This is a genomic window from Brevundimonas sp., from assembly GCF_047617075.1.
GTDB lineage: Bacteria > Pseudomonadota > Alphaproteobacteria > Caulobacterales > Caulobacteraceae > Brevundimonas.
This window is the reverse complement of the sequence record NZ_JBLGCI010000015.1, coordinates 1-56,107: the sequence shown is the minus strand read 5'-3', so window position 1 is coordinate 56,107 and position 56,107 is coordinate 1. Positions and strand designations below refer to the sequence as shown.

The window sequence follows — 56,107 nt, the reverse complement described above, 5'->3', positions numbered from 1 at the left end:
GGCGTGGCGCGTTACCCGATCAGCGTGCGCTATCCGCGCGAAATCCGCGACAGCCTGGCGGAGCTTCGGGCCTTGCCGATCCTGACCCCGTCGGGACAGCAGATCACCCTGGGCTCGGTCGCGTCGCTGGATGTCGCGGACGGCCCGCCGATGCTGAAGTCGGAGAACGGCCGGCCGACCACCTGGGTCTATATCGACGTTCGCGGCCGCGACCTGGCCTCGGTGGTGGGCGACCTGCAGGCCGCGGTGGCCGACGAGGTGGAGCTGACCCCGGGCGTCAGCATCGCCTACTCCGGGCAGTTCGAATATCTCCAGCGCGCGGCGGAGCGGCTGAAGATCGTCGTCCCGGCGACCCTGGCGATCATCTTCCTGCTGCTCTATCTGACCTTCGGCCGGCTGGACGAGGCGGCGCTGATCATGGCGACCTTGCCGTTCGCCCTGACCGGCGGCGTCTGGACGCTCTACCTGCTGGACTATCACCAGTCGGTGGCGACCTCGGTCGGCTTCATCGCCTTGGCCGGACTGTCGGCCGAGTTCGGCGTGGTCATGCTGATCTACCTGAAACAGGCGCTGAAGGCCCGGGGAGACAACCCGGACCGCGCCGCTGTGGAAGCGGCCGTGCGTGAGGGCGCGCTGTTGCGCGTTCGCCCCAAGGCCATGACCGTGGCGGTCATCCTCGCCGGCCTGTTCCCGATCCTGATCGGTCACGGGGCCGGATCGGAGATCATGAGCCGCATCGCTGCTCCGGTCATCGGCGGCATGGTGACGGCGCCTTTGCTGTCCATGCTCGTTATCCCGGCGGGCTATCTGCTGCTCCGGCGGCGCAAACTCGATCAGACCCTTTCAACCTGAGGAGATTTTCCCATGAAATACTCATTGATCCTGGCGACGGGTATGGCGCTCGGCCTGGCGGCTTGCAACCAACCGCAGGAGACGCTGGCCTCGACCGAAGAGCCAGCGACGGGAGAAGCTGACGTAGCGACTATACCGATGACGGCTGACGCCGGCGCGCAGACCGGGACCGGGACCGGCGTAGTCACCGCCATTGACCCGGACGCCGGCACGATAACCGTCGATCATGGACCTATCCCCGGCGTCGGCTGGCCGGCGATGACCATGCGCTTCACCGCTTCGCCCGCCGTAGCGGAATCCGCCGAGACAGGCGAGCGCATCGCGTTCGATGTCTCCGTCCGCGACGGCGTCAACGAGATCACGGCCATTCGACCCGAGTGACGTCGACCGGCCCGTTGCGCCGAAGGTTCGGCAATAGGCCGGTCGCCCAAATCGATCTGAGGGAACCTTGACGCAGACTTGCGGACTTTAGTCTACGAGGAGGCTTAACCATGATGAACGGTATGATGGATGCCGGCTCGATGATGAGCGGTATGGGGCTGGTAGGACTACTGGTCGTCATCGCCCTGATTCTCGCCATAGCTTGCTTGATCAAATATTTGTTCAGCAGGCGTTGATGGCGACCTCTGCCAAAACCCCCGAGACGGTCATCGTCACCGGTTCCAGCGGATTTATCGGCTCGGCTCTGGTCGAGCGGCTGGCCAAGCGCTTCAGGGTCATCGGCTTCGATCGGGACATGCCGCCCCATCCGCCGGCCGAGGCGGAATGCGTGTGCATCGATCTCACCGACGACGCCAGCGTCAAGGCCGCCTTCGATCGCGTCCGCGCCGGGTACGGCAAGCAGATCGCGTCCGTGGTCCACCTCGCGGCCTTCTTTGACCTCAGCGGGGACCCTGACCCCCGCTACGAGGCAGTCACGGTCCGAGGCACGGAGCGCATGCTCGAAGCGTTGAAGGCCTTCAACGCCGAGCAGTTCGTCTTCTCCAGCACTATGCTAGTTCACCAAGCCACGGAGCGTGGACGTCCCATCGACGAGGCGGCGTCTCTGAGCGCCGCCTTGCCGTACCGGGAGTCCAAAATTCTCGCTGAAGCCCTCGTCCGCGAGAAGCGAGGCCGGATTCCGGCCGTTTTCCTGCGCCCGGCGGGCGTTTATGACGACGGCGGCCACTCGGCGTTCCTCGCCCAACAGATAGCGCGCATCTACGAACGGCGCCTGAGTTCGCACGTCTATCCGGGCGACCTCGCCACGGGACAACCTTCGTTGCACTTGGAAGACCTGCTCGACGCCATCGAGCGGGTGATCGACCGGCGACGCGATCTGCCGACAGAGTTCCCGGTCCTACTCGGCGAGGCCGACGTCATGACCTATGACGAACTGCAGCGCGACCTCGGCCGCTTGATCCACGACGAAGCTTGGGCAACTCACACCATTCCGAAGACGGCCGCCAAGGCAGGCGTTTGGGCGGAGACCGTTCTAGATGAAGACGCTTTCATCCGCCCCTGGATGGTCGACATCTCCGACGACCACTACGAACTGGATCTGACCGCGGCGCGAACCCACCTGGGCTGGTCGTCCAGACACAGCCTTCGCCAGAGTCTTCCGGACATCGTTGCGGGCCTTAAGGCCGATCCGTTCGCCTGGTATCGCGCCAACAAGCTAAACGCGGCCCGTGTGGCGGACGACAAGGCCGAAGTCGCCGCGTCGGAGACGCACGCCATCCCGCCCGAACAGCACCGGGCGATGCTGTCCGATCACGCCCGGTCAATGCAGGGCATGCATTTCAGCATGCTCTGGGTGCATTGGCTGACCATGGGACTGGGTCTCTGGCTGGCCACGGCGCCTTTCGTTTTCGGCGTCTTCGACCAAACCGAGTTTTCCTCCGCCGTACAGTCCGTCACCGAAGATCGCGGCCTGTGGCCGGCGGCTTTCAGAAATACGCTGACGGGCTGGAACGACGTGATCTGCGGCGGACTGATCATGGTGTTCGCCGCCTTCTCCATGTCTCCCCGGAACGGCTGGGCGCAGTGGGCCAATGCCGTCATCGGCGTCTGGCTGCTGGGCGCCGGGATCCTGTTCTGGGCGCCGAGCGCGGCGGTCTACAGCAACGACATGCTCGTCGGCGCCCTTGTCGTCGCCCTCACCCTCCTCATTCCGATGATGCCCGGAATGAGCATGGAGGGTATGATGGACGAGACCGACACGCCGCCGGGCTGGACCTACTGTCCATCGACCTATCTGCAGCGCATCCCGATCATCGCCCTGGGCGTGGTCGGGCTGGTGCTAGCCAGAATTCTGACGGCCTATCAGCTCGGCCACGTCGACAATGTGTGGGAGCCGTTCTTCGAGGCGCCTGGGCCCCTCAACGGAACGGAACACATCATCACCTCGGCGATGTCCAAGGCCTGGCCGGTCGCCGACGGCGGCGTGGGCGCCATCACCTACATGGCCGAGATACTGATGGGTGCCATGGGCGGACGGGCGCGGTGGCGGACCATGCCGTGGATGGTGGTGCTGTTCGGCATCGTCGTCGTGCCCTTGGGTGTGGTCAGCATCTACTTCATCATCATGCAGCCGATCGCCATAGGAACCTACTGCACGATCTGTCTGCTCGCGGCAGCGGCGATGCTGATCATGATCCCCTATTCGCTGGATGAACTCGTGGCGATGGGTCAGTTCCTGGTCCTGAACACGCGGCGCGGACGACCTTTCTGGCGAGCCTTCTTCCGAGGCGACGCCCTGCCTGGCGGAACGGTCGACAAGCGGCCGGGCTTTTCCGATGGCTGGGGACGGGCGACCGCTTCCGCTTTGCGGGGCGCGACGCTTCCGTGGACCCTCGTGGTCAGCGCAGGGCTGGGCGTCTGGCTGATGCTCTCAAGGCTGGTTTTGGGCACAGAACCGCCCCTAGCGGACACGGATCATCTGATCGGAGCCCTGGTGGTCACGGTCTCCGTCATCGCGATGGCCGAAGTCGGACGTCCCCTCCGCTTCCTAAACATAGGCTTTGCCGCATGGCTGATCGCCTCGCCTTGGATGATAGACGGCGGATCCTTGGCAGGAACCTTCTCGAACCAGATCGTCGGACTGACGACCCTGGCGCTCAGTTTGCCGCGAGGGCGGCGGAGTCAGGAGCACTACGGTTCTTGGGATCGGTTCATCGTCTGAACGGCTACGCGGATACGATCGGCTTGGCTTATGATCTGCATGGTCGGCGATCCTTGAGCGCTCGCCGCTAGGACCAGGTCCGATCTACATCTGGCGATTCACGCGGTCAGAGATGCTGATTCATAGTTCTCCGCAGGGCGGACTGTCAGACACGGTCGCGAGGAGCAGTAGCATGGGCATCATGATCCGGGTTCCAGCTTATTCGGGAAGCCAAGCGGTTGGACTGCGGTCGTTCTCAGTGTTGTGACGGGCTGATCGTTGCGGCGGCATCGCGGCAGGCCTGCTCGCAACGCCGACATTCCTCGGCGCAGATACGGCAGTGTTCATGCATGTCGGCGTGCTTCTCGCATTCGACGGCGCAATCGGCGCAGGCCTCGGCGCAGGTTTCGAGCATGCGTTTGATCAGGGCTTCGTTGCTGCCGGTGCGACGCGCAGCGATGCCGGCTGTGGCCAGGCAGACATCGGCGCAGTCGAGATTTAGGCGGATGCACTGGGTGAGATCCTTGACCATCTCCTCGGCGAGGCAGGCGTCGGCGCAGATGTGGCACACGGCGGCGCAGCCGTAAGCCGCCTCGATCGCGCGAACGAGACTGTCGTTGACGCCGCCGCGCACGTCGGGATGGGTCCTGATCATGGGCTGGATTTGCATCGGAGGGCTCCTTGGGGTGATCGAAGAGCAACCCCAGAGCCGCGACGATGTTCCGAACTGTGAAGCCTCGAAAGCGCCGTCGCTAGGCTCGGGACTGGCGAAGCAGTGGTGAGAATGCCGCCTGCGATTACTGCGATCGCACCGGGATGACCGAGACGATCGCCCGACTTGTGGATCGGTTGGAGGCGAAGTTCGACCAGCATTTCGAGCGAGTCCAACGAACCCTTCTGATCTGTGATGTGGGTCTATGGCGCGAAGACGCCGCCCGTTTCCGGGCGGCGCTCTGAGATGATTCCGCGAGCGACGCGTCAGCGTCGCGAGCGCCGGGCCAAGCTCTGTCGGGCAATCGGGGCCGCCGAAGCGGCCCCGACGCTAGGGCCTATTCCGCCGCGAACGGATAGGCGTCCTCGTTCGGAGATGCGGCCTCTTCTCCGGCGTCCGCGACTTGCGGCGGCGCCGTGCGAAGCAGCGGCGGCAACCAGCCCTTGCCCGCGATCAGCGTTTCCGCCGCCTCGGCCATGTCGGCCTTCTTCATTCCGGCGAGACGGTCGGCGTCGGTCTTGGAAACGCCTTCCTCCACCGCCTCCATTACCCGCGCCTTGGACACCCGACCGAAGTAGGAGGCGGCGGTCGCCGTCCACGTCCCGGTCATGTCCAGACCCAAAGCGGTCGCCAGCGTCTCGGCCTGGGCCCAGGCGCCGGGGCGCCGGTCGTGCGGGTCGCGCACGGCGTTGACCCCCAGCGAGGCGCAATGGGCCAGGAGGTCCAACAGGTCCGAACCGGACATATCGACCAGCACCGCCCACAGGTCGCGCGCCTCGTTCGGCAGACGCGTGGCCCAAGCCTCGCTCCGGTCGGCGATGCGCCGTCCGGCTGGGCCTTCGCAGACGCCCGGCGCGAACCGCTCCAGCCCGGTCAGGCTCAACCGCAACTGAAGGACCGTCGGCTGGTCGTAGGGCGGATAGAAGACCTGCAAGGCGAAGGCGTGAACCACCACGGTCAGGGCCATGCTCGCATCCGCCGCCAAGGCGTCCCTCAAGTCCGCCGTGCGGTGGGCCGTCAGGTCCAGCACCAGCTTCTCGGACAGGGGCGCCAAGCCCTCGTCCGCCTCCGCCGCGCCGCTGGCGACCCCGCTGGTCGCGGGGGCCGTGGCCTCCGCGTCACCGGCGTCTTCGCGGCCCTGCTCCGGGGCCTCGTCCTCCGGCTCCGGCAGGGCGTCCTCCAGCCGGACCAGCCCGCGCTCGAACCGGGCCACGCCGTCATGGCTCAGCGTGACGATCACGCCGGAGCGGGCCAGATCGTCGGGCCGGTAGGCATGGTCGTCGCCGAAGGCCTGCAAGGCCGCGTCGATCTCCTCCAGCCGGGCGTCCACTTCGGGCGGCAGCACCTCGGCGGAATCGTTGTCGCTGATGAGGCGGTCATACTCCTCGGCCAAGGCCGTCATCGCCGCCTCGTCCTCGGGGGACCGCTCGACTTTTTCGGGATAGACCCGGCCCAGGCCGAGGCCGTGCGGGAAATCCGGATAGGCCTCGGCCCATTTCCAGCCCTCGCGCTCGCGGACCTCCTCGGCCAGCCCATCCAGCTTGCCGATGACCAGCCGGTCCAGCAGGGACGCGTCCTCCAGCCAGCCGCCGCCGTCCTCGGTGAACAGGTCGCGCAGCACCGCCCCGCCCGCCTCGGCGTAGGCCTCGACGCCGACGAAACGGGCGCGGGGGTCGTCGGCCCGGACCTTGGTTTCGGTCATGACGCGGCGAATGGCGTAGGCGGGCGTATGCGGCCCGATCATGCCCAACACCTGCTCCTGCCGGTCGTGGTCCTCGCTGACGGCGAACGCCATCAACTGTTCCAAGGTCAGCCCGCCCTCGCGGTAGGTCTGCATCAAGGCCGGGGCCACCGCGCCCAGCCGCAGCCTTTGACGCACCACATGGGCCGACACCCCGAACCGGGCGCCGATCTCCTCGGCGCCGTAGCCCCTTTCCTCGGCCAGCCGCTTGAACGCCTCGAACTGGTCGGCGGGATGCATGTCAGCGCGGGTGACGTTCTCGTCGAGGCTGATCTCGTGGGCGTCGTTCTCGGCGTCCACGATGCAGCGCACCGGATAGGTCCGCTTGATCGCCTTGCGCTTGGCCAGCAGCCGCAGCCCCAGCCGACGCCCCTCGCCGATGGTGACGAGGTAGGCGCCGGTCGGGGCGCCCTCGCCGTTCCGCTCGATCTCGACCACGGGCGGCTGCAACACCCCCTTGGCCTTGATGGAAGCGGCGAAGGCCTCGATGGTGGCCGGGCTGTGCGGGGTCTTGCGGGCGTTCTTGTCCGACGCCTTGAGCCGGTTGAGCGGCACGATGATCTCGGCGCCGTGTTGCGGCTCGGTCGCGGCGGTTTGGGTGGATTGGGTCGTCATGTCTGCCTCCTTTGGGCATGGGTTGCAGGCACGCGAACTGCGCGCCTGCAACCCATGCCCCTCGGCGAGAGCGGGGTAGCAAAGGCCAGGGCGGACCGGCCGGAGGGGGATCGCCCGGCCTGCACAAGCCTGACGGTCATGACGATGATGACGATCATCGCCGGCGCGGAAGGTCGGGGAGACCGGCCGGTCCGGCGGCGGAGCCGCTTCACCCTGGCCTGCGCGAGGGCGGAGCCCTTAGCGCTTCCTTGTTTACAAAATCGTCCCCAGCTTACTTTCTCCGAGTTAGTTGACGAATTATCGAGTTTGCCCATTATGGTTTGGCAGGCTTGGAGCTCCGCATGACCCCTTGGGAACATCACACCGCCCTCACCCGCGATCGTCTGATCACGATCGGGAAACTGATCGAGCGCGGCCGCAACGACGCCCTGGATCGCTTCGACGCGAGCGCGGGCTGCACGGGATGGACCCTCGGCTGCGAGGCCTTCGCCTTCCAGAAGCACCAGATCGAAGCGACGGCGCCCGACGTCGACTGGCTGGAGATCCTGAATCCGACGATGCAGTTCGTGTTCAGCGTGGGCGGCGTGCCGATCCGCTTCTATCGCGGCGAGCCGGACGATCCGAACGCGCGGACCCTGAAGCAGACCTTCTCGGAACTTCAGCAGCTGAGCCTTTTCGGCGCCGACGAACTGGTCAAACTGACCTCCGAGCCCCTGTACCGTTTCGCGATCGAGACTGATCTGGACGGCGCGATCACGGCCGTGACCTTCGTCGTGCTGGCGGGCGATACGCCGGTGCTGACCTGGCAGGTGCCGCTGGACGAACCGGTGACCAAGGTGTCGCCGCTCTGGGTTGCTGGCAGCGACGGCGTCGACCTGCCTGCCCCTGCCGTCGGAATCGCGGCAAGGAAGCGGAAAGACGGGACGACCAAATGATCGGCCGTTCCGCACGGATGTGGGTGGGGGGCGGTCGCTAGACCGGCCAGTCATGGAAACCAACTCGAAAATCGCGGGCGAGCAACTCCGGCTCGCCCGGCTGGCGCATGGCTATTCGCTTGAGGAGGTCGGCGAGCTGATCGGGGCGACCCGCCAGTTCATCCACCAACTCGAGACCGGCTCCCGGTCGCCATCGGACGAAGTGGTGGACGCCCTGGCCGATGTGCTGGGCGTCACGCCGGCGTTTCTGGCGCAACCGATCCCCTCGACGGTGCGGCCGGAACAGTGCCATTTCCGCGGGCACATCACCCGGCCGGCCTCGATCACCAGCCAGGTCCTGGCCCGGGGCACGCTGCTCGACAAATTCGTCGCGGCCATCGAAGTCCACCTGGAATTGCCGGCCGTGTCCTTCCCCGATCTGCCGGCGGCCACGGCCGAGGAGATCGAACAGGCGGCCGAAGAGGCCCGGCGATATTGGGGGCTCGGAACGACGGGTCCGATCACCAGCATGATGCGAGTGGTCGAGAACGCCGGCGCCGTCGTCACCTATTTCGGCGACCTGTCGGATCGGGTCGACGCCTTCTCGATGGATCGGCGCAGGCCGATCATCGTCCGCAGCTCTCTCAAGGAGAGCCTGTGTCGGCAACGGTTCGACTTCGCCCACGAGTGCGGCCATCTGATCATGCATCGTGGCATGCAGACGGGAGACCGCGCGACCGAAGACCAGGCCCACCGTTTCGCGAGCGCGTTCCTGTTTCCGCGTGGGGCTGTCCTGCGGGAATTTCCACGGGGCCGTGCGATCAATTGGCGCGCACTTTTCGAGCTCAAACTCAGGTGGAAGATGTCCGTCCGCGCGCTGGTTCGGCGGGGCTATGACCTGGGTTTGTTGACCCCGGCCCAGTACCGCACCGCCAACATTCATCTGGTGAAGACAGGACAGGCCAAGGTCGAGACCTATGACGCGGACGGCGCCTTGCCGGTCGAACAGCCTGAGCTGCTGCCGTCGGCGCTTTCGGCGCTGGAGGATGCAGTGGTCGGGGGCGCCGGGGGGATCGGGCGCGAGATCGGTCTGGCCCCCGCCATGCTCGAATTGATCACCGGCTCCAGCTTCCCGGAGCCTGCGCCGTCGATCGACGATCCGAAGGTGGTCCGCCTCAGACCCGTGTAGGTTTGGTTTGGCGGCATGCAAGTTTGATCACTCACAGTGCTCAAACGGCGGCTCTGTAAAACCTCATATTTGACATTTCTCCACTTTGAGCACCATAAGTGCTCAAATGCTAGGAAAGCTAAACAAGCTGGAGCGGCTGTTGCCGGAGGGGCTGGTGGTGGACTCCACCTGGCTCAACGAACACGGCTACTATAATTCGCTCCGCGCCAAATACGTCGCCGCCGGCTGGCTCGAACAACCCGCGCGCCGCGTCTATCGCCGCCCGCGCGGCACGCTGGACTGGCAGCTGGTCGTGCTGTCGCTGCAGACGCTGCTCGACTACCAGCTGGTGGTGGGGGGCCGCACCGCCCTCGAACTCCAGGGGTTCGGCCACTACCTGAGCCGCGAGGTCCAGGAGGTTCATCTGTACGGCCTGACCCGGCCGCCGACCTGGCTGAACGACCTCAAGCTCGGCGTCGCCTTCCTTTATCACAATCCGGCCAGGCTGTTCGGCCACGCCGCCTGGTTCGGGCTCCGCGGCCAGGAGCCTTCCGGGCCCGCCGATCCCTTCGCCTGGGGCCAGGCGGGCGTGGCCGAGATGCCCATAGGTCACTGGAAATGGCCGATGCTCGTCTCGACGCCCGAACGGGCCCTTCTCGAACTGCTCGACGAACTCCCCGATCGCGAGACGTTCGACCAGGTCGACGCCTTGGTGGAGGGCCTGGCCAATCTCAGCCCGCGCCGTTTGCAACTGCTCCTCGACGACTGCCGGAGCATCAAGGTCAAACGGCTGTTCTTCTTCTTCGCCGACCGTCACGGCCACGGTTGGCTGAAGCGCTTGGATCGAACCTCGATCGACCTCGGCAGCGGCAACCGCATGCTGGCCAAGGGCGGCCGCCTTGACCCGACCTACCGCATCACCGTGCCGGAGGACTTCAATGCCGTTCGGTGATCTCTACGAACGCCAGGTCCGGCTGTTGATCCGCGCCCTGCCGTTCGTGCTGGCCGAGACCGAATTCGCCCTGAAGGGCGGCACCGCGATCAATCTGTTCGTCCGCGACCTGCCGCGCCTTTCGGTCGACATCGATCTGACCTATCTGCCCGTCCGCGAACGGGCGGAGTCCTTGGCCGCCATCGACGCCGGCCTGAGGCGGATCGCGGCCGCCATGGCCGCCAGGCTGCCCGGAGTGATGGTGACGCCTGGCCAGGCGCGGCCCGAAGGCACGATCGACAAACTTCTCGTCGCCGCCGACGGGGTCCAGATCAAGATCGAGGTCACGCCCGTCTTGCGCGGCACGGTGTTCGCGCCTGAACTGCGGCCCGTCGCGCCGGCCGTCGAAGACCGCTTCGGCTTCGCCGAGGCCCGGATGGTGTCCCTGCCCGACCTCTACGCGGGCAAGATCGCCGCCGCCCTGGACCGCCAGCATCCGCGCGATCTGTTCGACGTGCGCGACCTGCTGGCCAATGAAGGCGTGGACGATCAACTGCGCCAGGCCTTCATCGCCTATCTGATCAGCCACCCTCGCCCGATGGCTGAAGTGCTGCGTCCGCGCCGCAAGGACATCGCCGAGGAGTTTCGGCGAGGCTTCGTCGGCATGACGCAAGAACCGGTCAGCCTCGACGACTTGATCGCCGCGCGAGAAGCGATGATCGCGGTCATCGTCGATGAGATGCCGGCCGAGCACCGGGCCTTCCTGATTGGTTTCAAGAGCGGCGAACCGGACTGGGATCTCATCGGCCTGCCCGGCGTCGCCGACCTGCCGGCCGTGCGCTGGAAGCAGCGAAACCTGGACCAGCTCGCGCCCGACCGGCGCGATCGTCTGGTGGAAGGCCTGCGCGCCGTCTGGCCGTCATGACGTAGCGCTTGGCGCCTGGTCGTCATAGGCGAACACCTCCTCGACCGCCTCGCGCCGGTCAGTCGCAGCGGGAGCAGTCGAACCCGGTCGAGGCCGGCGTCCCTTGATCCTCTAGCGGCTTGAGCATGCATGCTGCTAGTGAGACCCAATCTCACGAACAGGATGCCACCATGCCGGCGACGCTTCGCCTCTTCCTCGTCTTCGCCCTTCTGCTGGGCGTCGCGATACCCCAGCGCGCCGCCGCCCAGGAGGCGACCCCCGGGGCGGAAACCGCTTGGCGGCTGCTGGACTACATCGCCGTCGACTATCCGGGCGCCGTCTCAGGCGGCCGGGTGATCAGCGAGGCGGAGTATGCCGAGATGCGCGAGTTCTCGACTTCGGTGCGGACCCGCATCGCCGCGCTTCCGGCGCACGAGGCCCGGCCCCGGCTCCTGGCCGCATCATCCGCCCTGATCTCGGCGGTCGAGACGCGGGCGGCGCCGGAGGCGGTCGCACGACAGGCGCGGAGCCTCGCTGATGACCTGCTCGCCGCCTATCCAACGCCGCTGGCGCCGCAGACCATTCCGAACCTGCCGCGCGGCGCGGCGCTCTACGCCGAGCAGTGCGCCGTCTGCCATGGCGCGACCGGCCGCGGCGATGGCCCCGGGGCGGCCGGACTCGAGCCGGCGCCGATCGCCTTCACCGATCGGGACCGCGCCCGTGAACGCAGCCTGTTCGGCCTGTATCAGGTGATCGGCCAGGGTCTGGACGGCACCGCCATGCCAAGCTTCGCCCATCTCTCGGCCGAGGACCGGTGGGCGCTCGCCTTCTACGTCGGCGGCTTCGCCTATCCCGAGGGAGCCAGCCGCGCCGGAGAGCGCGCCTGGCGCGACGACCCCGATCTGCGCGCCGCCGTGCCGGACCTCGAAGCCCTGACCCAGGTTACGCCGGCGGCGCTGGCGGCCCGTCTCGGGGAGCCGCGGTCCAACGAGGTGGTCGCCTATCTGCGCAGCCATCCGGAAGCCCTTGCGGTCGGGAGCACGGACGGGCTCGATCTGGCGCGCCGCAAGCTCGCCGAGAGCTTGGCCGCCTATCGCGCCGGCGACGCGCGCAAGGCCTAGGAATTGGCCCTTTCGGCCTATCTCGACGGCTTCGAGCCCGTGGAGCCGCTGCTGCGGGCCCGGGACGGCAAGCTGATGGCCCGGATCGAGGCTGCGATGGGCGAGCTTCGCGCCAGCCTCAACCGCGGGGCTCCTGCGGACGAAGTAGCCGGACAAGTCACGGCGCTGAGCGGGCTGTTCGACGAGGCCGGCCGGGCGCTCGCGCCGTCCCAGGCCTCGGCCCTGTCGACGTTCCTCGGCGCCTTCACCATCCTGCTGCGCGAGGGGCTGGAGGCTCTGCTCATCGTGATCGCGATGATCGCCTTCCTGCGCAAGGCCGAGCGCACGGACGTGCTTCCCTATGTGCATGGCGGCTGGGTCGCCGCCCTTGTCGCGGGGGGCGCCACCTGGGCCGCGGCGACCTGGCTGATCGCCATCAGCGGGGCCAGTCGCGAGCTCACCGAAGGCGTCGGTTCGCTGGTCTCCGCCGTCGTGCTTCTGTCCGTGGGGGTCTGGATGCACGGCAAGGCCCAGGCCGGCGCCTGGCAGGCCTATATCCGCGACAAGCTGTCGACGGCGCTTTCGAAGCGTTCGGCCTGGTTCCTGTTCCTGCTGGCCTTCATCGTGGTCTACCGCGAGGTGTTCGAGACCATCCTCTTCTATGCCGCGCTATGGAGCCAGGGGACCCAAGGCGCCCTGCTCGGCGGCGCTGCGCTGGCGATCGTCTGCCTCGCCGCGATCGCCTGGGGCCTGCTGATGTTCAGCAAGCGGCTGCCGATCTCGCAGTTCTTCGCCTACAGCGCCCTGCTGATCGCGGCGCTGGCGGTAGTCCTCGCGGGCAAGGGCGTGGCCGGCCTTCAGGAGGCGGGCGTCATGGACGTCCATCCCCTGACCGCCCTGCCGCGTATCGAAATCCTCGGCGTCTTCCCGACTTGGGAAGGCGTGACCGCCCAGCTGCTGGCGCTGGCGGCCGTCATCGTCGGTTTCTGGTGGGCGGATCACAAGAGCCGGTCGGAGGCCGAAATCTAGGGCCGGGACGGCCCCGACGACGGACGAAATCTTCGCTTGACCCTCTAGCGACTAGAGGATGCAGCATGACGCCTAATCCTGGAGGCTTCATGACTCGTTCCGCATCCTCGGCCGAATTCACACCGGCTCTCGGGCACCGCAGCCTGACGGGACTGTATGACGCCGTCATCGCCCTGATGACGCGCGAGAGGATCTGGCGCGCGGCCCTCCTGGCGCAGCTCGCGCCACGCGACGGCGAAACGATCGTCGATGTCGGCTGCGGCACCGGCACTCTCGCGACCCTGCTCAAGGCCGCCGCCCCGGAGGCCGCCGTGATCGGCATCGACCCCGACCCGGAGGTGCTGGACCGAGCCCGGGCCAAGGCCCGCGACCGCGGGGCCGACGTGAATTTTCGTCAGGGCTTCGCTGGCGACGTCTCGGGCCTGGTCGGCCGGGACCGGGCGGACAAGGTCGTGTCCAGCCTCGTGTTTCACCAGGTGCCGATCGCCGGCAAGAGGGCGGGGCTAGCGTCGATCCACGCCGCCCTTCGGCCGGGCGGGGAATTGCACATCGCCGACTACGGCTGGCAACGCACGGCGTCGATGCGGCTTCTCTTCCGCCAGGTCCAGGCCCTCGACGGGGTCGAGAACACCCGGCTGAGCGCCGCCGGCGGCTTGCCCGACCTGATCGCCGAGGCCGGGTTCGAGGGCGTCGAGGAGCGGGCGGTGATCGCGACCGCCACCGGGTCGATCTCCCTGTACCGCGCCGAAAAGCCACGCCATCGGCCGCTTGATCAAACGGAAGAACCGCATGCCTGACCGAAAATCAGCCCTCGCACCTTTGATCGCTTCCAAAGACGACATCCGATCGATCAGACTGGCGAGCGTCGCCCTTGCCCTCGCCGCGGTCGGGATCGACCAACTGACCAAGGCGTGGGCCAGGACCCTGACCGCCGCTATCGAGGTCGCGCCCTTCTTGAATCTCGACCTCAGCTTCAACCGCGGCGTCACCTTCGGCCTCCTGTCGGCCGACAGCGACATGGGGCGTTGGCTGCTGGTGGCGCTCACCGGCGCCGTCGCTGCGACGGTTCTGGTGGCGGCCTGGAGGACGCGCCGCCTTCCGCTGGCCCTGGCGCTCGGCGCCGTCGCCGGCGGCGCGGTCGGCAACATCATTGACCGCGTCCGCCAGGGCGCGGTGACCGACTTCATCGACTTCTACGTCGGCGCCTGGCGTTGGCCGACGTTCAACCTGGCGGACGCGGCGATCGTTTGCGGGGTGGCCGTCCTGTTTTGGCTGACCGCCCGGTCAGGACAGTCGGCGGTATGACCGGCGAGCAGCGCCTGATCGCGCTATCGTCCGCGGCGGCGGTCGTGCTGACCGCCGCCGCGGTCGCGGTCGCCTAGCTGGCGGTTCCTGCGCACTGGTTCGGCGTCCCCGCCGAACCCGGCGTCGCCGAGCGCCTAGCCTACGCGCTCAAGGTCGATCTCCTGATTCTGCTGTGGTTGGCCGGCTGCGTCCGTGTCGTGGCCTCCATCCGGTTTCGGTCCGACGCCGATCGGCCCGGCTCGGCCTATGCTCCCCCGAGCCCCCGCCTCGCCGTGGCCGCCGCGGTGCTGCAGAACTCGCTCGAACAGACGGTCCTGGCCATCGGCAGCCACCTGGTCCTGGCGACGGTCCTTCGGGGAGACGAATTGATCGTCCTGCCGGCCCTTGTCGGCCTCTACCTCATCGGCCGCGTCGCCTTCGCCGTCGCCTACCCTCGCGGCGCGACCGCGCGCGCCTTCGGCATGGCGCTGACCGGCGGCTCTCTCATCGCGGCGCTCGGGATCGCGGCGGTGCTCATTGGCCTCGGCCGGTAGGACCCGCCAAGGCGATAGGGGCGACCCTCGCCTTGAAATCGGCCAAGGATCAACCGCGATCGGGATCCCGCCTTGCCGCCTCGCAACGCCTTCAGGAGATTTCGGATGGCTCAAGTTTCAACCTCTCGCCGCGCCGTACTGATCGGCCTGCCTCTCGCCGCCCTGGCCGGCGGCGCCCAGGCCGCGTCGGACAAGCGGATGACCGCCTACAAGACGCCCTGGTGCGGCTGCTGCGGCGGCTGGATCGCCCACATGCGTCAGGCCGGCTGGACCGTGGAAGTCATCGAACGAGAGGATCTGGCGCCCACCCGGGCCCGGCACGGCATTCCCGACCGATGGGCGAGCTGCCACACCGCCGTCGTGGGCGCCTACGCCATCGAGGGCCATGTTCCCGCCGGCGATGTCGACCGGCTGCTGCGCGAACGTCCCGCCGCCCGGGCGCTGAGCGCCCCCGGCATGCCAGCGGGCTCGCCGGGCATGGAAGCCGCCGGCCGCGAGCCCTACACGACTTTGCTGATCCTCAATGACGGCTCAACCCGCGTGTTCGGCCGACACAACGGGGCCTGACGGCCCTGGTCCTCTCTAAGACAGACGCGCGGTTCGGTCAGCGGAGTAGAGACCGGCCGCGGAGCCAAGGAAGGTCCCGGTCAGGGGCCAGGGCGACGATCAACTGGCGGGCGTTGGAGCCGGCTGTATGGTCATGGGTCCCGGCGTCTTGGTGGTCGTGCCAGACCATCAAACCGCCCCCTCCCGCCCCTCGGACTCCTTGCGGGCGTCCTCCAGGATTTCAAGGCCGCCCTTGACCGCGATGCCGGCCACGATCAGCCCGACGACCAGGTCAGGCCAGGCCCGGTCGAGCCACAGGACCAGTCCGCCTGCGACCAGGATGCCGCCATTGGAGGCGAAGTCGTTGAGGCTGAAGGTCTCGGCCGCGCGCATGTTGACGTCGTCAGTTCGAATCCGCCGGAGCAGGCCAAGGCAAATCAGGTTCACCACAGCGGCGACCAGCGCCATGCTCATCATCGTCCAGCCGACAGGCTCGGTTCCGAACCACCAGCGCCGACCGACGTCGATCAGCACCCCGGCCGCGAAGAGAAGCAGCAGGACGCCCGAAATGCGGGCGGCGCCGCGCTTCCAGGTCGCCGCCCTGCCCACGGCCAGGAAGCTGATCAGGTAGACCGCCGAGTCCGACGCGTTGTCGACCGCATTGGCGAGAAGCGCGCTCGAGTCGGCGATCAGCCCCCCTACACCGAGCCCTAGAAACAGCAGGCCGTTGAGGATCAGGACCAGGAGCAGGGTTCGGCGTTGCTCATGATCTTCCGCGCTGAAACCCGTCAATCGTCCACTCCTTCCGAGGCCCGATGCCGAACCGCCTTGGCGGCGAACGTCGGCAAAACCAGCAGTGTCAACGCCGTGGCTGTCAAAAGGCCGCCGATCACGACCGTCGCCAGCGGCTTCTGCACCTCGGCCCCCGCCCCGTGAGCCAGGGCCATGGGAATGAAGCCGACGATGGCGACCAGCGCGGTCGTCAACACCGCGCGCAGGCGGCTAGACGCGCCCTCGATGGCCGCCTCGCGTGGCGCCAGGCCGGCCGTCAGGCGTTCGCGGATCGCCTGCATCAGCACCAGACCATTGAGGGTCGCCACGCCCGACACGGCGATGAAGCCAACGGCGGCCGAGACCGAGAACGGCATGCCACGCAGCAACAACGCCAAGGCCCCGCCGACGAGGGCCAAGGGCACGCAAGCGAAGACCAGGCCGGCCTCGGCGAAGGAGCCCAGCGCCAGGAACAGCAGAACCCCGATCAGGATGAAGACGATGGGGATGACGACGCTGAACCGCTGTTCGGCCCGTTTGAGGTTCTCGAACTGACCGCCCCAGTCGAGGTAGAGCCCCGCCGGAAGATCAATGCGCGACACCTTCGCCTCGGCGTCGGCGACGAAGCCCCCGAGGTCGCGACCGCGCACATTGGCCTGGACCACCATCCGGCGGCTGCCGTTCTCGCGGCTGATCTGGTTCGGGCCTTCGGCGACCTGAATGCGGGCGACCGAGGAGAGCGGCACAATGACGCCGGAGGGCGACACAACGGGTAGGGCCGCGAGGGCCGCGGGATCGTTGCGGGCGGCGTCGGGAAGACGCACCACGACATCGAAGCGGCGATCGCCTTCGAAGACGCGACCAGCCTCAGCGCCGCCCACGCCGACCGACACCGCCTCGCTGACGTCGGCCGCCGAGAGGCCGTAGCTCGCCGCCGCGAAGCGGTCCACGCTCACCGTCAGCGTCGGCAGGCCGGAAGCCTGTTCGACACGAACGTCCGCGGAACCCGGAGTTTCACTGAGCGACGCCGCGACCTGATCGGCGACTCGCTGAAGGGTGGCGAAGTCGTCGCCATAGACCATGACGGCCACATCGCTTCTCACGCCCGAACTCAACTCATTGAAGCGCTGCTCGATCGGCTGGCTGAATTCGAAGACGTTTCCGAGCTGACCCTGTGCGATCGCCTCCAGACGCTCCACGAGGTCTTCCTTCGCCAAGCCCGGGTCGGGCCAGTCGCTTCGATCCTTCAGCATGATGATGGCGTCCGACACATTGGGCGTCATCGGATCGATCGCCACTTCGGCGGTTCCGGTTCTCGAGAAGACCGAGCGCACCTCCGGGGCGGCGAGCAAGGCGCGCTCAAGGCTCCGCTGCATCCGAAGCGATCGATCGAGAGAGGTGGCCGGCGGCTTGACCACGAACATGGAGACGTCGCCCTCATCAAGGGTGGGGATGAACTCCCGTCCGAGCGCCATGAAGGACATGGCGCCGACCGCCACGGCCGCCACGGCCGAGATCAGCACGACCTTCGGCCGCGCGACCGCCGCCTGGATGGCAGGCTCGATGTGGCGGCGCGCGAAACGGAGGATCCAGGTCTCATGTTCGGCCGGACGACCGTCAGGACCCAGTTGCACCGCTTTTGGGTCGCGCACGAGGAGCGCAGTCATGGCTGGCACGAAGGTGAAGGAGAAGATGAACGCGCCGACGAGCGCCAGCATGACGGTGGCGCCCATGGGCTGGAACGTCTTGCCCTCTACGCCCTCCAGCATCAGCAGCGGCGCGAACACCAGCAGGATGATCAGCTGACCGAAGGCGGCCGGCTTGATCATCTGCCGCGCCGATTGCACGGCCACATCGAGCCGCTCGTGGCGGGTAAGCATGCGGCCGAGCGCGGCGCGGCGCTGGGTGAGCAACAGCAGGGTGTTTTCGATGACGACCACGCCGCCGTCGACCATCAGCCCGAAGTCCAGCGCCCCGAGGCTCATCAGATTTCCGCTGATTCCGAACCGGTTCATGCCGATGACGGCGAACAGGAAGCTGAGCGGGATCATCAGGGCGGTGATGGTCGCGGCGCGGATGTTGCCCAACAACAGGAACAGCACCACCACCACCAGCAGCGCGCCCTCGGTCAGGTTGCGGGCGACGGTGGCGATCGTCGAGTTGACCAGTTCGCTGCGGTTAAGCACCGGCGCGGCGACGATGCCGGGCGGCAGGCTGTCGTCGACCTCCGCCAGCCGCTCGGCGGCCGCCTCAGCGACGGTGCGGCTGTTGCCGCCGGCGATCATCAGGGCGGTGCCGAGCACCGCCTCGTGACCGTCCCGACTGCCAGCACCGAGCCTGGGCGCCTGTCCGATCTCCACCGTGGCGACATCCGCCACGCGCAGCACCAGACCGCCGCGATTGACGACCGGCGCCTGGGCGAGATCGTCCACGGTAAGGGCGAGCGCATCAGTGCGCACCACCAGCGCTTCGCCGGCGCGGTGAACATAGCCCGCCCCAGCCTGGGTGTTGGCCCGTTCCAGCGCCTCCACCAGATCGCCGAGACCCAGTCCATAGCTGGACAGCCGGGCCACGTCGGGACGAACGGCGTATTCCTTCACATAACCGCCGATCGTATCGACGCCCGCGAGTCCTTCCGTCCCGCGCATTTGCGGGGCGATGATCCAGTCCTGCACCGTCCTAAGGTATGTGGCGCGCTGCTCCGGCGTGGTCAGCCGTTCGCCTTCCGGCGTCAGATAATGACCGCCCGGCTGCCAGCCGGGCTGGCCCGGCCGCGCGAGGTTGCGGCTATTGAACGGCGTATAGTCGACCGTCCACATCAGAACCTCGCCCAGTCCGGTGGTGATCGGCGCCAGATTGGGCTCGACGCCGTCGGGCAGGCCCTCGCGAGCCGAAGCCAGGCGCTCGGCGACCTGCTGGCGGGCGAAGTAGATGTCCGTCTGGTCGGTGAAGACCGCGGTGATCTGGCTGAAGCCGTTGCGCGACAGAGAGCGGGTGCTGGTCAGGCCAGGGATGCCAGAGAGCGCGGTCTCGAGCGGGAAGGTCACCTGCCTTTCGATCTGCTCGGGCGCGAGCGCCGGAGCGACCGTGGTGATCTGGACCTGCCGGCTGGTGATGTCCGGCACCGCGTCGATCGGCAGCCGGGTCAGCTCGAACAGCCCCAGGCCGGCGACGAGGGCGACGGCGATGACGACGAACCAGCGGAACCGGACCGACGCCGCGATGATGGCGTTGAACATGCGCGTCGCTCTCTATTCTTCTTCTTCGGCCTCGCCCTTGGCGAGCTCGGCTTTCAGGAGGAAGGCGTTGGCGCCTGCGATGCGCTCCGTTCCGACAAGGCCCCGAAGAATCTCCGTCCGGCCGCCGGCCTGGCGGCCCGCCAGCACCGGCGCCGCGCGGAAGCCCTCTGCCGTGCGCACGAAAACCACGGTAGCCCCCTCGAGGGTCTGCACCGCTTCGGACGGCACCGTCAGGCCGCCTGCGACCTCGCCGGTGACGATCGATGCGCTGACTGCGGAACCGGCGGGTGGAAGGCCGCCTCCCGTCGGGCGCGCGCGGATGATCGTGGCGCCGCTTTCGGCGCCGGCCCCGGCGGCGACGCCGGTGACCACGGCGTCGAACTCGCCGGACGCCCCCTGAACACGCACGGGCGAACCGGTGCGCACCAGGGCGGCAAGGGCCGGAGGCGCGTTGAACACGATCTCGACGCGCGCCGGGTTGGTGACCTCGGCGATCACGCCGCCTTGGGCGGCGAAGCCGCCCGGCCCCACCAGAACACTCGTGACGACGCCATTGATCGGACTGGTGACGCTGAGTCGGCCGGAAGCGCTAGGCGAGCCGGCGGCCGAGACCCTTGCGCGGGCGGCGCGAGCGGACGCCTCGGCGCTGAGCGACTGGGCCCGGGAGGTCTCGACATCCTGACGGGCGACAACGCCGGCCTGCTCCAGATTGCGGTCACGGTCATACGCGCGCCGGGCGGCGTCGGCGGACGCCACGGCGGCGTCGGCGTCCGCGCGGTAGGCGGCGGCGTCGCCGCTGACCAGCACGGCCAAGGGTTGGCCGATGCGAACCGACTGACCGGGCGCGACCAGCACCCGCTCCACGCGCCCGCCGACCGAGGCGGCGACCGCGGCCCGCGCATCGACCATGGGCTCCACTCGGCCGGCCAGCCGTGTCTCGCCCCCGCCGCCGCCGGTGACCGTGACGACCGCGATGCCTGCGGCCTGGATTTGGGCGGGCGACAGCACGACGACGCCCTGCTCCCCGCCCTCTTCCGCGTGGCCCGCCTCCTCCTCGGCGGAGCCTGCCTCGCCTTGAGCCGCGGCGGGCTGTCCGCTCGGACCGAAGACCGTGTAGAGCCCAGCCCCGCCAAGGACGACGACGGCGGCGGCTCCGGCCATGAGCCAGGTCTTGTTGATCGACGAGGGGCGCTTCATTGCGATGTTCCAAACGGGGCGCGGCCTTGCAGGCGCGCGAGGTCGATTTCAGCGCGGGCGCGCGCGAGGCGAGCGTCCACGGCGGCGTTGCGAGCGGAGATCAGGGCGGCGCGAGAGGAGCGAAGCTCGAGCTGCGAAATGCGTCCGGCCTCGAAGCCGATCCGGGAGAGCCGATAGGCCTCCTCGCCGGCCGCGACTCCGGCGTCCCCGGCCCTGACACGGCTGACCGAGGCGCGGAGGCGAGCCTCGGCGGCCTCGCGGTCGGCTTGCGCCTCCTGCCGGGCGCCCATCAGCCTGGCGTCGGCCGCGCGGAACTCGGCCTGCGCCGCATCGATGTTGCCGCGGTTCCTGTCGAACAACGGCAGAGGCAGGCTGAGGCCGAAAGTGAAGGCGGTGGCGTCCTCGGCTTCGTAGCGCCGCACGCCCACCGAAGCGCGCACATCGGGGCGGACCCGCACCCGCTCCACGTCGATTCGGCGCTCGGCGGCCGCCCGTTCCGCCTCGGCCACGCGAACTTCGAGGGTCCCCTCTGCGTCCACGTCGGCCAGCCCCGCCGGGGTCCGGTCGATCAGGCTGACGTGAATGGAGGTGACCGGCGTCGGCAGCATGGCGATCGCGGTCAGCCGGGCGAAGGCGGCGTCGCGTTCGGCCTCGGCCTCATCCAGCGCCGCGCGGGCGGCCGCGGCCTCGCTCTCGCCCTGGATGCCGCGCAGCAGGGGCTCACGGCCCTCTTCCACAAGGGTCAAGGCCGCTCGCGTGTCGGCGATCGTGACGGTCAACGCCTCTTCGGCGAGGGCGAAGCGACGTTCCGCAGCCTCGGCCTCGGCGTAGACCAGGGCGAGGCGACCGGCGGCTTCGACTGAGGCCAGATCACGACGCAAGGCGGCTGTTCCGGCTTCGGCCCGGGCCACCTCGACCCGGGCGCCGCGGCGGCCCCACAGCTCCAGATCCTGGCTCAGCGACAGGGTGGTTTCGGCGTTGTCGTAGCCTTCGAAAGGCCCACTGCCGAAGGCGTTCTCCGCCTCCAGGCCGAGTTCCGGATTGGGCCGGACGCGGGCCTGGCGCACCCGCGCCTCCGCCGCGTCGAGCACGGCGTCGGCCTCCAGGGTCACGGGCGTCTGTCCGAGGCGCGCGAGCAAGGTCTCGTAGGCCGGGGCGGGATCGGCCCAAGCTGGGCCGGTCAAGGCGGCCGCGAGGACGGCCACGGCGCAGACCGCCGCGAAACGCGGCCGACGTCGGTGAGGGTATGGCATGGGCTGTATCCCGAGTGGTTGACGTGGAAGGGCGCGGTCGCGCGCGATCCCGTCAGGCTTGGGGGGGGCGATCCAGCCCGGCCGGCGCGCATGAGCGCAGCGGCTGCTCGGCCGCCAGGCGTCGCGGTTCGCGACGAGGCGTCGGGCCGGCGGTCATGTCGGGGGCGTCCACGGCGGGGACGCCGCCATATTGACAGTGGCCATGCGCGCAGATCGCGTCCTGGTCCCGTCCGGCGCCTGAATCGGTGTCGGACGGTTCGCCGACGACGGTTTGCGCGGCATGGGAACCGGCCGCCTTAGGCGTGCAGGCGGCGGCGTCGACGACGGAGGTCAGGACAAAAAGGCCCACGAACGCCGCCAGAAGCGTCGCCATCAGCCCATGCCTGAACGAGGCGAGTCCCATGCGCCCCCATAGCACGGGCCGCCGCGCCGGCAATCGCCCGATGGTCGCAAGCCGGGTCCCGGGGCGGCGCGGATCGCTCATCGGTCGTCTGTCAGTTCTTGCCGTGACTGGCGCACGATCGACCAAGCTGACTGAAGGAAGACGCCGGCGAGGATCACACCCGCGGCCAGATCGGGCCATCGCGAGCCGGTCAGCCACACAAGGAGGCCCGCCCCTGCGACGGCCAGACTTTCGATCAGGTCGTTGCGAGTGCATAGCCAGACCGACCTGACGTTGGCGTCGCCCTCTCGATAGCGCACGAGCAGCACGGCGGCGACGGCGTTCGCGACGAACCCGAACAGCCCCAGGCCCGTGATCACCTCGCCCTCCGGCGGCGCGCCGGAGACCGCCCGCCAGACGGCGAAGACCAGGATGCCGACGGCCAGGAGGCCGAGGCTGGCGCCCTTCAGGAGCGCCGCGCCCGCTCGCACCCGCACGGCCTTGCCGATCGCCCAGAGACTGATGGCGTAGGTGGCGCTGTCCGCGAGGAAGTCGAGCGAGTTGGCGGCCAGCGAGGCCGAGCCCTGAACCCAAGCTCCGCCAACAAGCGCCATGAAGGCGATGAAGTTGATGGCGATCACGGTGAGCAGGACGCGGCGGTAGGCCGGCGTGGCCCCGTCGAACTTGACGGCTACGGTGCAACCGCAGCCGTCGCTGGCGACGGACGTATCGCCCGGTGTCGTTTCGGCCATGCCGCTCTCCGCACATGATGCGAGAACGGTATAGATGCTCTAGCCGCTAGAGGATCAACACCCTATTTTTCGACCATGACCAGTTCCTACGCCTCACGCCCAATGTCGATCGGCAAGCTGTCGGTCGCCACGGGCGTCAAGATTCCGACGATCCGGTTCTATGAACAGATCGGTCTGCTGCCCGAGCCGCCGCGGACCGCGAGCGACCGCCGACTTTATGACGACGCCGCCCTGCGGCGGCTGTCGTTCATCCGCCATGCGCGCCAGCTGGGGTTCGATCTGGACGCCATCCGGTCCCTGCTCGATCTTTCGGATCATCCGGACCGGTCCTGCGACGAGGCCAGCACCATTGCGGAACGGCACCTTGTGAACGTCAGCGAGAAGATCGCTCAACTCCAGGCGTTGCGCACGGAGTTGACGCGCATGACCGCTGAATGCGCCGGCGGTCGGGTGTCGGCGTGCAAGGTGATCGAGGTGTTGCACGATCATGATCTGTGCACGGCGGGGCACGACCGGACTTCTTCAGTCGCACACCCGCGGGCCTGAGCGGAACGCCATCCCCGCGAAAGGACGGTCGCTGTCAACCAAATGATGCTGCTCTATTGGTCGAGCGGTCGGGACATCCTCAAGCGCAAGCGACGCGCGGCTGGCGGCGCCAACAGATCTCGCGGTCAGAAATCGGGACCCCGACTCGCATCGGGGTCGGCCGCGGGCAGTTGCGCCATCGTCTCCGAGGGCGGCCAGGTGATTGTGTTGAAGCGAGGCAGTAGAGCGAAGAAGGTTTCAGCCGGTCCGTCATGGGCAAGGAACAGCGGACTGAAAGGGTCCATCGGCGTGATATCGAGCAGCCCCCCCTTCTTGTCCTTGAGAAGCGAGTGCGCGGCCAAGCGGAGATGATAGCCGTCGTCTGCTTCGATCAACCACCCATGGACGGGGACCGTATGGTGATCTTCCGACGCCCACCGAGCCGCGTTTGAATGGCAGTCGTTTCGTCGAGGCGAGGTTCCGTCTCTAAAGACGACCACCGGGCGCCCGGGGCTCTGAGCCTCGGAGCGACGCCGCTTGAGCGCGTCGAAGTAGGTGACGTCCTGCTCCGTTAGAAGGATGGTCATGCTCGCGGCGGGGCAAGCGCGGGGGCGACATAGGACTGGAGTAGCCACGGGCCCGCGTACTCCAGGGCTGCCACCTGCTCGTCCATGTCTGCGATCGTGCGGATTTCGTGGAGGCAGTGACTGACATGGGCGCGCAACAGTTCCAGCGCATCAAAATAGTCCTGGCGCACTTGGGGATCCCGCCTGAAATCGCTTGGAAGCCCTGGGGTCGGGTCGTCGCCGGCCGCCCTTAGCCGCTCCTCATAGGTGACGAACTGGCGGATTCCCTGCCGGATCATATCGATCATCAGGAACAACGGTCCGTCCTGGAAATCAGAAAGCGCCACCTGTTGGTCGACCAGAATGGCGCGGATTTCCTGAAGGGAGGCCAGAGAGGCGTCGATGCAGTTGTCGCAGCATTCGTGGCTGCTCAGGACGCGACGATCCCGCAGCCGGATGACGATCTCGCGCGCTGCCGCCTTTTCCCGATCCCTGGGACTGACGGCGACGCTGACGAACGGGAGGTTGAGCGTCACGTCGCCGACGTGATTGCTCGCCATGCGCTTCGCTCGGGCGATGAACTGCGACACGTCGAATTGGAAAGGAATGGCTCCGCTTCTCATGCTCTCACTCTAGCTTGCAGCTGCGCGTCACCGCGCGAAAATTCAGCACAGTCGCGCGCGCACGCCGTTCCCCTGCCGCGGCGCTCTCTACTCGAAACCTATACGACGCGAGTTCGCCTTGCCTCTGATCGAAGCCGCCGGCTCGGCGGATCTATCAGGACGCCGGGGAGGTTGTGCGTGGCGAGGCGGGCTGCCTGCACCTCGAGTCTGCGCAAAGCGGCCCTCGGCCCCGCCTTTAGGCGCGCCACGTCAGGATCGATCGCCATTAGGTCGTCCAGCAGCGTCCGGCTCGTGCTGTTCAACCACCGGGACAGGTCCGCCGATGGCCGCCTCCCCCGCCCGACGACGCCGCTCAAGACGAACACCGACAGCTTGTCCTGCGCGCTCCTCAGATGGTCCCGCATCAGCTTCGACCGGGTGATATAGCCCGGATTCACGCCGGGCAGCGCGTGGTTCATCAGGAGATGCATGTCCACCTCGGAAATCTCCGCGGCCTGGCCCAGCGTGCGGTAGGTCTGGCGCAGGTCGTTGCCCCAGTGGCTGAGGACCGTCCGCTTCTCCTTGTGCTCTTCCATGTGACCGCTCGGGCTGTCGCTCGGGAACAGCCAGACGCATCCGCTCTGCGGATAGATGACGGGGCCGATGCGGCGCAGGCGGAAAATGGATTCCATCATCGCGCGGGACAGCGGGATGTCGAAAGCCTTGGCCGTCCCGCCCTTGGGCGCGCGGATATGCATCACCCGCTCGCGCAGATTCAGGTCTTCGATGCGGACGCATTTCAGCGCTTCGGGCCGCGACCCGCAGAGCAGCATCAGGAGGTGGTATTCGCGCCGGATCGGATTGGGCACGGCGGCGAGTTGCTCGAACCAGGCCGGCAGGTCCGCCACGCCCATGGCCGTGTCCTTGCGCTTCTCGGGATTCCAGTCGATCGCCAGGGCGGGGTTCTCGGGCGGCAGCGCACGGCAGGTTTTTCTGGCGTGGTTGTAGACGGCCCGGAAGCTGCGCATGGCGCCGTTGGCGATCGAAGGTCCGTTGTCGGCCGAGATTCTGTCATGGCGATCCGCCAACAGCCGCGGCTCGTCTCCGATCTTGGACAGAGGCCAGTCCAGCCAGTCGGCGAACAGCCGCTCCATGTGGTCCTTGTAGAGCCGGAGGGTCGCCTTGCTCCGTCCTTTCCGCTCCAGATGGGAAACCCGGAACCGCGTCCAGGCCTCCCGCAGCGTCGGTATCGCCGCTGACGCGTCCGGCGGGGCCGGCGGTTCGGGCGGCGCGGGCCGCGGGTCGTCGCCGTCCGCGATGCGACCGAGCAGCGTCTTGGCCTTGGCGCGCGCGTCCCGGGCGGACAGCTCGCCGACCTCCGCCACCTTCATCCGGATGCTTTTCCGCTGGCCGTCTGCGCGCAGATCGGCCTGGATCATGAAGCTCTTGGTGCGGCTTCCGATGAGGACGAAGAAGCCGCCGAGATCGGTGTCGCGGGCGCGATACTGACCGGCTTGGGCGAACGGAAGACCGATCAGGTTCTTGTCCGTGAGCGGCAGTCTGAGGTCGGGCATGTTGCTAACTCGAAGGCCATTAGAACGGCGTTTTCGAGGGCGTTTAGAACGGCGTTAGAACGGTGAACTTCTCTCGCCGAGTCTGTATCGGGCGCCTGCGAAAAACTACGACGAGTTGCGCACGGCTACCATAAAAGTCAATTAGGCCAATGGCTTGTGTCGCGCTCTGGCGGGTGTTCGGCGGCATTCGGAAAGGTCGGGAACGACCTCTCTTAATCAGCGGGTCCACGGTTCGAGCCCGTGATCACCCACCATTCGCTTTCTTCTTCCAGCGACAGACAGCCAGGCGCCCTGCCCCTTGGGAGCGAGGCTCAGGCTGCCGGTGACGGTTCCGCAGCGGTCGGAAGGTTGGCGGCGCGGCGCCGGGCGCGCAGATAGATAATCGGGGTCGCCAGGGTCCGCAGGACGGACAGGGCGAACGCCAGCCCGTAAAGCCGGATGCCCACCAGAAAGATGTCGCCGTTGACGGTGGACGGCGCCAGCGGCTCCGCAACGATGAGGCCGGTGATCGCCTGCAGGTCCCGGGGGCCGAGGAAGAACAGGAAATAGCCGACGGAACCGGCGATCCCCTCGCGCAGGAAAGTCTCGACCGCCTCCAGCACGCCCAGATCGCCGAACAGGGTTTGCTGCGCCGGCGCGGGCGCAAGGGCATAGCTGACGCCCATCAGGGCGAAGATAACGAGGAACAACACCAGGCGCGCCGCATAGGCCCCGGACAACAGGGCCATGGTCTGCCCCGGCCGCAGGCGCTGGATCAGGGAGGCGCGCTTCCGCTCACCTTCCCCAACGTCGGGGATCAGGTCCGGAAAGGTCAGGCTCAGGATGGCGATGAACCGTCCGATCAGGTCCGCCAGCACAACGGCGATCACGACCAGAAAGGCCATGGACGCCACGGTGACCTCGGCCAGCAGTGCATTGACCGTGGCAGAGAGACCGAAGATCGCCACCACGGCGATCACCACGAAAGAAATGATCGAGCCCTCCACCGTGCGGCGGACGAGATTGATGATCCCCAGCATCGAGAGCCCCCTGTCGTCTCGTGAAAGAGGTTAACACCTAGCACAGGGTGCGCCGACGCCCGAACCCGCTCGCAACGAAGTCGGGCGCCGGTCTGGCTTCAGCGCCCGCCCTGGGCGGTCGGGCCGGCGTCACGCACGTAGCGATTCAGCCAGTCGGTCATCTCCCACAGGGTGTGCATCACCGACTCCCGGGCGCGATAGCCGTGGTCCTCGGCCGGCAGAACCACATAGCGGGCGACCGCGCCGTGACCCTTCAGCGCCGCATAGAAGCGCTCGGACTGGACCGGGAAGGTGCCCGAGTTGGAATCGTCGGCCCCGTGGATCAGCAGGATCGGCTCATTGACCTGATCTGCGTGCATGAAGGGGCTCATGACGTTGTAGGTCTCCGGCGCTTCCCAGTAGGTGCGCTGCTCGGCCTGGAAGCCGAAGGGCGTCAGGGTGCGGTTGTAGGCGCCCGACCGGGCGATGCCCGCCCGGAACAGGTCCGAATGGGCCAGCAGGTTGGCGGTCATGAAGGCGCCGTAGCTGTGCCCGCCCACGGCGATGCGGTCCCGGTCGGCCACCCCGCGCTCCACCACCGCATCCACCGCCGCCTGGGCGCTGGACACCAGCTGTTCCACATAGGTGTCGTTGGGCTCGGCGCCGTCCACGCCGACGATGGGCATGGAGGGGTTGTCCAGGATCGCGAACCCCTGTGTCAGCATGAACAGGTGGCTGGAGCCGCCCGGCCGCACGAAGCGGTTGCCGGTGTCCACCACCTGGCCGGCCACGGCGGCGTCGGTGAACTCGGCCGGATAGGCCCACATCAGCAGCGGCAGCGGCCCGTCCCGGTCCTTGTCATATCCGGCGGGCAGATAAAGCGTGCCTGACAACTGGACGCCGTCTGCCCGCGTGTAGGTGATGGTCTCGCGCGTCGCCTCGGCCAGTTGCGGCGCGGGATCGGGGAAGTCGGTGATCGCGCGAGGGTCCGCCGCGTCGAGATCGCGCACATAAAGGTTCGGCGGCTCGGTCAGGCTCTCGCGCCGGGTCAGCAGCACCCGGCCCTCGTCATCCAGCAGGCCCGAGACGGTCTCGTAGTGCGTCCGGGACGAGGTCCACAGCCGCTCGGTCTCGCCCGAGGCCAGATCCATGCGGCCCAGGAAGGGGAAGGCGCCCTCTCGTGTGGCTCCGGCGCCGGTGGTGAACACCCCCTGCCCGTCCGGCGTCATGTGCATGACGCGGAAGCCCTCGGGCGTCGGGCGCGTCATGGGCGAGCCGGGATCGTTGTAGCGGTCCTGATAGTTGCGCTCCAGCAGCAGCCGCCCCTGCCCAGGGTTGGAGGGATCCACCAGCCAGCGGGTCTCGTGCCGGGTGTTGAACCAGCGGCTCGACACCATGGCCAGATCACCCCGGCCCCAGGTCACGCCCGCATAGCGTTCGTTCAGGTCGATCAGCACCTGGGGCGGGGCGTCGAACGGCGCCGCCTGCATGAAGACCCGATCACGCACCTCGGCCTCGCGGCGGGAGTCGCCGCCGTCCTGGGCCTCGGTCCAGACCAGGGTGGCGGGGGCGTCAGCGCGCCATTGCACCGAGCGCGGGCCCTCCGCCACCGAGTCGAAGGGCGTCGGCACATTGTCGCGCAGGGGCAGGTCGGCCGCCTGATGGATCAGATTTCCGCCCAGGTCCGTGACGAGGACCTCCGTGGGGAACAGCCGCGCCGGGACATTGTAGCTGTACGGGCGCTTCAGCCGGGTCTGCAGGATGTGGCGTCCGTCCGGCGAGATGGCCGCCCCGGCGATCAGCCCCGGCTCGCCGACCATGCGGGCGGGCGAACCGTCCACCGGGACCAGGGCCAGCTGGGCGGTGAAATAGTGGTCGAACAGGCGCTCGTCGCCCGGCGTGGACAGCAGGTCCTGATAGGTGCGGTTGGGCGCCGCCTGCCCCGTCGTCTCCTCGATCACCGGACCGGTGGGGGCGGCGGTGACGTCGGGCGCGGCGCCGCGCCCCTCGGGGACCAGCCGGGCCAGAACGGCGGAACTGTCGGGCGTCCAGTCCAGCGCCGTGCTGAAGGCGGCGTTGATGGTCGGACCGGTCAGTCGGCGCGCCTGCCCGGTCGCGGCCTCCGCCACCCAGAGCTCCAGCCCCTCGGGCGCATCGGCCAGGAAAGCCATGAAGCGGGAGTCGGGCGACCAGCCGCCGGCGATGAAGCGCTGACCTTCAGCCAGGGCCACCACACGCTGCTCGCCCGTGGCCACGTCCTGGAACGTCAGGCTGTTCAGCCATGCGGTGCGGCTGTTGGCCGGACCGTTGTTGCGCGGATTGATCCGGTATCCGGCCAGGCGCAGATCGTCTTCGGCCACCTCTGCGATGGAAGGCAGGTTCGAGCGTCCAAGCAGGGCCAGGGTCTCCCGGTCCGGACTGATGCTGGGCGCCGGCGCCGGATCGGTGTCCAGAATCTGGGCGATCGGCGCAGGGGGCATGCGGTAGGCGGGGGCGTCCTGGGCCAAGGCGGCGGGCGCCAGAACGACCGCAAGGATGGCTGCGGCGCAGACTGCGCCGGTGACGAACCGCTGATGCATGTGGAGAACTCCCGAACCGATGAGGCCGCCAAGCTAGAGCGGCGAGGCCCGAGGTCAAGCACGCAGCGGGGTTGTCTTCGCAATGCCCCGGCGTGCCCCGGTCAGCCGTCGGAAGGCTGTTGGGTGGGCCGCAGGATCGACAGGTCATAGCCCAGCTCCCGGGCGCGGGTCATGATCTGGTCGCGCACCTGCTCCGACGGCTGGGGCGTGCGGCTGAGCAGCCAGAGATAGCGGCCCGAGCCCTCGCCCACGATGGACCACGAATAGTCCTCGGCATGATCCAGGATCCAGTAATTGCCGAAATAGAAAGGACCGAAGAACGACACCTTGAGCTTGGCGTTTCCGCTGCCGTCGACCACCTTCGCCTTGCCCGTGACGGACCTGACCTCCCCGTCCAGACTGTCCTGACGACAGGTGTTGACCACGCCGATCAGTCCATCCTCGCGCAGGCTGTAGTCAGCGGTGACGCCCTCGCAGCCGCGCTGGAACCCGGCCTCATAGCGACCGATCTCGTACCAGCGGCCCAGATAGGCGTTCAGGTCGACGGACTGCGCCGGTTCCGGAACGGCCGGATTGCCCACGGGCCCTGTCTGGAGGGTGGCGCAGGCGCCGAGCAAAAGGGCGCAGGCGGCGATGGCGGTCAGGGCGAACAAGGGTTTCATGTGCGTCGAAACGACGGACAAGCGCGGCGGTTCCGGAGGCCGCATACGCCCGGCGCTCACGTCGGCGGCGGCGCGTCTTCCTGACCGATGAAGCGCTGGTCGCGGGCGGTTTCATAAACCTCGCGGACACCCTGGCGGGGCTGATCGGCGCCCAGCTGGCTGATCTGGGCGGTCCAGACGTCGGCCAGTTGCTGGACCGTAGACGGGATCCAGCCCGGCTCCTGCTGGCGGGCCCAGGACTGGATCGAGACGCTGTTGAAGATCAGCAAAAACAGCCCCGCGAAGACGAGGGTGCGGCTGGTCCAGCGCCGGTCGCGGGCGGCCTCGCCCTCCTCGTCCAGCGGTGGTTCCGGCGGGAAAGCGTACCGGCCCAGCGTCTTCAGGCGCGGCTCACGCGTGGGCAGGTCGTGGGCGTCAGCGGACTGAATCCAGTCGTTGCGTTCGTCCGGCGCCACCTCGGGCGCGGGCGCGGGCGTCGGGTCCTCCGCCGCCAATTCCTGACCGCGCGGCGGAAAGGGGTCATGCTCGCCGGCCGGGAAGGGCGCGGGCTCGTCGGGGTCTTTCGGCTCGTTCGGGTCCATCGGTTATGCCAACGCCTAGAACTGGAAATAGATGAAGGGCGCCACGCCCTCGGGACGCACGGCCTCCACCAGCAGGATCATGATCCCCACCAGCACGCCCATGGTGATGGCCGGGGCATCCTTGACCCGCACGGCCAGTCCTTCGACCGCCCGGGGCGGCAGCCAGTGCATGGCGACGCCCCCCACGATCAGCGCCAGCAGGAAGGGCGTCAGCACCATGATCGGCGCCATGCGGGTCAGGCCTTCCAGCATCTGCATGGCCAGGTCGAAGCTCTCGGCGCGGAACAGGATCCAGCCCAAGCAGACGATGTGAAAGGTGACGATGACGCCCAGCCAGTGCGGCAAGCCCGCCTTGCCGTCCCGGAAGTGACGCCAGACCCGCTCCACCGCCTGCACCGCGCCGTGCAGGGCGCCCCAGGCGATGAAGGTCCAGGCCGCCCCGTGCCACAGCCCGCCCAACAGCATGGTGATCATGATGTTGATGCACGACGACACCAGACCCTTACGCCCGCCCCCCAGCGGCACGTACAGATAGTCCCTGAGCCAGCTGGACAGGCTGATGTGCCAGCGCCGCCAGAACTGCTGCATGGAATGGGCGCGGTAGGGCTGGTCGAAATTGCGCGGGAAGGAATAACCCAGCAGCGCCGCCAGCCCGATGGCCATGTCCGAATAGGCCGAGAAGTCGCAATAGATCTGCACCGCATAGCCATAGGTCGCCGCCGCGATGTCCAAAGCGCCATAAGCCGACGGGTCGAAGAACACCGGGTCCACCAGCCGCACGGCCAGCTCGGACGCGATCACCGTCTTCTTGAACAGCCCCCAGGCGATCAGCAGCAGGCCGTGGGCCGCCATCTCGCGGGTCAGGCGCGGCACCCGGTCGAACTGGGGCAGCAGGTCCGAAGCCCGCACGATGGGCCCGGCCACCAGATGGGGGAAGAAGGACATCAGCAGCATGACGTCCACCAGCGAGCGCGCCGGGGGCGTCTTGCCCCGGTGCACGTCCACCACATAGCTGATGCCCTGGAAGGTGAAGAACGAGATGCCAACGGGCAGGACGATCTGCAGCAGCGGCGCGTCCCGCTCCCAGCCGAACTGGTTCAGAAGCTCGATGGCCTGTTCGACGAAGAAGCCGTAGTATTTGAAAACGCCCAGAATGATCAGATTGATGGCCACGCCCAGCGCCACCAGCCATTTTCGTCGGCCCGCGTCGTCGCTGGACGCGATCAGGGCCGCCACGCCCCAGTTCAGAATGGCAGAGGCGATCAAGAGGCCGACAAAGCGCCAGTCCCACTGGGCGTAGAAGAACCAGCTGGCCAGCAGCAGGAAGATCTTGCGCCGCCCGTTCTCCCGATCCAGCGACCAGGCGGTGAAATAGACGAACAGGAAGAAGATCCCGAAGGCCAGGGTGGGGAACAGCATGGGCTATTCCTCCGCGGCGGCCGGGACGGCCCTCGCGCGCCAGGCGGCGGTCAGGTCTTCGGACAGCATCTGTCCGATCCAGTCGCCCCCGGCGGAGTTGAAATGCACATGGTCGCCCCGCATCAGGGGCTCATACGCCGTGGCCAGCCGGTGCGCTGAACAGTCCCCACCCATGCGTGCATGCCAGTCCCAGAACGCCACACCCATGTCGGCGGCGACCCGGCGCTGCACATCCCGGACCAGCGGCAGCTCGCGGGGTATGCGCCACAGGCTCTCTTCGTCGCCGCAGGTTCCGCCGCCTTCCGGCCGCTGGGCGTCCGGCGCGCCCAGGATCAGGATGTCGGCCTGAGGCGCCAGCGTCCGCAGCTGGGTGATCTGGCCGCGCAGCAGGGGCTCATAGGCGGCGGGGTCGAGGAAGGGATCGAAGCCCTCGTTGGTGCCGAAGGCCAGAATGATCAGGTCCGGTCGCCAGGCGTCCAGCTCGGCGCGCACCACCGCCGGATCGCGCACGGCCAGGTCTCTCAGGGTCGCGCCGATGACGCCCAGCGCCGACACGGCGACGCCGGGGCCGTCGGCGAACGCGCCCACGGAATGCAGGTCAACTGCGCCGGTCCCGCCGATTATGGTCGCCGCGCGCGTCGGTTCTTCCAGCCGCACCTCGCGGCAGGCGGCGCCGGGAACCGGCTCCGCGAAACTGACCGCCGTCTCGCTGAAACCCGCCCGCACCGTCAGGCTCCCGGCGGCGGGGCCGGTGGCTGCGCACAGCACCACGCGGCTGAAGGCGGCGGAGCCCTCGGCCTCGATGCGCAGGGACGATCCCTCGCCCCAGATCAACGCCCGCGATCCGCTCAGTCCCACGCCGGCCATGGCGTCCGAACCCGGCGACGGGGTCACGGCGGTCCACGCCTGTTCGAACAGCTCCACCTGACGGGGTTGATAAAGGGGATAGGGCTTGCCGGGCGGCAGGACGCCGCGCCCGCCCCGGCCGATGCTGTTCTGCAGGCGCGACCGCAGCGAGGCGGTGATCAGATCGCCTACCGTGTGGCTGTCGCCCAGTTGCAGGATGTGCACCGGCCGCTCGCCTTCCCCGGCCTGGGCCGCGTCCAGGGCGGCGAAGAAGCGCGCCAGGGTTTCAGGGCGTTCGAGAGCGGTCATGGAGTCCTGCGCGGCCGCTGGCGTGATCATCGTCATGAGCGCCGCGACCAGCCCGGCCAGCCGGGCCGGTCTCACCCCGCGGCCCCGTCCGCCGCCCCGTCCATTATGCGGTTCAGGCCCGCGTCGGCGCGCAGGCGCTCGGTCACCGGCTCGGTCAGGCGCAGATAGCCGGCCATGGACATGTGGATGCCGTCGTGGGCCCGCATCAGGCGGCGACGTCCGTCAGAGGCTGCCAGATAGGCGTCGTAATCGCCGCCCTCGTTGGAGGTCAGGGCCACGGTGTCGATATAGGGCACGTCCAGCGCCGCCATGCGCCCGGCCACAAGCTCGTTGATCTGGGCCATGCGCCCGTCGAAGGACTCCCGTTTCATGCGCGGCAGGCCGACCCAGTAGACCGCCACGTCGTTCTCGCGCAGCAGGCCCACCAGATCATCCACCCGCCGGGCGTAGATCTCGCGCCAGCCCGGCGTGCCGAACTGGTGGATCACCCCGTCGTGCTCGATGGCCTGGGCGTCGTTGGTGCCGAACATGACCACCGCCGCGTCGATGGGCTGTTCGCGCAGCTGGCGGGCGGTCTTGTCCTGAACGTTCACATAGTCATAGCGCGACAGGCCGGTGGAGACCTCGGCCATGCGGACCACGCGGACGCCGTCCACGTCGCGCAGATCGCGATAGACGCCGGTCCACAGGCCGTCGGCCATGGAGTCGCCGATCACTCCCACCACCAGCTCGCCCTCGGCCAGACGCCGGCTGAGCGGGGTGATGCGCGGGGCGGCGGGAGCGACAGGTTCGGGCCGGGCCACGGCCGCCGTCACTTGCGGAGCGGGCGGGCTGGCCGATGCGTTGGCCGAGCCCAGCATGAGGGTGGGGTTGCGCAGCCAGCCGCGACCGTCCGGCGTCAGGGCCAGGCCCATGATCACCCCCACGATCAATGCCGCCGTCAGTGCGTTGATGCTGGCGCGCAACCCTATCGCCCCCCGGAAACCAGACTGGTTCACGGCCCCCTGTTAACCCAACAAGGGATCAGCGTGCCAGCCCGAACCCGTCTCAGGCGAGGGAAAAGGTTAACGCAGCTTGCGCGGGGCGAGCCGGATCAGCCCCAGCGCCCCTCGGCCCAGCTGGCGGCGAAATAGCCCGCCGTGGATGCGCTGGCGGTCAGGACCGTGCCCCAGATGATGTCGATGATCGTCATCTTGGTGGACCAGACGGCCAGGGTCGCCTGGTTGGTCAGGTCATAGGTCGCATAAGCCACCAGCCCCAGCACCGCCCCCGTGATCAGGGCGCGGGTCCAATGGCCGTCCTTCAGCGCCGGCGCGATGGCCAGGAAGACGACCCCGAACAGATAGATCAGGTAGAAGGCAACCGCCGCCACCATGTTCGGCTTGTCGGCCATGATCGGCCCGATGGTCGGGCGGTACAGCCGGTCAGCCATGGTGGTCAGCCACACTGCGTCGATGGCGGCGAAGGCCACGCCCGCCCCCACATAGGCGGCTACATATTTGATCATCGGTCGTCTCCCATTATTCCATCAAACGAACGGCTTGAGCCGGTAGTGGCTGACGCCCCAGGTGCGCCCGCCGTCGTCGCCGAACAGGCCGGCCGTGGCCATGAAGAAACGCCGCCAGCGCCGCGCCCACAGCTTCGCATCCGCACCATAGGTCTGGCGCATCAGCTCCATGACCTCGCCCTTGTGGGCGTCGAAATTCTCCAGCCAGTGGTCGGCGGTGCGCTGATAGTGCTCGCCGGACCAGCGCCACTCCTCCTCCACCTCGAACAGGTCGGGGAACTGGCGGATCAGACGGTGGCTGGGCATCACGCCGCCGGTGAAGAAATGCTGGGCGATGAAGTCGCCGCTGTCGGTATGGTCGAAGCGATAGGGCGCGTCCTTGTGGGTGAACACATGGATGAACATCCGCCCATCCGGCTTCAGCCAGCCGCGCGCCCGTGTCAGCAGCTCGCGCCAGTTGGCCATGTGCTCGAACATCTCCACCGAGACGATGCGGTCGAACCGTTCGCTGGTCTGGAAATCGTTCATGTCGCGGGTGACGACGGTCAGGTTCTTCAACCCCAGGGCCACGGCCGCAGCCTCGATGTGGCCGCGCTGGCTCGAGGAGTTGGACACCGCCGTGATCCGCGCGTTCGGATAGCGCTCGGCCATCCACAGACTCAGCGAACCCCAGCCGCAACCCATCTCAAGAATTGACTGGCCGTCCTTGAGGTCCGCGTGCTGGCAGGTTTCCGCCAGGGCGAATTCCTCGGCCTCGGCCAGGGTCTCGCCGCCGGTCGGATACAGGCAGCAGGAGTATTTCAGGCGCGGTCCCAGACACAGGCGGAAGAACTGCGGCGGCAGCTCATAGTGCTGCTCATTGGCCGCGTCGGCGTGCTCGGCCACCGGCCGGGCGGCCATCTGGCAAGCGAAGTCGAACTCCGTATGGGGCGGGTCCTTGGCCAGGCGCTTCCTGGCCTCGGCCACCAGGCTGGCCACCGCAGGACGGGTCACGAAATCGGGAAAGGGGGCGTCCTGCAGACGGCGGATGGCGGCATTGGCCAGATTCATTCGGAACGGCTCCTAAGGCGCGGCATTTCAGTGCATATACGGCGCAGCTTCACATCCGGATGTCATCCGGCGGGCGCGGCGGGCCGTAGCTGTTCGTGAAGCCCGTTCGGACCCGGAGGTTCCCTTTGCCGCCCCATCTCGTCGCCTCCAGTGACGCCGCCCCCGGCGAGCGCAAGCGCATCGCAGTGGTGGGCTCTGGCATCGCCGGCCTGTCCGCCGCCTGGCTGCTGGGCAAGGCCCATGATGTGACGCTGTACGAGGCCGAGGATCGCATCGGCGGCCATTCCAACACCGTGGACGCGCCTTCGCCCCACGGGCCGGTGGCGGTGGACACCGGCTTCATCGTCTACAACGAGGCCAACTACCCCAATCTGACCGCCCTGTTCGCGCACCTGAATGTGCCCAACAAGGCGGCCTACATGTCCTTCGCTGTTTCGCTGGACGGGGGAGCGCTGGAATATTCCAGCCACGGAGTCGACGCCCTGTTCGCCCAGAAGCGCAACTACGCCAGCCCCCGCTTCTGGCGCATGATCGGCGACGTGCTGCGCTTCCAGAAGGAGGCGCCCGCTGATCTGGCCGAGCTGGAAGCCAGCGGAGAAACCCTGGACGCATATCTGGACCGGCGCGGCTATGGCCCCCTTTTCCGGGACGCCCATCTGCTGCCCCAGGCGGCGGCCATCTGGTCCTCGTCCATGGCCCAGATGAGCGACTATCCGGCCGCATCCTTCGTGCGCTTCTACATGAACCATAACCTGCTGACCTATGACACGCGGCCCACCTGGCGCACCGTGGACGGCGGCAGTCGCGAATATGTCCAGCGCATCCTGGCCGACTTTTCCGGCACAGTCCGCCATACACGGGTGACCGGCGTGGCGCGCGGGCGCGACGCGGCGGCGGTGCGGCTGCCGGACGGCTCGCTGGAGCGGTTCGACGCCGTGGTGCTGGCGGTCCACTCGGATCAGGCCCTCGCCCTTCTGGAGGCGCCCGCCGCCGAGGAACGTCGCCTGATCGGCGCCGTCCCCTATCAGAAGAACCGCGCCGTCCTGCACCGTGACGCCGCGTTGATGCCCAAACGCCGCAAGGCGTGGGCCGCCTGGAATCACCTGGGTCATAGCGACCGATGCGGTGAGGGCGGCGTCACCTACTGGATGAACGATCTGCAGTCCCTGCCCGGGCCCAACCTGTTCGTCAGCCTGAACCCGGCGCAGGAGCCGGACCCCGCCACGGTGCTGGGCGAATGGGACTATGAGCACCCGGTGTTCAACCGCGCCGCTGTCGCCGCGCAGCGCGAGCTGTGGTCCCTGCAGGGCGCGCGCAATGTGTGGTTCTGCGGCGCCTGGTTCGGATCGGGCTTCCATGAGGACGGCATCCAGTCCGGCCTGGCTGTGGCGGAACAGCTGGGCGGCGTACGCCGCCCCTGGAGCGTCGAGAACGAGAGCGGTCGCATCCACGTGGCCACGCCCCAAGGCGTTGGGCGAAGCGCCTCCATGAGTCGGCCTGCGGTGCAGGTGGCCTGATCCCATGCTGAAGGCCGCCTCGCCTGACGCCAGTGCGCTCTATGTGGGGCGGGTGATCCACGAGCGCATGCACGGCATCCGGCACCGGCTGGCCTACCGGGTCTATATGCTCTTGCTGGATCTGGACCACATCGAGGACCGGCGGCCCAGCCTGCTGGGCCGGGGACGGTTCGGCCTGATGAGCTGGCGCGCCGCCGACCACGGCGACCGGTCCGGCCGCCCGCTGCGCACTCAGGTGGAGGGGCATCTGGCCGAGGCGGGCATCGACCTGGCGGGAGGGCCGATCCGCCTGCTGACCATGCCGCGCATCCTCGGCTACGGCTTCAATCCGCTGAGCGTCTTCTTCTGTCACCGCCCGGACGGGACGCTGGCGGCCATCCTGTACGAGGTCACCAACACCTTCCATGAGCGCCACAGCTATTTGATCGCAACGCCCGCCGGGGACGGCCCGGTGCGCCAGAGCGCGGACAAAACGTTCTTCGTCTCCCCCCTGATGGACATGGATCTGACCTATGATTTCACCGTGCGCCCGCCGGGCGAGGCGGTGGGCGTCACCATCGCCGTGCGCCGGGGCCAGACGCCGATCCTGACCGCCAGTTTCGCGGGCGAACGACGCCCCCTGACCAACGGCGCCCTGATCCGCGCCTTCGTCACCCACCCGCTGCTGACCTGGAAGGTCATGTGGGGCATTCACTGGGAGGCGGCGGTCAGCCTGATCAAGGGCGCGAAGTATCGCTCGCGCGGGGCGCCCCCGTCCCAGCCTGTGACCTTGGGTTCGGCGCGCTGACCGGGTAGACAGTCGGTCTTGCCCGCGCGGCCGCCTCCGGCTAGGAAGCGCGCAGGCCGCGTTATTCATTAGTCGGTGAAAATCAGGGACGCCAGGGACGCACTCATGGGAAAAATCTATCCTGACGCTAAGGCCGCGCTGGAGGGCCTGACGTTCGACGGCATGACCGTCATGGCGGGCGGCTTCGGCCTGTGCGGCATTCCCGAGAACCTGATCGCCGGCCTGAAGGCGTCGGGCGTGAAGGGCCTGACCGTCATCTCCAACAATGCGGGCGTGGACGGCTTCGGCCTGGGCCAGCTGCTGGAGACGCGCCAGATCAGGAAGATGATCAGCTCCTACGTCGGCGAGAACAAGGAGTTCGAGCGCCAGTATCTGGCTGGCGAGCTGGAGCTGGAGTTCAATCCCCAAGGCACCTTGGCCGAGCGCATCCGCGCGGGCGGCGCGGGCATCCCCGCCTTCTTCACCGCCACCGGCGTCGGCACCCTGGTGGCCGAGGGCAAGGAAGTGCGCAATTTCGACGGCCGCGACTATGTGATGGAGACCGGCCTCGTCGCCGACCTGTCGATCGTCAAGGCATGGAAGGCTGACGAGCGCGGCAATCTGGTGTTCCGCAAGACCGCCCGCAACTTCAACCCGATGATGGCCACCGCCGGCAAGGTCTGTCTGGTGGAGGTGGAGGAGATCGTGCCCACAGGCTCGCTGGACCCTGACCACATCCACACCCCGGGGATCTATGTGGACCGCCTGATCCAGGGAACCTTCGAGAAGCGCATCGAACAGCGCACCGTCCGTCAAAAGGAGAGCGCATAATGGCCCGCACCCGCGAACAACTGGCCGAACGCGCCGCCAAGGAGCTGCAGGACGGCTTCTATGTGAACCTGGGCATCGGCATCCCGACCCTGGTGGCCAACTACATCCCCCAGGGCATGACCGTGACCCTGCAGTCGGAGAACGGCATGCTGGGCATGGGGCCGTTTCCCTATGAGGATCAGGTGGATCCGGACCTGATCAATGCGGGCAAGCAGACCATCACCGAGATTCCCGAGAGCGCCTATTTCAGCAGCGCCGACAGCTTCGCCATGATCCGGGGCGGGCACATCGACCTGTCGATCCTCGGCGCCATGGAAGTGGCCCAGAACGGCGACATCGCCAACTGGATGATCCCCGGCAAGCTGGTGAAGGGCATGGGCGGCGCCATGGATCTGGTGGCCGGCGTCAAGCGCGTGGTGGTGGTCATGGATCACGCCAACAAGCACGGCCAGTCAAAGGTGCTGAAATCCTGCACCCTGCCGCTGACCGGAACCGGCGTGGTCAGCCGCATTATCACCGATCTGGCGGTGTTCGACGTAAAGCCGGACGGATCGGGTCTGGAGCTGGTGGAACTGGCGGACGGCGTCACCCTGGACGAGGTACGCGAGAAGACCGAAGCCGACTTCACGGTTTCCGAAAAGGTTAGTTCGCTGGCATAGTGGCGTTCCGCCGGGCGAAAGACCCGGATGTTCAGGACGTGGAGGGGTCAGTGTCAGACGCGCGAACCGAGGAGAAGCCTTTGGACGTGACGGAACCCGTCAGGGAACCGGGGGAAGGCACCGTGGCCGAGGCCCCGGCGGACGAGACCGCTGGGGCGGATGCGGTTGGCGAGGCCCCCGGCGCCGAGCCGACTGCCGAAGATATCGCTGACGAAACGCCCGCCGACGACGGAGCACCTGCCGACGCCGGTCCGCTGGAAGGTCTGCGCGCCGCGGTCATCGCCGGGTGCGAGCGGCTGAACCAGACGTGCCAGGGCGCCGACGCAGATTTCATCCGGGGACAGCTTGAGGATCTGCGCGCGCGTGTCGCGACGGTGCGGCCGTCCGAGCTGACCCCGCGCACAGGTCTGGGCGGAATATTCGACAGCCGCAAGAAGCGGCTGGCCCGCTTCCGTGATCATGTGACGGACTTGGCGCCGTCCATCTCCACCGCCGCGGTCAAGCTGCGCGACGCCGCCGCCGAACTGGCCCGCCGCAACGGAGCCCTGAACGAGCACCATCAGGGCCTGCTGACCGCCATCACAGAGCTGGACGAGGCCCTGATGGCCTTTCCCGAGCGCGCCGACCCGGCACGGGACGGCGGGCTGAAGCACCTGCCCCTGACCCGCATGGTCCAGAACGTGGACGCCCGTCTGGCCGAGACGGCGGGACAGGTTGCGGAGGCGGCCATGGGCTGGCGCGATGATCTGCTGAAGGCGCTGGGCGCCGACGGCAAGAAGCTGACCCCGCTTCGGCGTGTGAACCCGGATCAGGGGGCGCTCAACGACGCCTGTGAGGCGCTTCTGTCCGTTATTGATCGGGCCGAGGCCGCGCTGAACGCCGCGAAAGCGCGCCGCGACGAGGTCATGGCCCGTCTGGACCGCACCCTGGCCGCCGCGCGGGGCCAGGAGGCCGCCTAGCCCACCTTCACCCGCGTCGCCGCCTCGGGCAGGTCCTCGCCGAAGGCGCGCTGGTAGAACTCGGCGATGGTGGGCCGCTCCAGCTCGTCGCACTTGTTGAGGAAGGTCAGGCGGAAGGACAGGGCCACGTCGCCGCCGAAAATGAGGGCGTTCTGGGCCCAGGTGATGACCGTGCGCGGACTCATCACCGTGGAGATGTCGCCGTTCATGAAGGCGTTGCGGGTCATGTCGGCCACGCGGACCATGGCGGCGATCTTGCGGCGGCCTTCGGCGTCGCGCCACTCGGGCACCTTGGCGGCCACGATCTCGGCCTCCACGTCGTGGTCCAGATAGTTCAGGGTGGTGACGATGTTCCAGCGGTCCAGCTGGGCCTGATTGATCTGCTGGGCGCCGTGATACAGGCCCGTCGTGTCGCCCAGACCCACGGTGTTGGATGTGGCGAACAGGCGGAACCAGCGGTTCGGGCGAATGACCCGGTTCTGGTCCAGCAGAGTCAGGCGTCCTTGCGCCTCTAGCACCCGCTGGATCACGAACATCACGTCGGGCCGCCCGGCGTCGTATTCGTCGAACACCAGGGCCACCGGCCGCTGGATGGCCCAGGGCAGGATGCCCTCGCGGAACTCGGTGATCTGCTTGCCGTCCTTCAGGACGATGGCGTCCTTGCCCACCAGATCGATGCGGCTGACGTGGGCGTCCAGATTGACCCGAACCATGGGCCAGTTCAGCCGCGCCGCAACCTGCTCGATATGGGTGGACTTGCCGGTGCCGTGATAGCCCTGAACCATCACCCGGCGGTCGAAAGCGAAGCCCGCACAGATGGCCAGAGTGGTCTGGGGATCGAACTGATAGGCCTCGTCGATCTCGGGTACGTGGCTGTCCTTCGTGTCGAAGCACGGGACCGTCATGTCGGAATCCACGCCGAACGCCTCCCTCACCGTCACCTTGCGGTGCGGCTCCAGCGTCAGCATGGGGTCGGGCGATGCGTCGAGGGGAGTGGATGAGGCCATGACGTCCATCTAGAAACTCCGCGCCGCCGGGTCCAGCGGTGCGACCGCCACAAACGAAGAAAGCCCCCCGCCGAGGCGAGGGGCTCCCTTCATGACATCCGAATGACCGGAAGGCTTACATGCCTTCGCTGTTCTCGGTGATCTGGTCGGCCTGCTCGTCGGCCTCTTCCTGAACCTGGTCGGCTTCTTCGTTCAGGGCGTCGCCCTGCTCGTCCATGCCCTGGTCGTAGGCGGCGTCGGCCTGCTCCTCGAGCTGGGCGGCCTCCACGTCGGCCTGGGCCTCAACCGCATCGGCCTGTTCTTCGGCCACCGGATCGGCGGGCTCGCAGGCGGCCAGGGCCAGGGCGGCGAAAGCGCCGGTCGTCAGAATGGCGATCTTCTTCATGGGAAGGGTCTCCGTTGGTGTGGAGCTTGATGAACTCACCCATGCCGAAAAGGTTCACGGGTTCGTGAGAAAAAGCCTCAATCGCGCCCGATTCGAACATCGACATTGCCGCGCGTCGCGTTGGAGTAGGGACAGACCTGATGGGTCTTCTCCAGAATGTCGTCGATGACGTCCGCGTCCAGCCCGTGCCCGGTCACCTTGATCTCGATATCCAGATTGAAGCCCTCGCCCTTGTCGTTCTTGCCGAAGCCGACGGTCGTCTGAACCGCCGTGTCGGCGGCGACGGGATGCTTCTCTCGGCCGGAAACCAGCCGCAGGGCGCCCAGGAAACAGGCGGCGTAGCCGGTGGCGAACAACTGCTCGGGGTTGGTTCCCTCGCCGCCCTTGCCGCCCATTTCGGTCGGGGTGGACAGTTTCACATCGATCTTGCCGTCGTCGGTGCGCGAGCGTCCGTCCTCGCGTCCGCCGCCGGTGGCCGTCGCATGAGCCTTGTAGAGCACGTCCATGGTGATCTCCCTGTCTGAGTGAAGACTTCGATGTAGGCGCCCGGTGTGACGCGCGCTATGGCCGGGCCATGCCTGAACTTCCCGAGGTCGAGACGGTGCGGCGCGGTCTGGAGCCGATCCTGACCGGCGCGCACCTGACCCATGTGCGCCAGAACCGGCCCGATCTGCGCTTTCCCTTTCCGCGCGATTTCGTCTCGCGCCTTGAAGGGGCGACCGTGCAGCGGGTGGACCGCCGCGCCAAGTATCTGTTGATGCCCCTGTCCACCGGCGAGACCTGGGTGGCGCACCTGGGCATGACCGGCCGCTTCACCCTGGACGGCCGCCAACTGGGCGAGTTCGAGGAGCCGGCGCCCATCGCCGGCAAGCACGAACATGTCAGCCTGTGCGCCGAGGGGCCGGCGGGGCGCACGCGCGTGGGCTTCGCCGATGCACGCCGGTTCGGCTTCATGGGCCTGATCGCCACCGACCAGGTGGAGGCACACCCCTGGTTCGCGGGGCTGGGGCCGGAACCGCTGGGCAACGCCTTTTCCGCCGCCCATCTGGGCGAGGCGTTTCACGGCCGGAAACAGTCGATCAAGGTCAGCCTGCTGGACCAGCGCATCGTCGCGGGGCTGGGCAACATCTATGTGTGCGAGGCCCTGTTCCGGGCCGGCGTTTCGCCCCTGACGGCGGCGGGCAAGGTGTCCCGCCCCCGGCTCGAGCGCCTCACCGGCGAGATCCGCAATGTCCTGAACGACGCCATCACGGCGGGCGGCTCGACCCTGCGTGACTTCGCCAACGCCGACGGCGGCCAGGGTTATTTCCAGCACAGCTTCGACGCCTATGGCCGCGAGGGCGACCCCTGCCGCAGACCGGACTGCACCGGCGTCATCCGCCGCACGGTTCAGGGCGGCCGCTCCACCTTCTGGTGCCCCACGTGCCAGAAGCGGTGAGGCCGGTTGAGGCGGCACTGCCGAATTAGCGGGAGCCCGAATTGAGCGAGGGGACGACAGCCCGGTCGAACCGTTGCTCTCGTCCCCTCGCCAAGTCCGGGTTGGGACTTGACCTTAGGGTCAGGAACCTGACCGTTTCACCGGCGGGCGAACCCGGCGTTGAAACGCGGCCTCCTGGCGGCTCCTGGTCTTCGGCGTTCCGTCAGGGTCTCCCCTGTCGTCGTCCGTCGATCCCGGCCCGGTTCTCCGTGAACCTCCGCCCGAGGGCGTCTGGTTCGGGAGCCTTGGCCCTGTCCGGTCAATCGAGCCGTCCGAAGACGCCTGAAAGCCTGGATCAGAGAGCCGGACCGACCCGCTTGAAGTTCCCGGTCTCCCGGGATTTCCGCGCCGCCGTGTCCCTCGGCCCGTTGACGTTCCCGCGAAATCGTCTATTCGGCAAGCGCCCGAATTCCTCCCGCTGTGCATGAGGACCCGCCGTCCGGTGCACAAGTCTGTGAAAGACTGTGGACGGCTTCGATTCACAAAACTGAATCAATCGGCTGGGTTTTCCACAGTTTGATGACACCGCGTCGCGGGCCTTTTGCCTGTGCCTCAGGCGCGTTGGATCACGCCGGGGTGATGCGTTCGGGGCGAAAGCCCTATATGACCGCTGTTCCTCTTCCCGAACGCCCAGCGAACGACTTATGGCCAGCCTGAAACAGATCCGCTCGACCTTCCTGGACTCCTTCGCGGCCGACGGCCACTCGAAGGTCCACTCGGCCCCTCTGGTGCCCCAGAACGACCCGACGCTGATGTTCGTCAACGCGGGCATGGTGCCGTTCAAGGACTATTTCACCGGCGCGGCGACGCCGCCTTATCCGCGCGCCACCTCGAGCCAGAAATGCGTGCGCGCCGGCGGCAAGCACAATGATCTGGACAATGTGGGCTACACCGCGCGGCACCTGACGTTCTTCGAGATGCTGGGGAACTTCAGCTTCGGCGACTATTTCAAGGAACACGCTATCGAGAGCGCGTGGCGCCTGGTGACGAAGGACTTCGGCCTGGACCCCAAGCGCCTGCTGGTGACGGTCTATATCGACGACGACGAGGCGGCCGCGATCTGGAAGAAGGTCACGGGCTTCTCGGAAGACAAGATCATCCGCATCGCCGGGTCGGACAATTTCTGGGCCATGGGCGACAACGGCCCGTGCGGCCCCTGCACCGAAATCTTCTGGGACTATGGCGACCACGTGCCCGGCGGACCTCCCGGCAGCCCGGACGAGGACGGCGACCGCTTCGTGGAGATCTGGAATCTGGTCTTCATGCAGTTCGAGAAGGAGAACGACGAGATCGTTCGCAAGCTGCCCAAGCCCAGCGTCGATACGGGCATGGGTCTGGAGCGCATGACCAGCGTGCTTCAGGGCAAGAACTCGGTGTTCGACACAGACCTGTTCCAGACCCTGATCGCGGCCTCAGAAGACGCCACCTCGACCAAGGCCCAGGGCGAGCGCGCCGCCAGCCACCGGGTCATCGCCGACCACCTGCGCTCGTCATCCTTCTTGATCGCGGACGGGGTGACGCCGTCCAACGAGGGGCGCGGATACGTGCTGCGCCGGATCATGCGCCGCGCCATGCGTCACGCCCACCTGCTAGGCGCGTCTGACCCCCTGATGCACCGGCTGGTTCCCACGCTGGTGTCCGAGATGGGCGAGGCCTTCCCCGAGCTGAAGCGCGCCCAGGCCTTCGTGGAGGACACGCTGAAGCAGGAGGAGATCCGCTTCCGCACCACCCTCAGCAAGGGCATGGCCCTGTTCGATCAGGCCACCGCCGACTTCAAGGCGGGAGACATGCTGGAGGGCGAAACCGCCTTCACCCTGTACGACACCTACGGCTTCCCTCTGGATCTGACCCAGGACGAGGCGCGCCGGCGCGGCTTCTCGGTCAATGTGGACGGCTTCGAGGACGCCATGTCCCAGCAGCGCGCGCGCAGCCGCGAGCACTGGGCCGGATCGGGCCAGACGGCCACGGCGGGCGAATGGCTGGCCATCCGCGACCGCATGGGCCCCACGGTCTTCACCGGCTATGACGGCGTCGAGGAGTCCGGCGAGGTTCTGGCCATCCTCAAGGACGGCCAGGCGGTGGATGCGGCCGGGCCCGGCGAGACGGTGCAGGTGCTGTTCGACCGCACGGCCTTCTACGGCGAGAGCGGCGGCCAGGCGGGCGATCACGGTATCATCGAATGGCCCGGCGGCGAGGCCCGCGTCACCGATGTGAAGAAGCAGGCCGGCGACCTTCACGTGCATGACGTTGAGATCGTGTCCGGCGGTCTGGCCATCGGCCAGCGCTGCGCCCTGATCGTGGACGCCGACAAGCGCAGCACCACGCGCGCCAATCACTCGGCCGCGCACCTGCTTCACGCAGCGCTGAAGAACGTGCTGGGCGCCCATGTGGCCCAGAAGGGCCAGCTGGTGGACGCCGAGCGGGCGCGCTTTGACTTCAGCCACAACGCCCCGCTGACCGACGCCGAGATCGAGGCCATCGAGGCCGAGGTCAATACGGTGATCCGTCAGAACGCCCCGGCCGAGACGCGCCTGATGACCCCGGACGCCGCCATCGAGGCGGGCGCCATCGCCCTGTTCGGTGAGAAGTACGGCGACGAGGTGCGGGTGCTGACCCTGGGCCGCTCGCTGGTCAGCGACAATGTCGCCTATTCCATGGAGCTGTGCGGCGGCACCCACGTGGCGCGCACCGGCGACATCGGCCTGTTCAAGATCGTGTCCGAAGGCGGCATCGCCGCAGGCGTGCGCCGCATCGAGGCCCTGACCGGCGAGGCGGCCCGCCAGTATCTGGAAGGACAGGCGAAGGTGGCGCGCGGCCTGGCCCGCGAGTTCAAGATGCAGCCCGCCGACGTGCCCGCCCGGGTCGAGGCCATGGCCGCCTCGGTCAAGGCGCTGGAGAAGCAGGTGGCCGAGCTGAAGAAGCAGGTGGCGCTGGGCGGCGGAGGCGGCGCGGACGCGGCGCCGGAGGAGATCGGCGGGATCAAGCTGATCGCGCGGGTGCTGGACGGCGTGGACGGCAAGGGCCTGCGCGGCGTGGCCGAGGACTTCCGCAAGCAGGTGGGCTCCGGCGTGGTGGCCCTGATCGGCGTGACCGACGGCAAGGCGGCGGTGACCGTGGCGACGACCGCCGACGTGGCGGGTCGGGTGAATGCGGCCGATCTGGCCCGCGCGGCGGTGCTGGCCATGGGCGGCCAGGGCGCGGGCGGCAAGCCAGACTTCGCCCAGGGCGGCGCCCCGGACGGCGCCAAGGCCGACGCCGGACTGGACGCGGTGCGGGCGGCGTTGAAAGGCTGAGGACGTAAATGGACGCCACAATCCCCTCATTGATCTTTGCCGCCACATTGATGGCGGGACAGCTCCCGGAGGGGGATTCCACCACATCTGCATCGGAGCAATCTGTTCCGACCGAGGTGGAGGCAGTCGTCGTCGTCGGCGAACGCACCCGAGAGGCGGCTGAATCTTTCGTGCGCTCGGTGGCCGCGCCTGTGGGCGGCCGCAAGGCGGCGGCATGGCGGAACTCGGTCTGTGTCGGTGTGGGCGGCATGCGGGCTGAAGCGGCTCAGCTATTGGTGGACCGGGTCTCCGACTGGGCGCATCAGCTCGGCCTGACCGTCGAGCCGCCCGGGTGTCGACCGCAGATATTCGTCGTCGCGACGACTGATGGCGATGGGACGGCTCGCGATCTGGTGGCTGCTCGTCCCGACGATTTCCGCACGGGGATGTCCGGGGCCGACCAGGGGGCCGCAGCGCTCGAAAGATTTCAGACCTCAGGTCGTCTGATCCGCTGGTGGCACGTGAGTCTTCCCGTAGACGGCGATACCGGGCTGCCCATCGGCCGCTTGCCGGGACAACCGCCCTTCGCTGCCCCGCCCCGGTTGGCGTCGCCGTCCGATTTCGGCTCTTACGGGAGGCGGGTCACGTCGTCGCTTATCGCCGACCAGACCCGAGATGATCTGATGCAGGCGATCATCGTTCTCGATGTGGCGGTGTTCGATCAGGCCAACTTCAGCCAGATCAGCGACTACGTCACTATGGTCGCCCTAGCCCAGATACAGGCGGACGCTGAACCTGCATATCCATCGATTCTCAGGATTTTCAGCGGTGAAGGGCCCCAGGAAGAGAGCCTGACACGTTGGGATCAGGCCTATCTACGCGCCGTGTACGGCGCATCGCAGGAATATGGCGGCGCCGGCGCCAACCTGTCATCCATCGCGCTGACCCTCGCCCGGGAACTGGAGCTTGAGGATCAGCCTGACTAGGCCTTCACCCTCTACTCCCGCGGCAGCCGAACCTGGGCCAGCTTCCAGCTGAACACGCCCCGGCGCTCCATGATCAGGTCGATGCGCTCATGGGGGCGGTCGCGGTCGGTGAGGGTGCCGGCGAAGCGGTTCAGGCCGCGATAGCCGTAGCCGATGCGGATATCCTTTTGGCGGTCCTCGGGCGGCTCCAGCGCCACCTCGTCCTCGTCGCCGATGATGTCGGGCGCCTCGGCGGTCTGGACCATGGCGGCGATGGCCTGGGGCGTGACGAAGACGTCCACCACGCCGGAGATCAGCGATGGCGCCAGCACCAGGCCCAGACCAGCCAGCGGATCGTCGCGCATCTCCGGATCCTCGCGCATGCGGCGCACCAGCTGGGCGTTCAGCTGGGCCTTCAGGTCGTCGCGAACGGCGGGGAAGTCCACCAGACGCTCCAGCCGCGCCTCGTCGCCGGTGCGCGCCGCATTGATCAGCGAACGCACCGCGAAGACCGGCGAAGCGAAATAGGCCACCAGAAACGCACCGATCAGAATGGCGATCAGCCGCGTCAGCAATCGTCGGCTCAAGAGCCGCCCTCCCCATGCATCCCCCGGTCCGTAATCCAGCGTGCGTCGCCCCGCGGGTCAAGCGGACTTGGACAAACGGCGGTCTGTGGATCGGCGAGGCATTGACGCGGGCGACCGCGCCGGGCCCCATGCGCGCCGTTTATGAATCAAGGGGGCTTCATTCCATGACCCGATCCATCGCCCTGATGGGCGCCGCCGTTCTGGCCCTGAGCGCCGCCGCGCCGCTGTCGCAGCCGGTCCAGGCCCAGCCGGTCCCGGCCGAGGCCCAGGCGCAAGACCCGGCCCTGGCGGCGGTCCTGGCCGACTATGAAGCCTTCGACCGGTCCCAGGACCCCATCAGCGCGGGCCGCGAAGGAGACGACGACGCTCTGTCTGAGGTGCCGGACACCTCGCGCGAGGCCGAGCTGGCGCGGGCCGAAACCCTGCGCGGGTTCGCCGCCCGGCTGGACGCCATCGACCCGGCGGGTCTGACCGAGGAAGACCGACTGAACCACGCCTTCATCTCGTGGATCATCGACATGGCCGTGGAGCGGGTGGATTTCGACGGCGGACGTCTGGCCTTCGATTCCGAGGGCGGACCCGGTCAGTGGATCGGCTACATGGCCGGCTCGACCCGCATCACAACGCGCGCCGAGGGCGAGGCTTGGCTGGAGCGGATGTCCGGGCTGGGCGCCTTCTACGACAACGCCCGCATCGACGCGGCGCGGGGGCTTGAGTCCGGCATGGTCCAGACCCGCTCGGTGGTCGAGAACGCCCTGATGCTGGCCGAGACCGACGCGGCCTTCACCGCCGAAAACGATCCTCTGCTGCGCCCGTTCGCCAGCCTGCCCGCCTCAATCCCGGCGGACCTGCAGGAGGGCTGGCGCGCCCGGGCCCGCGAGATCGTGGCCGAGGAGATCGCCCCGCGCCGCCGCGCCTGGGCCGCCTTCCTGCGCGAGGAGTACCTGCCCGCCGCGCCCGAGACCCTGGGTCTGGTTCACCGGCCGGGCGGCCGGGAGTACTACGCCTTCCTGGCGCGCAGCTACACCACCACCGACATGACGCCGGACGAGATCCATGCGCTGGGTCAGTCCGAGGTCGCCCGCATCCGCGCCCGCATGGACGAGGAAATGGCGGCGGCGGAATGGGAGGGTGACTTCGCCAGCTTCCTCGATTTCCTGCGCACCGATCCGCAGTTCTACGCCACCAGCCGCGAGGACCTGCTGAAGGAGGCGTCCGAAATGGCCAAGCGGGCCGACGGGGGCCTGCCGGCCCTGTTCGGGACCCTGCCGCGCCTGCCCTATGACGTGCGGCCCGTGCCCGAGGAGATCGAGGCCAACTACACCACCGGCCGCTACTTCGCCGGCTCCATGGAAGCCGGCCTGCCGGGCGGCTACATCGTCAACACCAGCCGGCTGGACCAGCGCCCGCTGTACGAACTGCCGGCCCTGACCCTGCACGAGGCGGTGCCCGGCCACCACCTGCAGATCGCCCTGCAGCAGGAGGCCGAGGCCGGCCCCTATTTCCGGCGCGGCGCCAATGTGACCGCCTTCACCGAGGGCTGGGGCCTGTACGCCGAATATCTGGGCGAGGAGATGGGCTTCTATCGCACCTCCTATGAGCGGTTCGGGCGCCTGTCCTACGAGATGTGGCGGGCCTGCCGTCTGGTGGCCGACACCGGCATCCACTGGCTGGGCTGGGAGATCGAACAGGCGCGCGCCTGTTTCACCGAGAACTCGGCCCTGGCGCCGCACAACATCGAGACCGAGCTGCAGCGCTACATCGGCTGGCCCGGCCAGGCCTTGGCCTACAAGATCGGCGAGATCCGCCTGCGCGAGATCCGCGGCCGGGCCGAAGCGGCCCTGGGCGAGGATTTCGACGTGCGCGCCTTCCACGACGCCCTGCTGGTGGACGGCCCCCTGCCGCTGGACCTGCTGGACCAGCGCATGGACGCATGGATCGCGGAGCAGACGGCGGAGGACTAAAGGCCCAGGTCCTGCCGCGTCTTCTTCGTCAACTTTCCGGCGATGATCGCGTGCGCCGTCGCCAGATGGTCGGCGAGCTCGTCGTCGGGCCAGTCGGCGGGGTCGGCCAGGTTGACCCATTTGGCCCGGGCCAGATAGGGCGCGGGGCGGGCTTGGCCGGTTTCGGTCAGAACCTCATAGGCGATGTCGCTGACCTTGAACGAAACGCCGCCTTGCGCGCCCACCATGCAGAACATCTTGCCGCCGACCCGATAGGCGTCGTGATCCTCGCCGAACGGATGGTCCAGCGTCGCGGCGGGCAGGGACAGGCACAACCGCTTGATCCCCGCCCGGTCCATGATCAGGCGTCCACGCCGATGCCGACGGGACAGGCCACGCCGGTGCCGCCGATGCCGCAATAGCCGGCGGGGTTCTTGGCCAGATAGCCCTGATGGTAGCCCTCGGCGAAATAATACGCTGGGCGCGGGGCGATCTCGGTGGTGATGGGGCCCATGCCGACCCGCTTCAGCGCCGCCTCATAGGCGTCCTTCGACGCCTCGGCCGCCGCCTTCTGGGCGTCGTCGGCGTAATAGATGGCCGAGCGGTACTGGGTGCCCGTGTCGCCGCCCTGACGCATGCCCTGGGTGGGGTCGTGGTTCTCCCAGAACGCCTTGAGCAGGTCGTCATAGGTGATCTCCTCGGGGTTGAAGATCACCTCCACCGCCTCGGTATGCCCGGTGCGGCCGGTGCAGACTTCTTCATAGGTGGGATTGGGGGTGATCCCGCCCGCATAGCCCACGGACGTCACCCAGACGCCCGGCAACTGCCAGAAAACCCGCTCCACGCCCCAGAAACAGCCCATGCCGAACACGGCGCTCTGGAAGCCCTCGGGGTGCGGCCCCTTGAGCGGGCGGCCCGAGACGAAATGCACCTCGTCGGTGGGCAACGGCTGGTCGCGGCCGGGCAAGGCGGTTTCGGCGGTGGGCAGGTCGGCGGATTTGGAAAACAGCATGGGATCGCCTCTTAAATGGGTCCAGCCGCATATGGGAAGCCCGACGGCGCTTGCCCAGACGCTCCGCCTGTTCTATCAGCCTCGCCTCCGCTGGATCGACCGTCCGGCGGGCCGCGCACGGCGTGGAACGGACAGGTGGCGGAGTGGTCGATCGCGCACGCTTGGAAAGCGTGTGTACGTGAAAGCGTACCGAGGGTTCGAATCCCTCTCTGTCCGCCACCGGCCTGCCCTGGGCCTCTTGCTTCACGCACCAGTCGCCAAGCCCCCGACAACACGGCCCATCTTCGCCTGCGGCCTGACCGTTCGGCCCTCGTTTCCGACGCTGTGACGCCATGACCCGCCAAACGGCGATGCACGTCTCTGCCCGCTTTGGGGCACACCCGGTTTCACCCGCCGCCACCTGTTCCGCCTGTCAGTTGCGTTTTTTGAGTACCTCGCGAACCGCCACACACGGCGGTATGGCGCGTATAAAACTGCCCGGTAAACCGGTCCGTCAGGATTCCGCCGACTGCATGGTCTGCACCTGACCGTCGAGCCGTCCGTTGACGGCCGCCTCGGCCAGCAGCCGGGCGACATCCGCGCGCGACGCCGATGCGGTTATGTCCACCGCCTCGCCCAGAATGGGCTCTCCCCCCGGCCCGTCGTCGCTCAAGGCGACCGGACGCAGAATGGCGTAGGTGAGACCCGAGCGCTTGAGGTGCTCGTCGGCGACATGTTTGGCCTTGAGATAATGGGCGAGGTCGCCCGAAGGGTTGGCCTGATCGGCGCCAACAGAACTGAGCATCACGAACCGGTTCACCCCGGCTTGCTGCGCCAGATCGATCAGGCGTCTGGCGCCGTCGCGATCCACAGCGTCCGTCATTTCGGAACTGGACGACCCGCCCGCGCCGGCGGCGAACACCACCGCGTCCATGCCCGCGCACACATCATCCGGCAGATCGGTCAGATCGCCCTGTCGCAGTTGCACACCGGACGGCAGCGCGGAGGTGTCAGATTCCTCCCGCACCAGGGCGGTCGGCGCCGCGCCCTGATCGAGGAGATAGCGGACGAGGTGCAGACCGGTCTTGCCGGTGGCGCCGGCGACGAGGACGGACATGGTCATGGGAAATCCTTTCAGGGGAGAGAGCCGACGATCCGCTCGCCGTCAGGTTTGATCGGGACGCCCCCGGCGCGGCAGGGGCCGCCTCAATAACGGACTCTGGCCGGCGCCGGCCCGGAGACCGGCGGGGCGCGGCGGGCTCACGGCAGGAAGAGCGACTTCACGTTGATGAACTCCTTCAGGCCGAAGCCGCCGTGTTCTCGCCCGTATCCGGAATCCTTGACCCCGCCGAAGGGCATGTTCGGATCTGCGGCGCCAAAGGAATTGATCCGCACCATGCCCGTATCGAAATGGTCGCGGGCCAGCCTGAAGGCCCTGTCCTCGTTCCGGGAGAAGATACCGCCGCCGAGGCCGTAGCGGCTGTCATTGGCCAGACGCATGGCGTCTTCGTCGTCCCGGGCGCGGATGATGGAGGCGACCGGGCCGAAGATCTCGTCGTCATAGGCCGGCATGCCGGGGGCGAGATCGGCCAGGACGGTGGCCGGATAGTAGGCGCCCTGGCGGTCCGCCGCCTCACCCCCGCAAAGGACCTTCGCGCCTTTCGCGACGCTGTCCTCGACCTGCCCCTTTACGGTCTGGAGCTGCTCTTCACTGGAGAGCGGGCCGAGCTGGCAGTCCTCGTCCATGGGGTCGCCGAGGGTGATGGCTTCCATCCGGGCCACGAACTGGTCGACAAAGTCGTCGTAGACCTTGTCGGTCACGATGAAGCGCTTGGCGGATACGCAGGTCTCGCCATTGTTGAAGAGCCGCCCCATGACCGAGAATTTCACGGCCGTCTCGATGTCAGCGTCCTCCAGGACCAGATAGGCATCGTTCGAGCCCAGCTCGAGCACGGTCTTCTTCAGCGCCTTGGCCGCGACCGCTCCGACGTGCCGTCCTGCCTCGTCGCTGCCGGTCAGGGTCACACCGCGCACCCGGGGATGGGCGATCAGGGCGTCGCTGGTGTCATGGTCGATGACGACAACCTGGAACAGGTCCTCGGGCAGACCGGCCTCTATGCAAAGCTCCCGCAGCCGCAGACCCGACCCGGTGCAGATGCTGGCATGCTTGAGGACGCAGCCGTTGCCCGCCATCAGGCTGGCGGCCAGGACGCGGACCGGCTGGTAGAGCGGAAAATTCCACGGCTGGATCGAATAGATGACGCCGACCGGCTGATAGCTGACGACGCCGCGCTGTCCATCGGCGCCGTATGTGCGCTCCTCATCGGCGAGGAGGTCTGGCCCGTTAGCCGCTGTGTAGTCGAGGATCGCAGCGCAGAGCTCGACTTCGGTCGCGCCGTCCTTCAGGAGCTTTCCGGTTTCGCGGGTCATGAGGGCGGCCAGCTCATCGGCATGATCGCGCAGCTTTTGCCCGACCGCTTTCAGGACCGGCGCCCGCTCCATGTGTGTCCGCCCACGCCAGTCCAGGAATGCTGCGTGGCAGGCCTCGACCCGGTCGCTCGCCTCTTGCCGGCTCATGACGTCATAGGTCTGGAGTTCTTTCCCGGTTGCGGGATTGATCGTGGTGATGGTCGGCATGCTGGCCCTTTCCGGATGACACAAGGCAACGCCGCCCGGCGCCAGGCGTTGCTTCTGTGAACCCGGAATTGCCCTGGGATCTGCCTCACGGCGCCGGTGGCAGGCCGGCTAAAGGCTCCTTCGCAGGGAACGCAACGGAATGGCTGCCCGGGCGCTGGACACTCCGACGCCCATCACACGAAAGACCAGGACATGAGCTCCAAAGCCCTTTTCATCACCGGCGCATCGAGCGGCATCGGCGCGGCGACGGCCCGTCTCGCCGTCGCCAGGGGCTGGCAGGTCGGGCTGTTCGCCCGATCCCGGGACAAGCTCGACGCGCTCGTGGATGAACTCGGCGAGAAGGCCGTGGCCCTGCCGGGGGACGTGACCAGGCTCGAAGAGGTGACGACGGCCATTTCGAAATTCACCTACCGGACCGGCCGACTGGATGCGGCTTTCGCCAACGCCGGCATGGGATTGTCGACGTCGGGCGCCGAGGCGGGCGACCCGGAGGAATGGGCGAGCATGATCGACGTCAACGTCCTCGGCCTTCTGTGGACCGTGAAGGCGGCCATGCCGCATCTGAAACAGCGTGCGGGTCATCTGCTGCTGACAGGGTCGGCCGCAGGCCGGCGTCATATCTCCGGTTCCGTCTACGGCGCGACGAAGTGGTTCGTGCACGGGTATGGAGGCAATCTCGCCGAAGAGATGAAGGCGTTCGGCGGTCGCTGTACGGTAATCGCGCCGGGCATGGTCGACACCCCCTTCTTCGATGAGCCCAAACCGGACAAGCTTCAGCCCGAAGACGTGGCGGACGCTGCCCTGTTCGCCCTTGAGGCCGACCCCCGCTGCGCCGTCAACGAGATCTTCCTGATGCCGACGGGATGACGGCCGTGAACCCGATCCGGTGATGCAGCGGTCTCCGCTCCCGTCTGGCCGGACGCATCCAGCAGGCCTGTGCTCAGTGGAGACGCGTTGCCGTTGGACTGACAGCACCGCCACGGCCTGCGCGCCTCCCAGGGCGGCGGATCAACCTCTGAAGCTCGCTCACCTCACCGTTATGGCCCCGGGGAAATCCGCGGCTCCCCCGGCTATAGCCAGAAGTTCGAGAAGTCCTCGTGATTTCCGTACAAGAGGATCCGCATGTCGGCGAGACCGTCGCCGTTGACGTCGGCGGACAGCACGGTGAAGCCTGCGCCGGCGTTGTGGGTCAGGGTGATCTGGCCGGCCTGGGCGGTGAAGGAATCCACCAGCGAGAAGGCCTGGTCGCCTTCGGTGTTGAGGTCGGCGTCGATGCCGGACAGATCGATAATGTCGTCGTCGGAGAGATCCATGATCCGGTCATAGTCGGCATAAGAACTGTCGGAGACGCCCGTATAGACGAACCGGTCCGAACCGGCCCCGCCGGTCAGATAATCCCGGCGCGCGCCGCCGTTCAGCACATCATCCCCCGCCCCGCCGTCGATGGTGTCGACACCGCCGCCCCCGTTGATGACGTTGGCGCCGCTGTTGCCGGTGAGGATGTTGTGGGCCGCATTGCCGATCAGGTTCACGTTGCGGTCGCCCAGGAGCGTGGCGGCCTCGATGGACTGTCCGTTCAGGTCGAAGCTGACGGTGGAATAGACCAGGTCGTAGCCCTCGCCGCCGCGCTCGATGACCACGTCCCGGGCATGGTCCACATGGTAGATGTCGTCGCCCGCGCCGCCGGCCATGGTGTCGATGCCGCCGCCCCCGTTGATGACGTTGGCGCCGCTGTTGCCGGTGAGGATGTTGTGGGCCGCATTGCCGATCAGGTTCACGTTGCGGTCGCCCAGGAGCGTGGCGGCCT

The 56,107-nt window shown here is 67.8% G+C and carries 53 protein-coding genes, 1 tRNA gene and 1 pseudogene (1 of these 55 cut by a window edge); 26 read left to right on the top strand and 29 right to left on the bottom strand.

The window, feature by feature from the left end:
- The 4 genes from ACI8U3_RS13515 to ACI8U3_RS13500 all read left to right on the top strand — a co-directional run.
- On the top strand, window positions 1-852 hold the 3' end of the coding sequence (locus ACI8U3_RS13515; RefSeq protein ID WP_415015397.1) for an efflux RND transporter permease subunit. It extends 2,283 nt beyond the left edge of the window; the window shows 852 of its 3,135 coding nt (coding positions 2,284-3,135); its start codon lies beyond the left edge, outside the window; the stop codon is at window positions 850-852.
- Window positions 853-864: 12 nt separating this feature from the next.
- The gene (locus ACI8U3_RS13510; RefSeq protein WP_045318790.1) at window positions 865-1,233 is read left to right on the top strand and encodes a copper-binding protein; all 369 of its coding nucleotides are present in this window, start codon (window positions 865-867) and stop codon (window positions 1,231-1,233) included.
- 110 nt (window positions 1,234-1,343) lie between these two features.
- On the top strand, window positions 1,344-1,469 hold the full coding sequence (locus tag ACI8U3_RS13505) for a hypothetical protein (protein WP_255552803.1): 126 nt from the start codon (window positions 1,344-1,346) through the stop codon (window positions 1,467-1,469).
- Entirely contained in the window at window positions 1,469-4,015 is a 2,547-nt protein-coding gene (locus ACI8U3_RS13500) for an NAD-dependent epimerase/dehydratase family protein (RefSeq protein ID WP_415015396.1), read from the top strand. Before ACI8U3_RS13505 ends, ACI8U3_RS13500 begins: the two co-directional genes overlap by 1 nt.
- A 235-nt stretch (window positions 4,016-4,250) precedes the next feature.
- On the opposite strand, the gene ACI8U3_RS13495 is transcribed toward ACI8U3_RS13500, so the two are convergent.
- A complete protein-coding gene (locus tag ACI8U3_RS13495) occupies window positions 4,251-4,664 on the bottom strand; it encodes a four-helix bundle copper-binding protein (RefSeq protein WP_021696620.1) in 414 nt (137 codons plus the stop codon).
- Between the two features lie 146 nt (window positions 4,665-4,810).
- Here ACI8U3_RS13495 and ACI8U3_RS13490 point away from each other — a divergent pair, with 146 nt between their 5' ends.
- Entirely contained in the window at window positions 4,811-4,951 is a 141-nt protein-coding gene (locus ACI8U3_RS13490; RefSeq protein WP_021696621.1) for a hypothetical protein, read from the top strand.
- Between the two features lie 92 nt (window positions 4,952-5,043).
- Here the strand turns inward: ACI8U3_RS13490 and ACI8U3_RS13485 are convergent, their stop codons facing one another.
- On the bottom strand, window positions 5,044-7,062 hold the full coding sequence (locus tag ACI8U3_RS13485; RefSeq protein ID WP_415015395.1) for a ParB/RepB/Spo0J family partition protein: 2,019 nt from the start codon (window positions 7,060-7,062) through the stop codon (window positions 5,044-5,046).
- A gap of 329 nt (window positions 7,063-7,391) precedes the next feature.
- Between ACI8U3_RS13485 and ACI8U3_RS13480 the strand changes: the two genes are divergently transcribed.
- From ACI8U3_RS13480 to ACI8U3_RS13440, 9 genes and pseudogenes are all read left to right on the top strand, one after another.
- Window positions 7,392-7,997: a hypothetical protein gene (locus ACI8U3_RS13480; protein ID WP_415015394.1), complete on the top strand. Its 606-nt coding sequence runs from the start codon at window positions 7,392-7,394 to the stop codon at window positions 7,995-7,997.
- Between the two features lie 52 nt (window positions 7,998-8,049).
- The gene (locus ACI8U3_RS13475; protein WP_415015393.1) at window positions 8,050-9,165 is read left to right on the top strand and encodes a helix-turn-helix domain-containing protein; all 1,116 of its coding nucleotides are present in this window, start codon (window positions 8,050-8,052) and stop codon (window positions 9,163-9,165) included.
- A 106-nt stretch (window positions 9,166-9,271) separates the two neighbouring features.
- Window positions 9,272-10,096 (top strand): type IV toxin-antitoxin system AbiEi family antitoxin domain-containing protein, encoded by an 825-nt coding sequence (locus tag ACI8U3_RS13470; RefSeq protein WP_415015402.1) that lies wholly within the window; start codon window positions 9,272-9,274, stop codon window positions 10,094-10,096.
- The gene (locus ACI8U3_RS13465; RefSeq protein ID WP_415015392.1) at window positions 10,083-11,000 is read left to right on the top strand and encodes a nucleotidyl transferase AbiEii/AbiGii toxin family protein; all 918 of its coding nucleotides are present in this window, start codon (window positions 10,083-10,085) and stop codon (window positions 10,998-11,000) included. The genes ACI8U3_RS13470 and ACI8U3_RS13465 overlap by 14 nt, the downstream gene beginning before the upstream one ends.
- A gap of 170 nt (window positions 11,001-11,170) precedes the next feature.
- Window positions 11,171-13,108 (top strand): annotated as a pseudogene (locus ACI8U3_RS13460) (FTR1 family protein).
- Window positions 13,109-13,197: 89 nt separating this feature from the next.
- Window positions 13,198-13,905, top strand: coding sequence for a class I SAM-dependent methyltransferase (locus ACI8U3_RS13455; RefSeq protein WP_415015391.1), 708 nt, complete (start codon window positions 13,198-13,200; stop codon window positions 13,903-13,905).
- Window positions 13,898-14,413 carry a signal peptidase II gene (gene lspA, locus ACI8U3_RS13450; RefSeq protein WP_415015390.1) on the top strand — a complete coding sequence of 172 codons (516 nt, stop codon included), beginning with the start codon at window positions 13,898-13,900 and terminating at the stop codon, window positions 14,411-14,413. The genes ACI8U3_RS13455 and lspA overlap by 8 nt, the downstream gene beginning before the upstream one ends.
- 77 nt (window positions 14,414-14,490) lie before the next feature.
- Complete coding sequence (locus ACI8U3_RS13445; protein ID WP_415015401.1) at window positions 14,491-14,946, top strand: MAPEG family protein; 456 nt, start codon at window positions 14,491-14,493, stop codon at window positions 14,944-14,946.
- 105 nt (window positions 14,947-15,051) lie between these two features.
- A complete protein-coding gene (locus tag ACI8U3_RS13440; protein ID WP_415015389.1) occupies window positions 15,052-15,513 on the top strand; it encodes a DUF411 domain-containing protein in 462 nt (153 codons plus the stop codon).
- Between the two features lie 168 nt (window positions 15,514-15,681).
- Here ACI8U3_RS13440 and ACI8U3_RS13435 read toward each other — a convergent pair whose 3' ends face one another.
- From ACI8U3_RS13435 to ACI8U3_RS13410, 6 genes are all read right to left on the bottom strand, one after another.
- Window positions 15,682-16,284: a cation transporter gene (locus tag ACI8U3_RS13435; RefSeq protein WP_415015388.1), complete on the bottom strand. Its 603-nt coding sequence runs from the start codon at window positions 16,282-16,284 to the stop codon at window positions 15,682-15,684.
- On the bottom strand, window positions 16,281-19,502 hold the full coding sequence (locus ACI8U3_RS13430; RefSeq protein WP_415015387.1) for an efflux RND transporter permease subunit: 3,222 nt from the start codon (window positions 19,500-19,502) through the stop codon (window positions 16,281-16,283). The genes ACI8U3_RS13435 and ACI8U3_RS13430 overlap by 4 nt, the downstream gene beginning before the upstream one ends.
- Window positions 19,503-19,514: 12 nt before the next feature.
- On the bottom strand, window positions 19,515-20,699 hold the full coding sequence (locus ACI8U3_RS13425; protein ID WP_415015386.1) for an efflux RND transporter periplasmic adaptor subunit: 1,185 nt from the start codon (window positions 20,697-20,699) through the stop codon (window positions 19,515-19,517).
- Window positions 20,696-21,904, bottom strand: a complete 1,209-nt coding sequence (locus ACI8U3_RS13420) for a TolC family protein (RefSeq protein ID WP_415015385.1) — start codon at window positions 21,902-21,904, stop codon at window positions 20,696-20,698. Before ACI8U3_RS13420 ends, ACI8U3_RS13425 begins: the two co-directional genes overlap by 4 nt.
- A gap of 100 nt (window positions 21,905-22,004) precedes the next feature.
- On the bottom strand, window positions 22,005-22,325 hold the full coding sequence (locus tag ACI8U3_RS13415; RefSeq protein WP_415015384.1) for a hypothetical protein: 321 nt from the start codon (window positions 22,323-22,325) through the stop codon (window positions 22,005-22,007).
- Window positions 22,326-22,432: 107 nt separating this feature from the next.
- The gene (locus ACI8U3_RS13410; protein WP_415015383.1) at window positions 22,433-23,086 is read right to left on the bottom strand and encodes a cation transporter; all 654 of its coding nucleotides are present in this window, start codon (window positions 23,084-23,086) and stop codon (window positions 22,433-22,435) included.
- A gap of 75 nt (window positions 23,087-23,161) precedes the next feature.
- On the opposite strand from ACI8U3_RS13410, the gene ACI8U3_RS13405 reads away from it, so the two are divergent.
- Window positions 23,162-23,632, top strand: coding sequence for a MerR family transcriptional regulator (locus ACI8U3_RS13405; protein WP_415015382.1), 471 nt, complete (start codon window positions 23,162-23,164; stop codon window positions 23,630-23,632).
- A gap of 125 nt (window positions 23,633-23,757) precedes the next feature.
- Here the strand turns inward: ACI8U3_RS13405 and ACI8U3_RS13400 are convergent, their stop codons facing one another.
- From ACI8U3_RS13400 to ACI8U3_RS13345, 12 genes are all read right to left on the bottom strand, one after another.
- Window positions 23,758-24,006, bottom strand: a complete 249-nt coding sequence (locus ACI8U3_RS13400) for a hypothetical protein (protein WP_415015381.1) — start codon at window positions 24,004-24,006, stop codon at window positions 23,758-23,760.
- Between the two features lie 188 nt (window positions 24,007-24,194).
- Complete coding sequence (locus ACI8U3_RS13395) at window positions 24,195-24,800, bottom strand: hypothetical protein (protein WP_415015380.1); 606 nt, start codon at window positions 24,798-24,800, stop codon at window positions 24,195-24,197.
- A gap of 98 nt (window positions 24,801-24,898) precedes the next feature.
- Window positions 24,899-26,353 carry an integrase arm-type DNA-binding domain-containing protein gene (locus ACI8U3_RS13390; RefSeq protein ID WP_415015379.1) on the bottom strand — a complete coding sequence of 485 codons (1,455 nt, stop codon included), beginning with the start codon at window positions 26,351-26,353 and terminating at the stop codon, window positions 24,899-24,901.
- A gap of 311 nt (window positions 26,354-26,664) precedes the next feature.
- Window positions 26,665-27,372 carry a hypothetical protein gene (locus ACI8U3_RS13385; RefSeq protein WP_415015378.1) on the bottom strand — a complete coding sequence of 236 codons (708 nt, stop codon included), beginning with the start codon at window positions 27,370-27,372 and terminating at the stop codon, window positions 26,665-26,667.
- A 98-nt stretch (window positions 27,373-27,470) separates the two neighbouring features.
- Complete coding sequence (locus tag ACI8U3_RS13380; RefSeq protein ID WP_415015377.1) at window positions 27,471-29,930, bottom strand: prolyl oligopeptidase family serine peptidase; 2,460 nt, start codon at window positions 29,928-29,930, stop codon at window positions 27,471-27,473.
- A 101-nt stretch (window positions 29,931-30,031) separates the two neighbouring features.
- Window positions 30,032-30,592 (bottom strand): lipocalin family protein, encoded by a 561-nt coding sequence (locus tag ACI8U3_RS13375; RefSeq protein ID WP_415015376.1) that lies wholly within the window; start codon window positions 30,590-30,592, stop codon window positions 30,032-30,034.
- Between the two features lie 56 nt (window positions 30,593-30,648).
- Complete coding sequence (locus ACI8U3_RS13370) at window positions 30,649-31,173, bottom strand: hypothetical protein (RefSeq protein WP_415015375.1); 525 nt, start codon at window positions 31,171-31,173, stop codon at window positions 30,649-30,651.
- Window positions 31,174-31,188: 15 nt separating this feature from the next.
- Window positions 31,189-32,592, bottom strand: coding sequence for an MBOAT family O-acyltransferase (locus ACI8U3_RS13365; protein WP_415015374.1), 1,404 nt, complete (start codon window positions 32,590-32,592; stop codon window positions 31,189-31,191).
- A gap of 3 nt (window positions 32,593-32,595) precedes the next feature.
- The gene (locus ACI8U3_RS13360; RefSeq protein WP_415015373.1) at window positions 32,596-33,747 is read right to left on the bottom strand and encodes a GDSL-type esterase/lipase family protein; all 1,152 of its coding nucleotides are present in this window, start codon (window positions 33,745-33,747) and stop codon (window positions 32,596-32,598) included.
- Window positions 33,748-33,818: 71 nt separating this feature from the next.
- Window positions 33,819-34,712 carry a DUF459 domain-containing protein gene (locus ACI8U3_RS13355; RefSeq protein ID WP_415015372.1) on the bottom strand — a complete coding sequence of 298 codons (894 nt, stop codon included), beginning with the start codon at window positions 34,710-34,712 and terminating at the stop codon, window positions 33,819-33,821.
- A gap of 128 nt (window positions 34,713-34,840) precedes the next feature.
- Window positions 34,841-35,254, bottom strand: a complete 414-nt coding sequence (locus ACI8U3_RS13350; protein WP_415015371.1) for a DUF2177 family protein — start codon at window positions 35,252-35,254, stop codon at window positions 34,841-34,843.
- A gap of 21 nt (window positions 35,255-35,275) precedes the next feature.
- Window positions 35,276-36,304 carry an SAM-dependent methyltransferase gene (locus ACI8U3_RS13345; protein WP_415015370.1) on the bottom strand — a complete coding sequence of 343 codons (1,029 nt, stop codon included), beginning with the start codon at window positions 36,302-36,304 and terminating at the stop codon, window positions 35,276-35,278.
- 125 nt (window positions 36,305-36,429) lie between these two features.
- On the opposite strand from ACI8U3_RS13345, the gene ACI8U3_RS13340 reads away from it, so the two are divergent.
- The 5 genes from ACI8U3_RS13340 (at window position 36,430) to ACI8U3_RS13320 (ending at window position 41,036) form a co-directional block, all read left to right on the top strand.
- A complete protein-coding gene (locus ACI8U3_RS13340; RefSeq protein ID WP_415015369.1) occupies window positions 36,430-37,821 on the top strand; it encodes an NAD(P)/FAD-dependent oxidoreductase in 1,392 nt (463 codons plus the stop codon).
- 4 nt (window positions 37,822-37,825) lie between these two features.
- Complete coding sequence (locus tag ACI8U3_RS13335; RefSeq protein WP_415015368.1) at window positions 37,826-38,608, top strand: DUF1365 domain-containing protein; 783 nt, start codon at window positions 37,826-37,828, stop codon at window positions 38,606-38,608.
- A gap of 105 nt (window positions 38,609-38,713) precedes the next feature.
- On the top strand, window positions 38,714-39,418 hold the full coding sequence (locus ACI8U3_RS13330; RefSeq protein ID WP_415015367.1) for a CoA transferase subunit A: 705 nt from the start codon (window positions 38,714-38,716) through the stop codon (window positions 39,416-39,418).
- Window positions 39,418-40,077, top strand: a complete 660-nt coding sequence (locus tag ACI8U3_RS13325; RefSeq protein WP_415015366.1) for a CoA transferase subunit B — start codon at window positions 39,418-39,420, stop codon at window positions 40,075-40,077. Before ACI8U3_RS13330 ends, ACI8U3_RS13325 begins: the two co-directional genes overlap by 1 nt.
- An 86-nt stretch (window positions 40,078-40,163) precedes the next feature.
- Complete coding sequence (locus ACI8U3_RS13320; protein ID WP_415015365.1) at window positions 40,164-41,036, top strand: hypothetical protein; 873 nt, start codon at window positions 40,164-40,166, stop codon at window positions 41,034-41,036.
- Here ACI8U3_RS13320 and cobS read toward each other — a convergent pair.
- From cobS to ACI8U3_RS13305, 3 genes are all read right to left on the bottom strand, one after another.
- Window positions 41,033-42,043, bottom strand: a complete 1,011-nt coding sequence (gene cobS, locus ACI8U3_RS13315) for a cobaltochelatase subunit CobS (protein WP_415015364.1) — start codon at window positions 42,041-42,043, stop codon at window positions 41,033-41,035. The two genes, ACI8U3_RS13320 and cobS, sit on opposite strands and share 4 nt — an antisense overlap.
- Window positions 42,044-42,158: 115 nt before the next feature.
- Window positions 42,159-42,428: a hypothetical protein gene (locus ACI8U3_RS13310; protein ID WP_415015363.1), complete on the bottom strand. Its 270-nt coding sequence runs from the start codon at window positions 42,426-42,428 to the stop codon at window positions 42,159-42,161.
- Between the two features lie 77 nt (window positions 42,429-42,505).
- On the bottom strand, window positions 42,506-42,934 hold the full coding sequence (locus tag ACI8U3_RS13305) for an organic hydroperoxide resistance protein (RefSeq protein ID WP_415015362.1): 429 nt from the start codon (window positions 42,932-42,934) through the stop codon (window positions 42,506-42,508).
- A 68-nt stretch (window positions 42,935-43,002) separates the two neighbouring features.
- Between ACI8U3_RS13305 and mutM the strand changes: the two genes are divergently transcribed.
- From mutM to ACI8U3_RS13290, 3 genes are all read left to right on the top strand, one after another.
- Complete coding sequence (gene mutM / locus ACI8U3_RS13300; protein WP_415015361.1) at window positions 43,003-43,866, top strand: bifunctional DNA-formamidopyrimidine glycosylase/DNA-(apurinic or apyrimidinic site) lyase; 864 nt, start codon at window positions 43,003-43,005, stop codon at window positions 43,864-43,866.
- A gap of 683 nt (window positions 43,867-44,549) precedes the next feature.
- Window positions 44,550-47,198 (top strand): alanine--tRNA ligase, encoded by a 2,649-nt coding sequence (alaS, locus tag ACI8U3_RS13295; RefSeq protein ID WP_415015360.1) that lies wholly within the window; start codon window positions 44,550-44,552, stop codon window positions 47,196-47,198.
- Between the two features lie 8 nt (window positions 47,199-47,206).
- On the top strand, window positions 47,207-48,163 hold the full coding sequence (locus ACI8U3_RS13290; RefSeq protein WP_415015359.1) for a hypothetical protein: 957 nt from the start codon (window positions 47,207-47,209) through the stop codon (window positions 48,161-48,163).
- Window positions 48,164-48,174: 11 nt separating this feature from the next.
- Here ACI8U3_RS13290 and ACI8U3_RS13285 read toward each other — a convergent pair whose 3' ends face one another.
- A complete protein-coding gene (locus ACI8U3_RS13285; RefSeq protein ID WP_415015358.1) occupies window positions 48,175-48,729 on the bottom strand; it encodes a DUF2939 domain-containing protein in 555 nt (184 codons plus the stop codon).
- A gap of 164 nt (window positions 48,730-48,893) precedes the next feature.
- Here ACI8U3_RS13285 and ACI8U3_RS13280 point away from each other — a divergent pair, with 164 nt between their 5' ends.
- Complete coding sequence (locus ACI8U3_RS13280; RefSeq protein ID WP_415015357.1) at window positions 48,894-50,693, top strand: DUF885 domain-containing protein; 1,800 nt, start codon at window positions 48,894-48,896, stop codon at window positions 50,691-50,693.
- Here ACI8U3_RS13280 and ACI8U3_RS13275 read toward each other — a convergent pair.
- Window positions 50,690-51,031, bottom strand: a complete 342-nt coding sequence (locus ACI8U3_RS13275; protein WP_415015356.1) for an MmcQ/YjbR family DNA-binding protein — start codon at window positions 51,029-51,031, stop codon at window positions 50,690-50,692. The genes ACI8U3_RS13280 and ACI8U3_RS13275 overlap by 4 nt on opposite strands.
- 2 nt (window positions 51,032-51,033) lie before the next feature.
- Window positions 51,034-51,684 (bottom strand): peptide-methionine (S)-S-oxide reductase MsrA, encoded by a 651-nt coding sequence (gene msrA, locus ACI8U3_RS13270; RefSeq protein WP_415015355.1) that lies wholly within the window; start codon window positions 51,682-51,684, stop codon window positions 51,034-51,036.
- A gap of 129 nt (window positions 51,685-51,813) precedes the next feature.
- On the opposite strand from msrA, the gene ACI8U3_RS13265 reads away from it, so the two are divergent.
- A tRNA-Ser gene (locus ACI8U3_RS13265) sits at window positions 51,814-51,903 on the top strand.
- Window positions 51,904-52,177: 274 nt separating this feature from the next.
- Here ACI8U3_RS13265 and ACI8U3_RS13260 read toward each other — a convergent pair.
- Window positions 52,178-52,786 (bottom strand): SDR family oxidoreductase, encoded by a 609-nt coding sequence (locus ACI8U3_RS13260; RefSeq protein WP_415015354.1) that lies wholly within the window; start codon window positions 52,784-52,786, stop codon window positions 52,178-52,180.
- A 137-nt stretch (window positions 52,787-52,923) separates the two neighbouring features.
- A complete protein-coding gene (locus tag ACI8U3_RS13255) occupies window positions 52,924-54,300 on the bottom strand; it encodes an NAD-dependent succinate-semialdehyde dehydrogenase (protein ID WP_415015353.1) in 1,377 nt (458 codons plus the stop codon).
- A 192-nt stretch (window positions 54,301-54,492) separates the two neighbouring features.
- Between ACI8U3_RS13255 and ACI8U3_RS13250 the strand changes: the two genes are divergently transcribed.
- Complete coding sequence (locus tag ACI8U3_RS13250) at window positions 54,493-55,167, top strand: SDR family oxidoreductase (RefSeq protein WP_415015352.1); 675 nt, start codon at window positions 54,493-54,495, stop codon at window positions 55,165-55,167.
- Window positions 55,168-55,370: 203 nt separating this feature from the next.
- Here ACI8U3_RS13250 and ACI8U3_RS13245 read toward each other — a convergent pair.
- Window positions 55,371-56,107, bottom strand: a 737-nt coding sequence (locus ACI8U3_RS13245; RefSeq protein WP_415015351.1) for a calcium-binding protein, incomplete at its 5' end; no start/stop codon positions are given.

Bases quoted from the DNA above. Each gene is read 5' to 3' on its own strand.
- ACI8U3_RS13485 (WP_415015395.1), bottom strand. From the start codon at position 7,062: ATGACGACCCAATCCACCCAAACCGCCGCGACCGAGCCGCAACACGGC.
- ACI8U3_RS13330 (WP_415015367.1), top strand. From the start codon at position 38,714: ATGGGAAAAATCTATCCTGACGCTAAGGCCGCGCTGGAGGGCCTGACG.
- ACI8U3_RS13430 (WP_415015387.1), bottom strand. From the start codon at position 19,502: ATGTTCAACGCCATCATCGCGGCGTCGGTCCGGTTCCGCTGGTTCGTC.
- ACI8U3_RS13290 (WP_415015359.1), top strand. From the start codon at position 47,207: ATGGACGCCACAATCCCCTCATTGATCTTTGCCGCCACATTGATGGCG.
- ACI8U3_RS13475 (WP_415015393.1), top strand. From the start codon at position 8,050: ATGGAAACCAACTCGAAAATCGCGGGCGAGCAACTCCGGCTCGCCCGG.
- ACI8U3_RS13350 (WP_415015371.1), bottom strand. From the start codon at position 35,254: ATGATCAAATATGTAGCCGCCTATGTGGGGGCGGGCGTGGCCTTCGCC.
- ACI8U3_RS13365 (WP_415015374.1), bottom strand. From the start codon at position 32,592: ATGCTGTTCCCCACCCTGGCCTTCGGGATCTTCTTCCTGTTCGTCTAT.
- ACI8U3_RS13415 (WP_415015384.1), bottom strand. From the start codon at position 22,325: ATGGCGACGCTTCTGGCGGCGTTCGTGGGCCTTTTTGTCCTGACCTCC.
- ACI8U3_RS13275 (WP_415015356.1), bottom strand. From the start codon at position 51,031: ATGGACCGGGCGGGGATCAAGCGGTTGTGCCTGTCCCTGCCCGCCGCG.
- cobS (WP_415015364.1), bottom strand. From the start codon at position 42,043: ATGGCCTCATCCACTCCCCTCGACGCATCGCCCGACCCCATGCTGACG.
- ACI8U3_RS13440 (WP_415015389.1), top strand. From the start codon at position 15,052: ATGGCTCAAGTTTCAACCTCTCGCCGCGCCGTACTGATCGGCCTGCCT.
- ACI8U3_RS13310 (WP_415015363.1), bottom strand. From the start codon at position 42,428: ATGAAGAAGATCGCCATTCTGACGACCGGCGCTTTCGCCGCCCTGGCC.
- ACI8U3_RS13380 (WP_415015377.1), bottom strand. From the start codon at position 29,930: ATGCATCAGCGGTTCGTCACCGGCGCAGTCTGCGCCGCAGCCATCCTT.
- ACI8U3_RS13255 (WP_415015353.1), bottom strand. From the start codon at position 54,300: ATGCCGACCATCACCACGATCAATCCCGCAACCGGGAAAGAACTCCAG.
- lspA (WP_415015390.1), top strand. From the start codon at position 13,898: ATGCCTGACCGAAAATCAGCCCTCGCACCTTTGATCGCTTCCAAAGAC.
- ACI8U3_RS13390 (WP_415015379.1), bottom strand. From the start codon at position 26,353: ATGCCCGACCTCAGACTGCCGCTCACGGACAAGAACCTGATCGGTCTT.
- ACI8U3_RS13385 (WP_415015378.1), bottom strand. From the start codon at position 27,372: ATGCTGGGGATCATCAATCTCGTCCGCCGCACGGTGGAGGGCTCGATC.
- ACI8U3_RS13510 (WP_045318790.1), top strand. From the start codon at position 865: ATGAAATACTCATTGATCCTGGCGACGGGTATGGCGCTCGGCCTGGCG.
- ACI8U3_RS13280 (WP_415015357.1), top strand. From the start codon at position 48,894: ATGACCCGATCCATCGCCCTGATGGGCGCCGCCGTTCTGGCCCTGAGC.
- ACI8U3_RS13490 (WP_021696621.1), top strand. From the start codon at position 4,811: ATGACCGAGACGATCGCCCGACTTGTGGATCGGTTGGAGGCGAAGTTC.
- ACI8U3_RS13495 (WP_021696620.1), bottom strand. From the start codon at position 4,664: ATGCAAATCCAGCCCATGATCAGGACCCATCCCGACGTGCGCGGCGGC.
- ACI8U3_RS13410 (WP_415015383.1), bottom strand. From the start codon at position 23,086: ATGGCCGAAACGACACCGGGCGATACGTCCGTCGCCAGCGACGGCTGC.
- ACI8U3_RS13425 (WP_415015386.1), bottom strand. From the start codon at position 20,699: ATGAAGCGCCCCTCGTCGATCAACAAGACCTGGCTCATGGCCGGAGCC.
- ACI8U3_RS13505 (WP_255552803.1), top strand. From the start codon at position 1,344: ATGATGAACGGTATGATGGATGCCGGCTCGATGATGAGCGGTATGGGG.
- ACI8U3_RS13345 (WP_415015370.1), bottom strand. From the start codon at position 36,304: ATGAATCTGGCCAATGCCGCCATCCGCCGTCTGCAGGACGCCCCCTTT.
- alaS (WP_415015360.1), top strand. From the start codon at position 44,550: ATGGCCAGCCTGAAACAGATCCGCTCGACCTTCCTGGACTCCTTCGCG.
- ACI8U3_RS13395 (WP_415015380.1), bottom strand. From the start codon at position 24,800: ATGAGAAGCGGAGCCATTCCTTTCCAATTCGACGTGTCGCAGTTCATC.
- msrA (WP_415015355.1), bottom strand. From the start codon at position 51,684: ATGCTGTTTTCCAAATCCGCCGACCTGCCCACCGCCGAAACCGCCTTG.
- ACI8U3_RS13335 (WP_415015368.1), top strand. From the start codon at position 37,826: ATGCTGAAGGCCGCCTCGCCTGACGCCAGTGCGCTCTATGTGGGGCGG.
- ACI8U3_RS13370 (WP_415015375.1), bottom strand. From the start codon at position 31,173: ATGGACCCGAACGAGCCGAAAGACCCCGACGAGCCCGCGCCCTTCCCG.
- ACI8U3_RS13465 (WP_415015392.1), top strand. From the start codon at position 10,083: ATGCCGTTCGGTGATCTCTACGAACGCCAGGTCCGGCTGTTGATCCGC.
- ACI8U3_RS13260 (WP_415015354.1), bottom strand. From the start codon at position 52,786: ATGACCATGTCCGTCCTCGTCGCCGGCGCCACCGGCAAGACCGGTCTG.
- ACI8U3_RS13250 (WP_415015352.1), top strand. From the start codon at position 54,493: ATGAGCTCCAAAGCCCTTTTCATCACCGGCGCATCGAGCGGCATCGGC.
- ACI8U3_RS13325 (WP_415015366.1), top strand. From the start codon at position 39,418: ATGGCCCGCACCCGCGAACAACTGGCCGAACGCGCCGCCAAGGAGCTG.
- ACI8U3_RS13405 (WP_415015382.1), top strand. From the start codon at position 23,162: ATGACCAGTTCCTACGCCTCACGCCCAATGTCGATCGGCAAGCTGTCG.
- ACI8U3_RS13470 (WP_415015402.1), top strand. From the start codon at position 9,272: ATGCTAGGAAAGCTAAACAAGCTGGAGCGGCTGTTGCCGGAGGGGCTG.
- ACI8U3_RS13500 (WP_415015396.1), top strand. From the start codon at position 1,469: ATGGCGACCTCTGCCAAAACCCCCGAGACGGTCATCGTCACCGGTTCC.
- ACI8U3_RS13455 (WP_415015391.1), top strand. From the start codon at position 13,198: ATGACTCGTTCCGCATCCTCGGCCGAATTCACACCGGCTCTCGGGCAC.
- ACI8U3_RS13305 (WP_415015362.1), bottom strand. From the start codon at position 42,934: ATGGACGTGCTCTACAAGGCTCATGCGACGGCCACCGGCGGCGGACGC.
- ACI8U3_RS13375 (WP_415015376.1), bottom strand. From the start codon at position 30,592: ATGAAACCCTTGTTCGCCCTGACCGCCATCGCCGCCTGCGCCCTTTTG.
- mutM (WP_415015361.1), top strand. From the start codon at position 43,003: ATGCCTGAACTTCCCGAGGTCGAGACGGTGCGGCGCGGTCTGGAGCCG.
- ACI8U3_RS13360 (WP_415015373.1), bottom strand. From the start codon at position 33,747: ATGACCGCTCTCGAACGCCCTGAAACCCTGGCGCGCTTCTTCGCCGCC.